The organism is Streptomyces sparsogenes (assembly GCF_001704635.1).
Lineage (GTDB): Bacteria > Actinomycetota > Actinomycetes > Streptomycetales > Streptomycetaceae > Streptomyces > Streptomyces sparsogenes.
In genome coordinates this window covers 1-57,347 of the sequence record NZ_MAXF01000041.1, presented here as the reverse complement: position 1 = coordinate 57,347, position 57,347 = coordinate 1, and the positions used below count along the sequence as shown (strand labels likewise).

Genomic DNA, 57,347 nt, shown 5'->3' with positions numbered 1-57,347 from the left:
GGACAAGGGCCTGCTGCCGAGGATCTCCGACCGGCTCGGCATGCTGACCCGGACCAACTCCGAGGCCCTGGTGGGCGCCCAGACCACGGACCGCCGCTACCGCAAGGTCCGGCCGGGGCGGCGGCGGGCCGACTTCACGCGCGGGGTGGCGATCACCTCGTCCATCCACCCCGACGACACCACCCACATCGAGCCCGTCCGCTACGGCAGGGGCTCCAACGCGATGGGGCTGCTGTCCGTCCTCCAGATCCCCGAGGGCGGCCGGCTGCCGCGCTGGCTGCGGTTCCTCGCGAACAACCTGCGGCACCCCACCCTCGCGGCGCGCTCGATGTCCACCCGCCGCTGGTCCGAGCGCACCATCATCGGCCTGGTCATGCAGACCCACGACAACTCGCTCACCACCTACCGCAAGCCCAAGGGGGTCGGGAAGGGCCTGCTGACCGCCCGGCAGGGCCACGGCGAGCCCAACCCCGACCACATCCCCGAGGGCGCGGAGGCCGCCCGCCACCTCGCCGAGTCCATCAACGGCTTCCCCGGCAGCAACGTCGGCGAGCTGATGGGCACCCCGCTCACCGCCCACTTCCTCGGCGGCTGCCCGATCGGCCCGGACCCCGCGCACGGCGTCATCGACCCGTACCACCGGCTGTACGGCCACCCGGGCATCCATGTCGTCGACGGCGCGGCGGTCTCCGCGAACCTGGGCGTCAACCCGTCCCTGACCATCACGGCCCAGGCCGAGCGCGCCATGTCCCTGTGGCCCAACAAGGGCGAACCGGACCCCCGCCCACCCCAGACCGCCCCCTACAAACGCCTCCCCCCGGTCCCACCCCACACCCCGGCCGTCCCCGCCCACGCCTTCGGCGCCCTGAAACTCCCCCTGCTGCCGGTCCCCGAGGTCCCCCCGGCCGCCGGCCACTGAGCGGGGCTTTGACTGGCCGGATTCCGTCGGCGCACGACTGGATTCAGAGACCTCTGTGCCAATATGGCCGCAAGGGGGGCAGGTCAGGACAATAGTGGTCACCGTCTCGGCCTGTGCTCGGGGAGCGAATCTCCAGACACGGGGGTGTCATGACCTGGCACGAGTGGGAGCAACTCAAGAAGACGGCGGCCGAGAGGGTCCGGCTCGACTCCGCCGGTTCCGGGGGAGGAGTACCCGAAGACGGAATCGTGGTGCATCGGGACGACCTGGGGGCCGTCGGGTCCGAAGCGTTTCGGCTGCACACCGAGTTAAAAGCCAAGGCCGACTTGGCCGGCATGGGGACCGACAAACACGGGGACAGCTCCACCGCGCAGGCGGCAGCCGCCCTGAAAAGGAACGGCTTTGCCTTGGCTGGTGCGTTGGACAAGACGCTGAAGACGTGGTCGATCCAGGTCAGGACGGTTCTGCAGGCCTGCGCCAATATTTCCAATCACCTGGATTACAGCCAGAAGCTCTTTGACCAGGAGGATGCGAAGATCGCCGCCGATCTGCGACTTCGGGTTCCATCGAGGTTCAGGAGCGAACAGCGTCTACGCCCTTGTGTCCCCCGAGGGTTCGGTTTGCCACGTCTGGCTACAGAGCTAGCGGGGGTGGCTGCGGTGACCACGGTCGCCGCGCCGCGGCGCAAGCCCGGCAAAAGCCTTTGTGGGCCGGACCGATGCCTCCCTAGGATCGGCCCGCATGGGGCGCACCATCATCGTCGGTGACATCCACGGCTGCTTCGACGAGCTGCTCGAACTGCTGGAGAAGGTCGGCATCCGCCCGGACGATCTGCTCGTCAGTGTCGGTGACCTGGTCGACCGGGGGCCGGCGCCCGGTGAGGTGGTCGGGTTTTTCCGTGAGCGCCCGAACTCGGTCGTGGTCATGGGCAACCACGAGCGGAAGCATGTGCGGGGGATCTTCTCCTACGCGGCAGGAGATCACGCGCTTGCAGCTCGGCGACCGCTACGCGGAAACGGTCGACTGGATGCGGACGCTGCCGTACTCCTTCGAGAACGAGCAGCTCCGCGTGGTCCATGCCGCGATGCTGTCGGGAATTCCGCCGGCGGAGCAGCGGGAGGAAATCCTGTGCGGCTCCACCAGGGGTGAGCGAGAGCTCGCGGCGCTGTTCCCGGACGGTTATTGGTATGACCACTACACCGATGCGAAGCCGGTCGTGTTCGGACACCACGTGACCGGCCCGGAGCCGATGATCCGCGACGGCAGGATTTTCGGCCTCGACACCGGTGCCTGCCACGGTGGGAATCTGACCGCGCTGTGTGTCCCGGGGTTCACGGTCCATTCGGTGAAGGCGCGTGCGGACCACTGGTCGACCACCAAGCGCGCGTGGCAGTTGCCCGTCCTCAAGTCCAAGCCCTGGCACGATGTCACCTGGGCCGAGCTGGAGCAGGCGATCGTACGGTTCTCCTCGGCGGATGACGCGGCCGTGAACCGCTGGCTGGTGGCGCTCCAGGCGTGGGCCGGGGAGCTGCGGTCGGCGTTCCCCGCTCTGCTCGCGGCGGCGCATCGCGCCGCCGATGGGCTCGGCGCGGAGGAGCTGCGCGGACATCCCGCCGCTCAGTGCCTTTTCCAGGCCCGTAACGGCCGGCTCGACCCGGCCGGCCTGGCCAGGCAGTGCTCGACACCCCGCAGAACGGTCGACCTGGCAGCCGCGTTCGGGCTGGTCCTGCCGGAGCTGCCCGACTGAATTGCCGGGGGCTACCGGTCGGCGGTGCGTGGTGGCACCACCCATTGGGCGGGCTGTCCGGTAATGGACGCGATCATGTCGAAGTCGCCGTCGTAGTGGAGCACGGTCGCACGGTGACGTTCGGCGGTGGCGGCGATGAGGAGATCGGCCATGGAGAGGGCACGGTGAAAACCGCGCTCGAACGCGATCCCCTGAATTTCGAGGACGCGCTCGAACACCTCGTCGCCGCAGTACAGGAAGTTGAAACCGCGCAGCAGAAAGCGGATGCGGGCCATGTCCGGCTTGCTGCGGGCGCTGTAGACCATCTCCCACTCGACCGCCGCGCAGGTGGCCAGCACGCCCCGGTCGCTGAGATCGTCCAAGACCTGGCCGACGGAGGGGTGAGCCCAGCGTGCGAGCGCTGACTTGTCGGCGAGGTAGTCCGTCACGCAGCGCCCTGCGCAGGGCGCTGAAGCGTCCCGTCGGCATTGCGGGGGCCGGTGTTCTCGACGATCTCGCTGAGATCGAGCTCGCCACTTTTGATCGCGTTCGCGAACTCCTGGCGGAGGTGACGCTTGACGGCGTCCTCCATGGCCATGCGCACGGCCTTCGCCTTGGTCTTGGTGCCGTAAATTCGCATGGCCTCGGACACCATCTCGTCGTCGAGGTCGATGACGGTTCGCGACATGACGCCCTCCTCTCCACCAGCTGGATCGCGTAAAACGATACCGCATATGCGCCTGGATGGATATCGTTTCGCGCGAGTGTGCCACGCGCGAAAGGGGCCGCCCCGGCGGGGCGGCCCCTTCCTGTGTGGCCCGGCGGCTCAGGCCGCCGTCGTCACCGTCGAGGCGTTACGCCGCGGCGGCACCGCTGCGGCGGCGGCGCACCACGAAGACCGCGCCCGCGCCCGCGGCCATCGCGACGCCGCCGATGACGGCGATCGTGGGCAGGGCGGAGGAGGAGCCCGTCTCGGCGAGGTGGCCGGTGGGGTTGATCTTCGTGTCGCCCTGCGGCTTGGGGAGCGGCTTCTTGCCGCCCTGGGGCTCGGGCTTGGGCTCGGCCGGCGGGATGTGGCCGGGCTTGGAGCCCGCGGGGAGCACGTCGAACTCGTAGTAGTCGCCGGCCGAGAAGACGCAGTTGCCCTCCTCGTCCGCGTAGACGCCGAAGGTCAGCGCGTAGCCGAAGCCGTCGCCGAGGGCCTTGGCGGAGACACTCAGCCGCATGTCGATGGTGATCGTCTCGTGTGCGCGCACGTCGGTGTAGCCGAGGTAGCCCGCGCCCGGGTCGTTCTCGTCGGTGGAGATGGACTCCCAGGCGCCGGTGTCCGGGTCCTTGTACTGCAGGGTCAGGAACTTGCCGGTGCCGTCGGGGTGCTTGGAGTCCGCGGTGCCGGCGAAGACACCGAGGTCCACGCGCTTGAAGGCCTTGTCCGAGTCGTTCTCGACCTTGAACGTGAAGTTGTGGAACCCGCTGCCCGCCACGACCTTCGACGGCAGCCCGGAGATGGTGGTGCTGAGCTCGGGGTCCTCGTTCCACGAGCCGTCGTCGTTGCACTCGTCGCCCGGCGTCGGGTCGTCGGTGGGCTTCTCGGTCGGCGGCGTGGTCGTGGGGGTGTCGGTGCTGGGCGTGGCGGTGGGCGACTGGGTGTCGCTCGGGTTGTCGGTGGTCGGCGGCGCGGTCGGCGACTTGGTGTCCGTCGGCGTGTCGGTGGGCGACGGGTCGGCGGAGGGCGCGGTGGTCTCGGACGGCTGCTCGCTGGGCGTGACGCTGGTGCTCGGGTCGGCCGACGGCGACTCCTCCGCGAAGGCGGCGGCGGGTGCCGCGAGCAGCGCGGCAGGGACTATGGCGGCCGTCGCTGCGGCGGTCGCCAGGGCGCGGCGAAGCTTCATGAAAGACCTCTTCTGGGTCCGTGCGTGCCGTTGGGGGACCCGGCGGCGCGCAGTGGAAGGCCGTCGCGTGTGGGGCGCGGTCTGGCCGTGCGTTGCACGTACATGACCAGCCAGGTGGCTGAAAGGTTGCTCCCCTGATTGCTCACAGAATGGTCACAGAAAGAACCGGCCAAGATCACAGATCCTGGTCGGGATCACAGACCCCCAGGGGGCGCGCAGTCCCCGCGAGAGGCCCAGAAGCCGCGAAGGGCCCCGGGAGCCGCCCGAGCGGGGCGGTGTCCACGGGGCCCCAGGCGGTCGGCACCGGCGTCAGGGCAGCGCCGGTGCCGAAGGGCGGCGCCGGGGGAGCGCCGCTGGCCTTCGGTGCCCGCTGGTCACACGGGTGGTGCGAACAGGGGGTGGTGCGCATCAGGGGTGGTGCCAGTGGTGCGAGGGCGCGAGTAGCGCGAGGAGAAGGGGACGCACGCCCATGTGATCGGACCCATGACGGTGGGAAGGTCCGGGGCGTTCCCCCTCGGTGCGTCGTGTCTGTGCATCGTGGTGGATGCGGCGCTCCCGGCGCAACCGTTTCGACCGGATACGGTCGGTCCCAGGCGTCCCCGGGACCGACCGTTCTTTGGGGTGGTGACCGGGCTGCTGTCCCCTGCTGACCGGTCACCTCGCCGAAGCGAGGTCCCACGACGCGCGCCGCCTGAATCACCGCAGGGGCCGCGTCTCATCGCTTCGGCGGATCTGAAGCCACGCGTGGATTTTTTCCGGGCCGCTCCTGGCTGGCGCGGACACCGGGCTCAACGAAGCGACTGACGGGCCGGTCACGTGGCGTACGGGTGACGCTGTGTGACGGCACGAGCCCCGAAAGCGCCGATGGCGAGCCCGTTAGAATCGAAGTCCAACCCCCAGATCCACCGCAATCACCGCCGGAAGGCCGCCGAAGTGCCATCAGCGTCCCCTGCTGCCGCCCCCGACACCGTTCTGGTCGTCGACTTCGGCGCGCAGTACGCCCAGCTCATCGCCCGTCGCGTCCGCGAGGCCCGGGTCTACAGCGAGATCGTCCCGTCCACCATGCCGGTGGCCGAGATGCTCGCCAAGAAGCCGAAGGCGATCATCCTCTCCGGCGGACCCTCGTCGGTCTACGCCGAGGGCGCGCCCCGCGTGGACCGCTCGCTGTTCGAGGCCGGGATCCCGGTCTTCGGCATGTGCTACGGCTTCCAGCTCATGGCCACGACGCTCGGCGGCACGGTCGACAACACCGGGGCCCGCGAGTACGGCCGTACGCCACTGACCGTGAGCAAGCCCGGCTCCACGCTCTTCGAGGGCACCCCGGCCGAGCAGACCGTGTGGATGTCGCACGGCGACGCCTGCTCGGCCGCCCCCGAGGGCTTCACCGTCACCGCCTCCACCGACCTGGTGCCGGTCGCCGCCTTCGAGAACGACGAGAAGAAGCTGTACGGAGTGCAGCACCACCCCGAGGTGATGCACTCCACCTACGGCCAGCAGGTGCTGGAGCACTTCCTCTACCGGGGCGCCGGGCTGGAGCCGAGCTGGACCACCACCAATGTGGTGGAGGAGGCCGTCGCCGCCATCCGTGAGCAGGTCGGCGACAAGCGCGCGATCTGCGGCCTGTCCGGCGGCGTGGACTCCGCCGTCGCCGCCGCCCTCGTCCAGCGGGCCATCGGCGACCAGCTGACCTGCGTGTACGTGGACCACGGGCTGATGCGCAAGGGCGAGTCCGAGCAGGTCGAGAAGGACTTCGTCGCGGCCACCGGCGTCCAGCTCAAGGTCGTGGACGCCGAGGAGCGCTTCCTGACCGCGCTGGCCGGGGTCTCCGACCCCGAGGAGAAGCGGAAGATCATCGGCCGGGAGTTCATCCGGGTCTTCGAGCAGGCCCAGGCCGAGATCATCGCCGACGAGGGCCCGGCCGTGGAGTTCCTGGTGCAGGGCACCCTCTACCCGGACGTGGTGGAGTCCGGCGGCGGCACCGGCACCGCCAACATCAAGTCCCACCACAACGTGGGCGGGCTCCCGGACGACATCGAGTTCAAGCTGATCGAGCCGCTGCGCCGGCTGTTCAAGGACGAGGTGCGGATGGTCGGCCAGGAGCTGGGCCTCCCGGACGAGATCGTCCAGCGCCAGCCCTTCCCGGGCCCGGGCCTCGGCATCCGTATCGTCGGCGAGGTCACCAAGGAGCGGCTGGACCTGCTGCGCGAGGCCGACGCCATCGCGCGCGAGGAGCTGACCGCCGCGGGCCTGGACCGGGACATCTGGCAGTGCCCGGTGGTGCTGCTCGCGGACGTCCGGTCGGTGGGCGTGCAGGGCGACGGCCGCACCTACGGCCACCCGATCGTGCTGCGCCCCGTCTCCTCCGAGGACGCCATGACCGCCGACTGGTCGCGGCTGCCGTACGACGTGCTGTCGCGGATCTCGACGCGGATCACCAACGAGGTCGACGAGGTGAACCGCGTGGTCCTGGACATCACCAGCAAGCCCCCGGGCACCATCGAGTGGGAGTGAGCCCGCCGCCACCCCCACCCTCTGGCACCACGCCGACGCCGCCGCCCCGTCTTCCGGGGCGGCGGCGTCGCCGTGTCCGGCCCTGTCACAGCTCTGGCGTCCTGCGATACCCCCGGGTAGCTTCCGCTCGCAGCCCCCAGAGCAGCGCGCCAAGGAGTGAGCCGCCGATGCCCCCGATGCCGCCCGTGCCGCCGAAGAACGTGCCGCCGAAGACCCCCGTGCCGCCCACGCCCCCGGAGCCGATCCCCACCGACCAGTTGCACTTCACCCTCCCGCCGCAGCACGCCTCCCCCGAGGACGAGCGGCGCCACCGCAAGGAGCGGCTCGCCGCCGCGCTGCGCCTCTTCGGGCGGTTCGGGTTCGAGGAGGGCGTCTCGGGCCACATCACCGCGCGGGACCCGGAGTTCACCGACTGCTTCTGGGTGAACCCCTTCGGGATGTCCTTCGGCCACATCACGGTCAGCGATCTGATCCTCGTCAATCAGGCGGGGCGGGTCGTCCAGGGGCGCCACCACGTCAACCAGGCCGCGTTCGTCGTTCACTCGTCCGTGCATCAGGCGCGGCCGGACGTCGTGGCCGTCGCGCACTGCCACTCGCCGCACGGCCGCGCCCTCGCGGCGCTCGGCGAGCTGCTGGAACCCATCACCCAGGACGCCTGCGCCTTCTTCGAGGACCACGCGCTCTACGACCGCTACACCGGCGTGGTCGTGGATGAGGCGGAGGGGCGGGCCATCGCGGCCGGGCTCGGCCCGCACAAGGCCGTCATCCTGCGCAATCATGGTCTTCTGACGGTCGGCGACTCGGTCGACGCCGCCGCCTGGTGGTTCATCGCGATGGAGCGCTCCTGCCAGGTGCAGCTCGCCGCGAAGGCCGCGGGCAAGCCGGTCCTCATCGACCACAAGAACGCCGCGCTGACCCGTGAGCACCTGGGCACCGACCTCGTCGCCTGGATCAACTATCAACCTCTGTACCAGCAGATCACCCGCGGTGAGCCGGACCTGCTGAGCTGAGACCCCCCGAGTTACGGCACAATCCCCTGACAGGACATGTCAGTTGGGACCAGGCACCACTGACCCGGGAGAACGACGAGCGGGAGAGCCTCGTGGCGGTGAACACGGCGGACGACGCCACGACGGCAGGAAGCCATCAGCACAGCGGATGCGCATGCGGCGACTGCGCCCGCGAGGGGCACCGGCGGGCGGTGGCCGCGTTCCTGGCCCTGCGCGACCGGTTCGCGGCCGGGGAGGGCCTGCCCGCCGCGCTCGCGCACTCCGCCGAGGCCTCCCGGCAGTGGGTGTCGGACGAACTGACGCAGGCGGCCCGTACGACCTGGGACACCGGCCGCGCGGAGAGCCTGGCCTGGGGCGGGGCGGTACGGCGGCGCACGCTGCTGGTGGTGTGGGGCGCGGTCGGGGCGCTGCTGATCGGACAGCTGGCCACGGCCGTCGGCGCGGGCTGGTCCGCGGCGCGCACGGCCGCCCTGACTGTCGCGCTGCTCGCCGCCGGTCTGCTGACGCTCGCCGCCCGGCTGCACCGCGGCAGCGGCGGCCCGCTCGCCCCGCTGGTCGGCGAGGACAACCGCCTGTCCACCTCCCGGGCGGTGGCCGCCGCGTGGATGCTGTTCGCGGTCTTCGCGGTGCTGATGCTCGCGGTCGAGCTGGCCTTCGCGCCCGGGGAGGCGGAGCGCACCGCCGACGGGCTGGCCCCGGGCGGCGCCGCCGCGCTGCTCACCGTCACCGCCCTGACCTGCCTGGCCGCGGTGGCGGCCCGGCTGGTCGTGGCGGCCCGGGTGCGGACGCAGCGGCTCCAGAAGGTGCGGGCGCTGCGCCCGCGCGCCGCGGATCTGCTGACCGACGACGCGGGCCGCGGCAGCCTGGCGGACGCGCAGTACGTGGTGGTGCACGCGGCCGCGCTCGTCTTCGCCGCGGTGCGCCTGGCGCGCGAGCCGTGGCGGCTGCCCGACCTGCCGTGGGGCCTGGCGCTGCTGGCGGCCGTGTCGGTGCTGATGTATCTGGCCGGGAAGTACGCGGAGGGCGGGCGGCCCACGGTGCTCTCGGTGGTCCGGGTGCGGCCCGACGAGGGCGGCTTCGACCGGGACGCGCCGATCCGCACCGGCGACGACATCGAGATCCGCGGCAGCGGCTTCGTGCCGCCGGGGGCGCAGGAACCGGACCGGCTCGCCCGGATGGTGGTGCGCATCGGGGCGGTGCATGTGCAGGTGCCGCTGGTGCCGGTCGCCGGGGGGTTCAGCAATCCGACCGACACCGTGCTGACCGTGCCGGTGCCGGTGGACGTGGAGCCGGGGCGGGTGGAGGTCCAGGTGGTCACCGCGGCGGGGGCGGAGACCAACCGTTACCCGATCGACGTTCTGGACTGAGTCGCCGGCCCGCGGCCTCCGTAAGGTTTTGTTGACCGGGCAACGGGAGAGGCGGGCGTCATGAGGCATGCGGACAGAACGGTCGGAGCGGGCTCGGGCCGGGTGGGCGGCGTGGGCGGGATAGGCGCGGGCGGGCGCACCGGCGGGGGCGGGTGGCGGGACACCGCCGGGCGGTACGCGCTGCTGCCGCTGCGCCTCTTCCTCGGCGTGACGTTCGTCTACGCGGGGATCGACAAGCTGACGGACTCGGCGTTCCTGGCCGACAGCGGCGACGGCTCGGTCGGTGCGCTGATGCGGCAGGTGCGCGACTCGTCCGCGGTGCCGTGGCTGGTCGACCAGGCGCTCAAGGACCCGTCGGGCTTCGGCTACGCCATCGCCTTCGGGGAGCTGGCGGTGGGGCTCGGCACGCTGGCGGGGCTGCTGGCGCGGCTGGCGGCGTTCGGCGGCGCCCTGATCTCGCTGAGCCTGTGGCTGACGATCAGCTGGCAGGCGGATCCGTACTACTACGGAAACGATCTGGCGTATCTGATGGCCTGGCTGCCGCTGGTCCTGGCGGGCGCCCCGTATCTGTCGCTGGACGTGGTCCTCTCCAAGCGGCGCAGGCGCCAGGGCGCGCAGCTGTTCACCTGACGGCCGGCCGCTCAGCCGACTGCTTCATCTCGTTCCTCCCGTTCCCCCCGTTCCTCCCGCTCCTCCCATGCCGCCCGGCCCCGGGCCCGGCCGCGCTCGGCGCGCCGGGCGCGGCGCAGCCGGGCGCCGAAGGCGAGCGCCGAGACGAGCCCCGCCAGGCACAGCCCGGCCACGAGCGGGCGCAGCGGCGCGGAGGGCGGGAGGTCCGCCTCCCCGGCGGCGTCGAGGGCGTACAGGAGGCCCACGGCGAGGACCACGAGTCCGGCGATCAGCTTGCCCGGCTCGAACGGATGGCGGTTCACGAGCGGGTCACCTCCACGAGGCCCACGCCGATCTCCAGGTCCAGCCGCAGGGTGCCCCGCGCGGCGCGGCCGTCGGGCGGTTCCACGGTCACGGTGCGGTCCTCTCCTGGCCTGATGTTGATGTCGTCGCTCTGCTCGCCCGGCAGCCGGATGTCGCCGACGCCCATGTGGATCGACAGCTCCAGCCGCGCGTCCCGGGGCACGGTGACCGCCAGCTTCCCGGCGCCGACCTCGGCGTGCGTGGTGACGGTACGGCCCTTCTCCAGCGCCAGCCGGTCCAGCTTCAGCTCGCCCCAGCCGCCGCCCAGTTCGTACGAGCCGCGCACGGCCGCCGGGGAGGCGGCCGCCCAGGTGCGGTGGGTCCAGTCGGTGGGGATGGACTTGGGCAGCCAGGCCGCGCCCGCCAGCAGCGCGCTCGTCAGCACGGCCAGCACGATGGTGCCCGCGCCGGTGCGGCCGTACCGGGAGCTGACCGCGATGCCGAGCCCGAGGACGCCCAGCGCGCCGGCGAGCCCGATCTCCAGGCTGGTGCCGAGCGGCTGGGAGGACCACGAGGCTCCCGTGCCCACCGCGGCGGCCGCCAGGGCGAGGAGGAACAGGCGGCCGCCGATCGACGCGCCCCTTTCCGGGGACGCCCTGCGGAAGCGGCGGGACCAGTCCCGCCCGGCGCCCTGGGCGTCGTCCGGCCGGCCGTCCGACCCGTCGTCGGGGCCCCACAGATAGCCGGACTCCCAGCCGACCGGGCCCGTCGTGCCGTCCTTGACGATCGGGTCCCGCCACCAGGACGGGCCGCCCCAGGCCGGCGGCGGGGCCTTGGTCTCGGGGGGCGCGTCGGCCACCGCCCGCTCCGTCGCGGGATCCACCGCGCCCTCGCTCTCCGCCTGGCGCCGGTGGTGCGACCAGTAGCCGGCGCCCGCCGCGGCGAGGGAGAGCAGGACGGAGAAGAAGATCACGCTGCCGCTGTTGAGCATGGACAGGAACAGCCCGCAGCCGACCAGCGCGCACAGCACCGCGGTGAGCGCCGGGCCCTCCACCCGCCCCGACAGCAGCTTGCGTCCCTCGTTCTCCTCCTCGCCCCGGAGGGGAACCAGCAGCCAGCAGAAGCCGTACACGATCAGGCCGAGGCCGCCGGTCACGGCGAGCACGGACAGCACCACCCGGAAGATCACCGGGTCCATGTCGCAGAACCGGCCGAGCCCCCCGCACACGCCCGAGATCACCTTCTGATCGCGGCTGCGGCGCAGCGGCGCCCGGCCCCCGGGGCGCGGATCGCCGGGCGCGGCCCCGCCCTGGGGCGGGCCGGTGACGGTGGGTGCGTCGGTCATGCCCACCATGGTGACAAGCGGGCGGGCCCGGCGGCATCCGTCACAACCCTGGCCCTTCCCTGAGATCGTCCCCGAGTGCGCGGCGGCTATCGTGGCGGATCGAACGTATGCGGGGGGCCACGGCCAGCCGGGGGAGCGGGAGGGGCACACGGTGTCAGAGGCAGGGCGGCTCATCGCCGGGCGGTACCGGCTGGCCGAGCAGATCGGCCGTGGGGGCATGGGAACGGTCTGGCGGGCCCAGGACGAACTGCTGGACCGCCAGGTCGCGTTGAAGCAGCTGCACATCTCCCCCCATCTCACCGACGACGAGGTCACCACCCTCTTCGAGCGGACCCGCCGCGAGGCGCGCAGCGCCGCGCGGATCGCGCACCCCAATGTGGTGGTGGTCCACGACGTGGTGGAGGACGCGGGGCTGCCGTGCATCGTGATGGAGTACGTGCCCTCCACCACGCTGGGCGATCTGCTCAAGAGCGGCCGGACCGTCACCCCCGACGAGGCGGCCCGGATCGGCCGGGGAATGATCGCCGCGCTGCGGGCGGCGCACGCGGCGGGGGTGCTGCACCGCGATGTGAAGCCCGGCAACGTCCTCCTCGGCGAGGACGGCCGGGTGGTGCTCACCGACTTCGGCATCGCCATGGCCACCGGCACCTCCACGCTCACCAAGACCGGGGAAGTGGTCGGCTCCATCGACTACATCGCGCCCGAGCGGATCAGGGGGCGCACCCCCGGGCCCGCCTCGGACCTGTGGGCGCTGGGCGCGACGCTGTATCAGGCGATCGAGGGGCGGCCGCCGTTCCGCAAGGCCACCCCGATCGAGACCGGGTACGCGATCGCCGTCGACCCGCTGGAGCCGCCGTTGCGGGCCGGGCCGCTGACGGGGCTGGTGGAGGCGCTGCTCGCCAAGGAGCCGGAGGACCGGCCCACGGCGGAGCAGACCGAGAGGGCGCTGCGCGGCCCGGCCGGGCTGCCGGAGACGAAGTCGATGCCCAGGCCGGACCCGATGGCGGAGACCACGCGGCTGGCGGTCGCGCCCGTGCCCCCGGCCGACCCCGCGCCCACCCCCACGCCCACGCACGCTCCCACGCACAGCCCCACGCCGCACACCCCCACGCCCATGCCCGGGTCCGCCTTCCCGGCCCCGCCCGGGCCCCCGAACCCGTACCCGTCCCCGACGGCGGCCGGGGGCGGCGGCAACGGGGGCGGCGGCCGCCGGGGCCGTACGGTGCTGTGGAGCGCGGTGGTGGCGGCGGTGGCCGTGGTCGGGGTGGCGGTCGGGGTGTATCTGGCGGGCGTCGAGTTCGGCGGGGGCGACGACGACGGGGCGCGGCCCGGCCCCAGCGGGTCGAGCGCGTCGAACGCGCCCACGTACACGATCCCGCCGCTGCCCGCCGGCTACCACCGGGTCCAGCTGGAGGAGTTCGGCGTGTCCCTGCCCGTGCCGGACGGCTGGAACCGCCAGCCCAACTCCAGCCCGGACGGGACGGTGGACGACACCCAGGAGGTCAGGTTCCTGGACCCCACCCAGAAGGTCAGGCTGATGGTCAACGTGCTCGACTCGGCGGGCCCGAACCAGGTGCGGCACTTCGAGGAGCTGGAGACCAAGCTGAAGGAGACCTACCCCGGGTACGAGCGGATGCGGATGCAGCCGACGAAGTACCGGGGCCAGCCGGGAGCGATCTGGGAGTTCAAGTTCCAGGGGCGGGAGCGCTGGTACCGCGCCATCGACCTCGGCTTCGGCGTGGAGGGCGGCAAGGAGTACGCGATCTACCTGAGCGCGCCCGCGGACGAGTGGGGCGACTACCTGCCGGTCTTCCGGAACGTCAAGGAGGGCTTCAAGATCGAGGACGGTACGTCCTGAGCCGCCTCCCGAGCCCGTGACCCGGGCCCTGTCGGGGAACACCCTGTCGGGGAACGATCAGGGGCGACCCTGATGCCCGGCGCCCGCTGTACGTGTGACGATCGGGGCATGACCGCCGCCGTGCCCCCCGTCGCCGAGCCGCCCCCGCGCAAGCTGTACCGCAGTGCGGAGGGGCGGATGCTCGGCGGCGTGGCCCGCGGCCTGGCCGGACACCTGGGACTGCCGGTGTCCTGGGTACGGTTCGTCTTCCTCGCGCTGTTCATGGCGGAGGGCTTCGGCGCGCTGGTGTACGCGCTGTTCTGGTTCGTGGTGCCGCTCGGCGTCGGGGGTGTCGAGGCCGCCCGCCCGGCGTCCGAGCGGGGTCCCGACGGCGGGCGCCGCGTCCTGGTCCGCAAGCCGGACAAGGGCCAGGTCTTCGCGCTCGTCGCGCTGCTGGTCGGCATGGGCGTGTTCGTCGAGCACTTCGAACTCGGCGGCGCCAACGCCTACATCTGGCCGCTGCTGCTCATCGGCGCGGGCGTCGCCCTGGTCTGGCGCCAGGCGGACAACGCGCGGCGCGCCCAGTGGGTCGAGCTCAGCCGCCGCAAGCAGGTGCTGCCCATCGCCCGGGGCGCCGCCGGGGTGCTGCTGGTCGGCGCCGGGGTGACGGGCATCGTCGTGCTCCAGGGCTCGGCGAAGCACCTGGGGGCCGTGCTGCAGGCCGCGCTCGCCGTGCTGGTGGGCATCGCGCTGCTCGCGGGCCCCTACCTGGTGCGGATGGCCCAGGACCTCTCCGAGGAGCGCCTGATGCGCATCCGCGCCCAGGAGCGGGCCGAGGTCGCCGCCCATGTCCACGACTCCGTACTGCACACCCTCACCCTGATCCAGCGGAACGCGGAGGACCCCCGGGAGGTCGCCCGGCTGGCCCGGGCCCAGGAGCGCGAGCTGCGCGCCTGGCTGTACCGGCCGGAGGGCACCGGCAAGGACGAGGCCGAGGAGCCGGACACCCTGGCCGAGGCGGTCAGGAAGGCCGCGGCCGAGGTCGAGGACCACCACGGGGTGCCGATCGAGGTGGTGGTCGTCGGTGACTGCCCGCTGGACGAGAAGCTGGCCGCGCAGCTCCAGGCGGCGCGCGAGGCGATGGTCAACGCCGCCAAGTACGGTGGCGACGGCGGGGCCGTCCAGGTCTTCGCCGAGGTCGAGGGGGCCACGGTGTTCATCTCCGTACGGGACCGGGGCCCGGGCTTCGACCTGGACGCGGTGCCGGAGGACCGGATGGGCGTGCGCGAGTCCATCATCGGCAGGATGCGGCGCAACGGCGGCACGGCGCGGCTGAGGTCCGCGCCGGACGGGGGGACGGAAGTGGAGCTGGAGATGGAGAGGGCGGCGACGACATGACCGAGGCGAGCGGGGCGACGGGCCGTACGGCGAGCGGCGCGACGGGTCGTACGGGGAACGCGACGGGCGGGGCGGCCGGCGAGGCGGCCGGGGCGGCGGGCCCGGCGGCCGGCGAGGCGGTCGGGGCGGGTGGGGCGGCGCCGCGCCGGGTGCGGGTCGTCCTCGTCGACGACCACCGGATGTTCCGGACCGGCGTACAGGCCGAGATCGGGGAGACGGCCCGCACGGGCGTCGAGGTGGTCGGGGAGGCGGCCGACGTCGACCAGGCCGTCACGGTCATCGGCGCCACCCGCCCCGAGGTCGTCCTCCTCGACGTCCACCTCCCCGGCGGCGGCGGCGTCGAGGTGCTGCGCCGCAGCGCCGCGCTGATGGCCGACCCGAACCGGCCGGTGCGCTTCCTGGCGCTGTCGGTCTCGGACGCCGCCGAGGACGTCATCGGCGTGATCCGCGGCGGCGCCCGCGGCTATGTCACCAAGACCATCACCGGCACCGACCTGGTCGACGCGATCTTCCGGGTCGCCGAGGGCGACGCCGTCTTCTCGCCCCGCCTCGCCGGCTTCGTCCTCGACGCCTTCGCCTCCACGGACGCCCCGCCGGTGGACGAGGACCTCGACCGCCTGACCCAGCGCGAGCGCGAGGTGCTGCGGCTGATCGCCCGCGGCTACGCCTACAAGGAGATCGCCAAGCAGCTGTTCATCTCGGTGAAGACGGTCGAGAGCCATGTCTCGGCGGTGCTGCGCAAGCTCCAGCTCTCCAACCGCCACGAGCTGACCCGCTGGGCGACGGCCCGCCGCCTGGTGTGACGCCTGGGCGTCAGTAACCGATCGTGATGGCGCCTGTGCGTCAGTAACCGATCGTGAACCGCCGCTGGACGAACCGGGGCAGCTCGGCCTCGTCGACCAGCGCGACGGCGGCGTCCTCGAAGGAGATGCGGCTGCGCCCCTCGGCGTCCAGGACCGGCTGGTCGCCGCCGAGCCGGAAGCGGCCGGTGCGCTCGCCGGGGCCGATCTCCTCGGCCGGGCTGAAGTAGGTCCACAGCCGGTTCGAGGCGCGCAGCACGTTCAGGGCGTCCCGGTGGCCCCGCACCGCGGCCGCGTACTCCCTCGGCAGCCCGAGTGAGTCCAGCGCCTCGAACAGGTCCGGCTCGGAGTCGGCGCGGGTGACGCCCGGCCTGATCTCGAGGCTGCCCGCGCCGCCGATCACGATGAGCCGGGTGCGGGGGTGGGTCTCCAGGGCCTTGAGCAGCGCCCCCGCGGCCGCGGCGTAGACCGTGGGGTCGGCGATCGAGCGCCGCACGGTGTCCTGGAAGTCCCGGGCGGCGTTGCCCGGCTGGAAGCCGCTGATCAGGACGTCCAGGCCGGGCAGGACCGCGGCCACGCTGTCGGCGTCGAGGGCGTCGACGCTCTTCCACACCACCTTGGCGCGGTCCTCGCTGACGCGGGAGGCGTCGCGGGTGAGCGCGGTGACCTGATGGCCCCGGCCGAGGGCTTCGGCGACGACGCGCTGCCCGATGTTGCCGGTGGCGCCAATGATCCCGATGTGCATGAAGTCTCCCGTGCCCGAAGGCGAGTCGAGGGGTGCGCCGGCCTGTTCCGCGGCTGATCTGTACATTGATCTATACGGTGTGCAGTGACTATACGGCGTGAAGTTTCGACACGGCAACCACATGCTGTGACGCTGTAGAGTTCTCCCGTGGCGACGACGGGACGACGCGAGAGACTGCGGGCCGAGACCACGGCCGAGATCAAGAAGGTCGCGCTCGGGCTGATGTCCTCGGGCGGGCCGGACGCGATCACGCTGCGGGCCATCGCCCGCGAGATGGGCATGACGGCCAACGCCATCTACGGCTACTTCGCCACCCGGGACGACCTGGTCACCACGCTCATCAACGACGTGTACACCTCACTGGCCGACGCGGTGGACGCCGCCCGCGACGCCTGCCCCACCGACGACCCGGCCGGCCGCATCATCGCCTGGGCGACCGCCTTCCGGGACTGGGCGCTCACCAACGCCGAGGGCTTCCGGCTGATCTACGGCGACCCCGTCCCCGGCTACCAGGCGCCCGAAGGCGGCGCGGCCCCCGAGGCCGAACACCGCGTCTGCGCCGGCCTGACCGGCCTGGCCGCCGGGGCCTGGCCGCAGGCCAAGGCCCTCTTCGCGGAGGCCGATTTCCAGTGGTCGGACTTCGACCCCGGGCTCGCGGCCGAGGTGCGCGAGGAGTTCCCCGGCCTGCCGCCCGCCGCCGTGGCCATCGCGCTGCGCATCTGGGGCCATCTGCACGGCCTGGTCTCGCTGGAGATCTACGGCCATCTGCGCGGCCAGACCCCGCGCCCGGACAAGATCTACCGCGCGGAGCTGACCCAGCTCGTCCGCGGCCTCGGCCTGCCCGCGTAGCGGCCGGCCGCCCCGCCCGCCCCGGCGGCGGGGGCGGGCGAGTCGTAAGACCCCCTCCCGGGGGCGGGCCCGTCAGCCGTCGGCGCGGGCCATGGTCCGCTTGGCCAGCTCGTAGGCGGGCAGCATGGCCTTGTGCTCCTCGGTGTCGAGGCCGCCGAGGTGCAGCACGACGCCGCCCCTCGGGGTGACGACCGCGAGCGCCCGCTCCGGCTTGGGGGCGTCCAGGGACGGGTCGTCGAGGGTGTAGCTGACCTCCGCGGCGGGCAGGTCACCGGCCTTCGCCTCGGTGTACCGGGCGTCGCGGATGCGCTTCTCCCCGGCCATGAACGCCTTCAGCAGCCGCCGGGGCTCGCCGCCGGACGCCGCCTTCCCCTTGTCCCCGGTCCACACCCGCAGAAAGCCGATGTGCCCGGCGGGCTTCGCGTCGATCTCGCAGACGAGGGTCACCGGGCCCTGCTTCACGAGGGTGGAGCCCAGCTCGGGGTCCACCCCCTTCAGCTCCTTCACCGCCTCCGGCTTCCACGACTTGGCCAGCTCGAACCGCACCGGCAGCTCGCACGCCGTCCCCGCGCCGCCCACCTTCCCGCCGGCGGCCGCCACCTCGACCCCGCCGCCCCGGGACCCGCTCCTGCCGCCCTTGCCCGCCTTGCCGTCCCCGCCGTCGCCGTCCGAGTCAGAGGAGCAACCCGTCAGGGCCCCCAGCATGCCGATCACGCCGATCGCCACCGCGGCGCCCACGGCTGCCCGACCAGGTTTGCGCATCGCGCTGTTCCCCGCCTTCTGCACAGAAAAATCGGAAATTCGCCGCAGCATATACGGAGCGGGAGCCCATCGACGGGGCGTGACATGGCTCCAGCGATTGCCCGCGGGCCGGGGGAGGCGCGAGCGATGGGCACCGCGATACGGCCCGGTCAGCCGAAGCCGGGGCGGCGCGGCGCGGCCACGTCGAGGGTGTCCTTCACCATGGCGAGCGCCGCGCCGAGAGGGCTGGAGCGGCCGCCGCTGACCGTGATGTCGCCCGCGTCCGGGCAGCCGTAGACCACGGCCTTCTCCGGCCCGGTGAGCGCGTGCAGCGGGTCGCCGGGCGCGGTCCGCTCCAGCCGGACCCGGACCAGCAGCGGCTCGTCGGCGGCCGCGCTCGCGACCGCCCGCAGACGGTGGCCCGAGGCGGCGGCCGCCCGTGCCTCCCCGGCCGTGTCCTCGTCCACCCCTTCGGTCTCGGTACGGATCGCCGAGGCGTCCCAGCCCCACAGCAGGGCCGCCAGCAGCCGCGCCTTCGTGGCGGCGTCGGCGCCGGACAGGTCGGCGCCGGGATCGGCTTCGGCTATGCCGCGCCGCCGCGCCTCGGCGACCGCGTCGGCCAGGGAGTCGCCGGCCGCGAGGCGGTCGAGCACGAAGGTGGCGGTGCCGTTGGGGCAGGCGCGGATCGTACGGCAGCCCAGGCCGCGCACCCCGGCCCTGGCCAGGTCGCCGGCGGGCAGGGCGGCGCCGGTGGCGCCCGAGATCCTGATCAGGCCGCCTCCCTCCGCGGCGGCCAGGCCCAGCGCCCGCCAGTGGCTGAGCAGATGGCTCTTGGTCGCGGTGACGACGTGCACGCCGCGGCGCAGCGCGAGCAGCGTCTCGGCGGCCGCCTGGTCACGCACCTCGGGGGAGGACGGCACGCACTGCACCAGCACCCCGGCCCCCGTCCGGTCCAGCGTCTCGGCCAGCGGCGGCAGCGGCCCCCACGCGGCCCGGGGCGGCGGGGGCGCCCAGGTGTCCGTACCGTCGCCCGGCGGCAGGTACTCGGCCGTACTGGCCCGTACGGCCGCGAGGCGCAGCCGCACCCCGTGGTCCCGCGCCAGGGCCTCGCCGTGCGCGGCCAGGTGCCCGACGTAGGCCCGGCCGACCGGCCCGTAGCCCGACAGCACGACGGCGGCCGGGGCCGGGGCGGCGGCCGGGGCGGCGGCCCCGGCGGCGGGTTCGGGGGGTTCTTCCGGCACGGGTGGGGTCTCCTTCACGCGGCTCGACGCTGATCGCCGAGAACGCTACGCGGCCGCCGCGAGCGGGACCACGCGGCCGGGTTCACGCGGGCCGGGTCGCGCCCGCGAAGGGCATCTGGTCGATGGGCGCCACGCGGACGGGCGCGCCGGGGCGCGGGGCGTGGATCATGCGGCCGTCGCCGATGTAGAGCCCGACATGGCTGACGCCGGAATAGAAGAAGACCAGGTCGCCGGGGGCGAGTTCGGCGCGGGAGACCCGTCGGCCCGCGTTGATCTGGGTGTAGGTGGTGCGCGGCAGGGCCACGCCCGCGGCCCGCCAGGCGGCCTGGGTGAGCCCCGAGCAGTCGTATCCGTACGGGCCGGTCGCGCCCCAGACGTACGGCTTGCCGAGCGCCCCGTACGCGTACGAGACGGCGCGGGCCGCGCGGCCGGACATGCTGGGCGCCGCGGCGCCGGACGAGGCGTCCCGGCCCGCTTCCCCGGCCGCCTCCGCGGCCCGCTCCGCCTCGTAGCGGCGGCGCTGCTCGGCGGTCAGCCGGTCGAGGAGGGCCTCGGCGGCGGCGAGCTTCTCGCGGGAGTCGCGCTTGTGGCGGGCGAGCGCCCCCTGGCAGGCGCGGAGCTGGTCGAGGGTGTGCCGAGCCTCCCCGCGCAGCCGGCGTAACTGCCGGGTCTGGCGGGCGATGCTCGCGACCGCGGCGGCCCGGCGGCTGCCCGCGCGCTCGGCGAGCGAGGCCCGGCGCAGATACTGCTCGGGGGAGGAGGAGAGCGCGAGCTGGAGGGTGGGGGAGACGGTGCCGGAGCGGTACTGGGCGGCGGCGAAGGCGCCCAGCGCGTTGCGCGCGGCGTTCAGCCGCGCCGTCCGGCGGGCCGCCTCGTCGCGCAGCTCGTCGAGCGCCTGGCGGGCCTCGTCGGCCTGCTCCTTGGCGCCGTTGTACTTCTCGTTGGCCTCCTCGGCCTCCCGCTGGTAGCGGTCCACCTTCGCCTGCACCTGGGCCGGGGTGGGGCGGGTGTCGGCGTGGCCGGTGCCGCCCATGGCGGTGGCCGCGGCCCCGGCGAGCGCGACCGCGGCGGCTGTCCAGGCGGTGCCGCCGGTGAGCGAGCGCTGCTTGGGCTTCCTGTGCGACGCCACGGCGGCGGGTCACCTTCCTTCGTGTTCCTGTGCGTAACTGCTGGGCGGGTCCGGGCAGGTGGCAGCCCGCCCATGAGGCGGGGACCCTCGATTGACGGGAAGCGGGCTGCCACCTGGAGGAGGAAGCTAGGCGGGCGGGGGCGGGCGGGCGGTGCGATGAACGGGAGTGGACGGTTTCGGCGCGCTGCTGCCCGTAATCGACCGCCCGCCGCCCGGCCCGCCCATGCCTGGGTGGCGGCCGTGACCGAAGTGGCGATCGCGACCCACCCGGCTGTCGGGGGCTGCTATGGGCCGGGCTACGCTCGACAGCCATGGACGTCCTCATTCATGTTTTCGTCGGGCTGCACATCGTCGGCATCGCCGCGCTGCTCGGCGGCTTCCTCGCGCAGCTGAAGCCGATGCGCGCGGGCGAGGGCCGGATGACCCAGGGGATGCTGCACGGCGCCCTGACCATGCTGGTGACCGGTGCCGCGCTGGTGGGGTTCAACCAGGCCGACGGCAACAGCGTGAACAACATCAAGATCGGCGTGAAGCTGGCGCTGCTGATCGTGGTCCTGGGGCTGGTCTATGTGAAGCGCGACGAGGAGAAGGTCGAGGCGGCGGCCCTCGGCGCGGTGGGGCTGCTGACCACGGCCAACATCTTCATCGCCGTCCTGTGGACCTGACCGTTTTCTGACAGGTTCCGTGCAACCACCTGCCCCCGCTGTCGGTCTTATGGGACAAAGGCAGCCGAAGGGAGCGGGCAATGGGGGTAGTTGCGGCATGGAGCCGCCGGGCGGGCCTGGCGTTGGGGGTGGCGGGGATGGTGGTGCCGCTGGCGGTCGCGCTGGGCACCCCGGCGCAGGCCGCCTCGTCGTGCACGACGAGCACGGGGCCGTACCAGAAGCAGGCGGAGAAGTTCCTGGGCCGCCCGGTCGACGGGCGGCAGTCGCGGGCGGACTGCCTGGCGATCCAGAAGTTCCAGGTCAACCACGGCATCAGCCCGACCATCGGGTACGCGGGGCCGGTCACCTGGGGCGTGATGGACCTGATCAACAAGCAGAAGGCGGCGGGGCACAACCCGAACAAGGCGAGGAAGTGCCCCACCAATAAGGGCCGCATCGCCTGCGTGGACCTCACCCGCCAGCTGAGCTGGATCCAGGACGGCTCGCGGCTGAAGTTCGGCCCGGTGCCGGTGCGCACCGGCCGTGACCGGTACGAGACCCGGGGCGGGCTGAAGAAGATCTACTGGCGGGACATCGACCACTGGTCGACGCTCTACGACGTGGCGATGCCCTACAGCCAGTTCTTCGACGGCGGGCAGGCCTTCCACTCCATCGCGGGCAGCGTGTGGTCGCCGCCCGGCTCCCACGGCTGCGTCAACATGCGCAAGGCCGACGCCAAGAAGTACTGGAGCATGCTGCGGAACGGCGACGACGTCTTCGTCTACGGCCGCAAGCCCGGCACCTGAGCCGGCCCCCGGGCCCGGGGCGGCGGCGGTTGGCCGCCGCCCTGGGCCCGACCGGTCCGGGTCCGGGACGGGGACCGGGACCGGCTGAGGTGACCGGCCGGCTATGCCGGGCGGACGCTTCCGTAGATCGGCATCTCGGTGATCGGCGCCTTCTTGACCACATCACCCGGCTTGGGGGCGTGGATCATCATTCCGTCGCCTATATAGAGACCGACATGGCTGATGTCGCCGTAGAAGAAGACGAGATCGCCCGGCCGGAGGTCGGAGGTCGACACGCGGGTGCCGACCTTCACCTGGTCCCAGGTGGTGCGCGGCAGTGAGACCCCGGCGGTCTTCCAGGCGGCCTGGGTGAGCCCCGAGCAGTCGTAGGAGTTGGGGCCGGTCGCGCCCCAGACGTACGGCTTGCCGAGCTGCGAGCGCGCGAAGGCGATGGCCTTGTCGGCCCTGGTGGAGTGCGAGCCGCCGGAGTTGCCGGAGGACCCCGACGGGGCGGTCGAGCCGGAGCCGCCGCCCTGGCCCTGCTGCTGCTCCCGCTCCGCCGCCGCCTCCCGCTGCTTCCGTGCCAGCTCCGCGGCCTTGCGGCGGGCCTCCTCCGCCTTCTTCCGCTCGATCGCCGCCAGCCGCGCCTTCTCCTCGGCGGTCAGCTCCGACAGCAGCTGGCGGGCCTGGGTGAGCTTGTCCTGGACGGTCTTCTTCCTGGTCTTCAGCTGCTCCTGGGAGCGGGTCAGCGCGGCCAGGGACTCGGTGGCCTTCGCGCGCTCCTCGGCGGCCTTCGCCTGCTGCGACCTGAAGTCGGCGACGGCCTTCTTCTGCCCTTTGGTCAGCCGGTCCATCAGGTGGGACTGGTCGAAGATGCCCTGCGCGTCGGAGGCGAACAGCAGGGTCGCGGTGGAGGAGGCCATGCCGCCGCCGCGGTACTGCGCCGCCGCGTAGATGCCCAGCGTCCGCTGTGCCTCGTTCAGCTTCTCGGCCCGGTCGGCGATGCTGTCGAGCAGCTTGTCCACCTTGGCGCGCTGCGCGCCCGTGCGCTCCTTGGCCGCGTTGTAGCCCTGGGTGGCGGACTCCGCCTGGTGGTAGAGCGTGTCGACCTTCTTCTTGACCTCTTCGATCGACGGCTTGGGCTTGCCGGGCTCGGCGCTCGCCGTCTGGCTCAGCAGGGTGACGGACGCGAGGGCCGCCATGGTGACGGAGACGGCGGTGCGGCGGCCGGTGGCCGAGTCCCGTGTCCGGGCCCGGGGCTTGCGGTGCGACGCCAAGGGAGGCGACTCCTTCCGTGGACCGCCTACCGGGTTAGCTGTCGGGTTCGGGCGTCGGAAGGCTGCCCTACGGGCCGTGCGGCGGCTGGGTCGCCGCGCGGCCCGATTCACCCCGGTGGTGCGCGTGGGTCCCCGGCTCCAGCCGCCTCGCGGCGGGGCCGGACTCGGCGGAGACAGCCCGTGCCGGCGCGGTCGCCGACGGGTTACGGGCCGCCTGACGGTGGACGGTAGCGGGCTTGTGGGGCCCGTGTGAAGCCTGTGTTCGAATTGCCCCGAAACCGTTTCGTGACATCCGTACGTACGCTGTCAGTGCGGCGTCCTAGACTCGGTGAGCGATGAGCAGCCTCTTTGACGACAGCTTCCTGGCGGATCTCGGGCCCCCGGACGAGGAGCCCCCGCCGCCCGAGGACGACGGCCGGCCCGCCGGTGAGGACGTCCCGCACGACCTCTTTGCCGGGAGGTTCGACGCGCCCGCCCCCCGGGAGGCGTACTACCGCGACGGCGCCGCCCGGCCCGCCGTGGACCCGGCCGCGCTGCTCGAGGGGCTCAACGAGCAGCAGAGAGCCGCCGTGGTCCACACCGGCTCGCCGCTGCTGATCGTCGCGGGCGCCGGATCCGGCAAGACCCGGGTGCTCACCCACCGCATCGCGCATCTGCTCGGCGCGCGCGGGGTCCACCCCGGCCAGATCCTCGCCATCACCTTCACCAACAAGGCCGCGGGCGAGATGAAGGAGCGGGTCGAGGAGCTGGTCGGCCCGCGCGCCAAGGCCATGTGGGTATCGACCTTCCACAGCGCCTGTGTGCGCATCCTGCGCCGCGAGTCAAAGAAGCTCGGCTTCACCTCCTCCTTCTCGATCTACGACGCGGCCGACTCCAAGCGGCTGATGGCGCTGGTGTGCCGGGACCTGGACCTCGACCCCAAGCGGTATCCGCCCAAGTCCTTCAGCGCCAAGATCTCCAACCTGAAGAACGAGCTCATCGACGAGGAGACCTTCGCCGGACAGGCAGCGGACGGCTTCGAGAAGACCCTCGCCGAGGCATACGCGATGTACCAGTCGCGGCTGCGCGAGGCCAATGCCCTCGACTTCGACGACATCATCATGACGACGGTCAATCTGCTCCAGGCGTTCCCGGACGTCGCCGAGCACTACCGCCGCCGCTTCCGGCACGTCCTGGTCGACGAGTACCAGGACACCAACCACGCGCAGTACACGCTGGTGCGCGAGCTGGTGGGCACCGGCCCGGTGGCCGCCGGCGGCGAGGGCGGCGACGGGGGCGACGCGGTCCCGCCCGCCGAGCTGTGCGTGGTGGGCGACGCCGACCAGTCGATCTACGCCTTCCGGGGCGCCACGATCCGTAACATCCTCCAGTTCGAGGAGGACTACCCGGACGCCACCACCATCCTGCTGGAGCAGAACTACCGCTCCACCCAGACGATCCTCAGCGCGGCCAACGCCGTCATCGAGCGCAACGAGAACCGCCGCCCGAAGAACCTGTGGACCGAGGCCGGCGCCGGGGCCACCATCACCGGCTATGTGGCCGACACCGAGCACGACGAGGCGCAGTTCGTCGCCGACGAGATCGACCGGCTGACGGACGCGGGCGAGGCCCGGGCCGGGGACGTGGCCGTCTTCTACCGGACCAACGCCCAGTCCCGTGTCTTCGAAGAGGTCTTCATTCGGGTCGGGCTGCCGTACAAGGTCGTCGGCGGCGTGCGCTTCTACGAGCGCAAGGAGGTCCGCGACGTCCTCGCGTATCTGCGGGTGCTGGCCAACCCGGAGGACGCCGTCCCGCTGCGCCGGATTCTGAACGTGCCGAAGCGCGGCATCGGCGAGCGCGCCGAGGCGATGATCGACGCGCTGGCGCTGCGCGAGAAGATCACCTTCCCGCAGGCGCTGCGCCGGGTCGACGAGGCGTACGGGATGGCGGCCCGCTCGGCAAACGCGGTGAAGCGGTTCAACGTGCTGATGGAGGAGTTGCGGACGATCGCCGAGTCGGGCGCGGGGCCGGCCACCGTGCTGGAGGCGGTGCTGGAGCGCACGGGCTATCTGGCCGAGTTGCAGGCGTCCACGGACCCGCAGGACGAGACCCGGATCGAGAACCTCCAGGAGCTCGCGGCCGTCGCCCTGGAGTACGAGCAGGAGCGCGGCGAGGAGAACCCGGGGACGCTCGCGGAGTTCCTGGAGCAGGTCGCGCTCGTCGCCGACTCCGACCAGATCCCCGACGACGACACCGAGGGCTCCGGGGTCATCACCCTGATGACGCTCCACACCGCCAAGGGCCTGGAGTTCCCGGTGGTCTTCCTCAGCGGCATGGAGGACGGGGTCTTCCCCCACATGCGCGCGCTCGGCCAGACCAAGGAGCTGGAGGAGGAGCGGCGGCTGGCGTACGTCGGCATCACGCGCGCCCGCGAGCGGCTGTATCTGACGCGGTCGACGATGCGCAGCGCCTGGGGCCAGCCCGCGTACAACCCGCCGTCCCGCTTCCTGGAGGAGATCCCCGACCAGTACGTGCGCTGGCAGCGGACCGGGCCCGCCACCCCGTCGGCGTCGATGGGGGCCGTCGGGGCCGTCGCGGGGGTCGCGTCCTCGCTGTCCTCGTCGCTGTCCTCCTCGCGTTCGCGGGCGGGGGCCGGGGCCGCCGGTTTCGCCACGCGGCGGGCCAAGGAGCGGCCGGTGGTCTCGCTGGCCATCGGGGACCGGGTCACCCATGACGCGTTCGGGCTCGGCACCGTGGTCGCGGTGAAGGGGAGCGGGGACAACGCGGAGGCGACGATCGACTTCGGCGACGAGAAGCCGAAGCGGCTGCTGCTGCGGTACGCCCCGGTGGAGAAGCTGTAGCCGAGAAGCTGTAGCCGGCTCACCCTCGTCCCGGGGGTGAGCCCGCCTCCGGGGTGGGCCTGTTCCGGGGGTAGGCCGTCTCGGGGTGGGTTACGCGGGTTACGTCGGGTCGAGCCCGTGGCTGCGCAGCCACGGCAGCGGGTTGATGGCCGCGCCGCCGCCGGGGTGCACCTCGAAGTGGAGGTGCGGCCCGGTGGAGTTGCCGGAGTCCCCGGAGTACGCGATGACGTCCCCGGCCTTGACCGATCCGGCCCGGATCTTGGCGGTGCTCAGGTGGCAGTACCAGGTCTCGGTGCCATCCGGGCTGGTCAATATGACCATGTTGCCGTAGGCGTCGTTCCACTGGGTGCGCACGGTGCCGTCGGTCGCGGCCATGACCGGGGTGCCGTTGTCGACCGGGAAGTCGATGCCGGTGTGCAGGGACATCCAGTTGACGCCCGCCTGGCCGAAGCCGGCGCTCAGTCCGTGCTGCGAGACGGGCAGCGCGAACTTCGGCCGCAGCGCTTCCTTGCGCGCGGCCTCTGCGAGCTTGCGCTTGCGCTCGGCGGCCTGGCGCGCGTGGAGGTCGATGCGCTCCTGGGTGCGGCTGGCGCGGTCCCGGAAGTCGTCGGCGTCCTCGAGGCCCGCGGCGAGCTGGGTGTCCAGCTTGCTGTTGGCGACCGAGGGATTGACCGGCGGGGTGTCCGCGGCGGCCTGGGTGGTCTTGGTGTCCTTCTTGTCGTCGCCGAAGTTGCTGACGGAGGCGGCGGCCACGGCGGTGACGCCCAGCGCGCAGACGGAGGGAACGGCGACGGTGAGGAGCGCGGAGCGTTTGGGGCGGGCCGCGGGGGCGCGGCGGCGGCTGCGGCCGCCGTCCCGGCGGGATGCGGCGGAGCGGGGGGAGGGAAGCGAGGCCGTCTCGGCCGGGGCCCGATCCTCGTCGTCGGTCGCGCCGCCCTCGGCGTCGTGGGGGTCGGCGGTGCCGGTGCCCGCCGTGCCGGGCATGCCGGTGTCGGCGTCGGGCGAGTCGAGGTCCAGGACCATGAGGGCGGTCTGGGTCTCGGCCTCGTGCACGGCCACCGCCCCGGGTTCGGACTCCGCCTCGGGGACGGCGTACGGCTGCTCGGCGGGCTGCTGGTAGCCGCCGTGCTCGTAGCCGCCCTCGTGGTACCCGCCCTGCTCCTGCTTTTCGTAGTTCCCGTAGGTCTGGTGCTGCTCGTACTGCTCGTACTGCTCGTACGGCGCGTGCTGAGCGTGCTGCTCGTACGGCGTGTGCTGCTCGTGCTGCTCGTACTGCGACTCGTCGACGGTTGCGTAGGCGCTCATGTCCCAGCACTGGGTCTGGCCGGTGTCGACCCCGGAGGTGTCGTACTGCCCGGTGCCGCTCCACTGGGCGGCCGCCAGGTCGTGGTGGCCGGTGGTGTCCCAGGCGGTGGCGTCCCACTGGCCGCCGGTGTCCGAGTCCTGCTGGGCCGGGATGGTGCCGGCCGCCGGCACGCCGGAGTCGGCCCACATCGCGGTGGTGTCATAGGTGCCGGAGTCGTACGGGCCGGCCGCGGCCCCCCACTGCGGGGCGTCGTACTGCCCGCCCGTGGACCCGTCGAGGCCACCGGCCCCGTAGCCGCCGTCCTGGCCGCCGGGGAGTGAGCCGAAGAGGGGGTCGCCGTCGCCGTACGCGGCGGTGAGGTTGTCGAAGGTGCCGGTGGAACAGCCGTCGTACCCGGCGTAGCCGTGCGCGGTGCCCTGCTGGTCGTAAGCCTCGTAGTAAGGATATGAGGCGTCAGGAGCGGGGACGGTCGAGGTTGTGATCCCCGATGGGTGACGGTCGTTCACCACCAACTTCTCTTTCGCCTCGGCAGCAGGAGAATTAGCGGCGACTGTACCCGGCGGTTCGGGACGGCGACAATCTTCCTCAGGTTTTGAGTAACGCCGGAACGGGCATTTGGCCGCCTTTCGGTTGACCGCATGCCGTAATTTGGCCGGATGTTCGATTACTGTTCGGCAACTTCCGGCCCCGTCACGCAACCGAGACGGCCCCCGAAGCGTCTGCGGCGGCCTCGTCGGCGGCGTCCAGCGTTTCGCGGACTCGAGCCGCGACCACGTGATGCACCGGAAGGGCGAGATGCCCGATTCCCTTGACGGGGACGCTGCGCGCCCGTAGATCCGGATGGTCGATCCGGGCGGTTTCCGCGGGGATCATCAGCTGATCCACATCGCTCCAGAAACTGACGAACCGCGTACGGCAGTCGGGGGCGGGGCGCCGTAATTCCTCGATCACATCGGAATCCGGACACATCTGGCGCACCAGTGGGTGCGCGGCCAGCAGGGGCGCGGTGCGGGTGCCGGAGTGCGGGGTGCCGAGAGTGACCAGCGTGTGCACCCGGGCGTCCCCGCCCAGCCGCTGCACGTAGTAACGGGCGATCAGACCGCCCAGGCTGTGGCCGACGACATCCACCCGGCTGTGGCCGGTGCGCGCGCAGATCTGGCGCACATGGCGATCGAGCAGCGCCGCGGCGGCCCGGATATCGCAGGTCAGCGGCGAGTAGTTGAGCGCCTCCACGTGCCGGCGGCCGTGCCGGCGCAGCGAGCGGCGCAGCAGGACGAACACCGAGCGGTTGTCGATGAAGCCGTGCAGCAGGAGGACCGGGCGGCGGTCCGGACCGTCGGTGGGCAGCGCGGCCACGGTGCCCGGCGCTGCGTCGGCGGGTGCGGCGGGCGATCCGTCGGGCGGGGTGGCGGTCGGCGCGGCGGGCGATTCGCCGGGCGGGCCGGCGGGCGGCGCGGCGGGTGGTGTCGCCGGCGGGCGCTCCTGGAGCAGGCCGGTCGGGTACAGGAGAAGATGCCCGGCGAGGATCGCCAGGTCGAGGACGGTGGCGCGGATCCGTGCGAGGCCCATGGCGGCCGACCTCCCCAACGGCGCACGGAAGGCGCGGCGCTGCCCCGGTGTGCCCTCGCGAACAGCCCTTCCCGGGCTCGTCCGGTACGACCGCTCCGTCGCACCGCGGCGCCAGGCGGCCCTCACTGACGGCGCGGCGCGGTGCGACGGTCCCCGCTGCGGCTCCCCTGATGGCCGGCCCGATGCGTGGGTCCGCCCCGCGGAATTCGAGGCGAATGTGGGTGCGGCCGAGGTGAATGTGTCCCACGTGTGATTTCCCCCTCGCTGCGCGCCGTGAAACCGCTGCGTGCGGGATGCTGGAGATAACGTTCGTTCACGTTCACGTCCCCCGACGGCGGTCGGCGAGATCCGCGCGACGCGCGGCGGGGTGGGATGACGACATGGAGGCTGCGATGGGTGTGACCGGTCCGATCCGCGTGGTGGTGGCCAAGCCTGGGCTCGACGGTCACGACCGCGGGGCGAAGGTCATCGCACGGGCGCTGCGCGACGCGGGCATGGAGGTCATCTACACCGGCCTGCACCAGACGCCTGAGCAGATCGTCGACACCGCGATCCAGGAGGACGCCGACGCGATCGGGCTGTCCATCCTCTCCGGGGCGCACATGACGCTCTTCGCGAAGGTGATAGAGCTGCTGCGGGAGCGCGACGCGGAGGACATCAAGGTGTTCGGCGGCGGCATCATCCCCGAGGCGGACATCCCGCTCCTCAAGGAGCAGGGCGTCGCCGAGATCTTCACCCCGGGCGCCACGACCGTATCGATCGTGGAGTGGGTCAGGGAGAACGTCCGGCCGGTGGCCGCGTAACCGGAGCGGCAGGGCGGGCCCCGGGCCGCCCCGCCGCGGCCGGTCACGGGGCCGGATCCGGGCGGGCCGGGGGGCCGGTCACGGGGTCGGTGCCGGGCGGACCGGTCACGGGGCCGGCGCCGGGCGGGCCGCCGCCGCGGCGGGCGGTTCGAGCTCGCGCCGCATCGCCGCGCGCAGCCGGAGCGTGCCCACCAGCCGCTGGAACGCCTCCGACCAGTAGCCCCCGGCGCCGGGCGAGCCGTCCTCCGGCTCGTCCGATATCGCGGTGAGCACCTCCAGCCGGTCGGCCTGGTCCGGGTCCAGACAGCGCTCGGCCAGCCCCATCACGCCGCTGAAGCTCCACGGGTAGCTGCCCGCGTCGCGGGCGATGTCGAGCGCGTCCACGACGGCCCGGCCCAGCGGCTCGGCCCACGGCACCGCGCACACCCCCAGGAGCCGGAAGGCGTCGGACAGCCCGTGGGCCGCGATGAAGTCCGCGACCCACTGGGCCCGTTCGTCCGGCGGCAGGGCGGACAGCAGCTTCGCCGGATCGCGCCAGGACGGGGCGGCCTGGGCGGCGGCCGGGGCCCCCGCGCCCGCCCCGCCGGCCCCGTCCGCTCCGCCCGGCGCGGCCGAGGCGGTGGGCGGCGCGGCGGGGGGCGCGACGGGCGCGCCCAGCAGGGCGCGGGACCACTCCACGTTCCGCTGGCGCACGGCCGCCCGGCACCACGCCGCCTGAAGGTCCGCCTGCCAGCCGTCGGCCACCGGCAGCGCCACGATCTCGGCCGCGCCCCGCCCGCCGAACCAGCCGCTCCAGCACTCCAGCGGCGTCGCCTCGACCAACTGGCCCAACCACCACGCGCGTTCCCCGCGCCCCGAGGGAGGCTTGGCCACGACACCGTCGCGCTGCATGCCGCTGTCGCACTCGGCCGGCGCCTCGACGGTGATGACCCCGGAGTCGAGCGAGACGCAGGCGCGGGACCGCTCGGCCATACGCGAGGCCAGCGCGGAGCCGGGGAGCGCGGACAGCAACTCGGCGGCCGTGGCCCGGACGTTCCGGCTGCGGTCGGCCAGGGCCTGCTCCAGGAACGGCTCGTCGGAGGGCGAGAGGTCGTCGCGGAGCGAGTCGAGGAACATCAGCCGGTCCTCCGCGCGCTCCGTGGACCAGGTGCTCCCGAGCAGCGCCAGGCCGACCTCCGGATCCCGGTGCCGGACCGCGGCCAGCACGGAGACCCGCTCCGCGAACAGCCCCTCCTCCCACTGCCGCCGCACCCCGGCGGGCACGGCCACCGCAGCCGCGCCGTCCGCCGGATCCCCGGCTTCCGCACCGGCCGGCGCCCCCGCTTCCGTCTCCGCATCCGCATCCGCCGGCGCCTCCGCCGCGCGCCCCGCCCCGCCGGTGCGCAGCGCGAACTTCCACTCCGGGTTCAGCCGGGCGAGCCACAGCGCGCGCGGACCGCCGAGGGCGAGCGCTTCGGGGCGCAGATCGGTGCGGGCGCGGGCCGCGTCCAGGAGGGCCGGGAGGAGGGCGGCGGGTGCTTGGTAGCCGTACTGGTTGGCCATGGTGAGCCACTGCGGGAGCAGCTCGGCGAGGTCGGGCGCGGAGCGCCGGCCGCCGCCGGGGGCGGAGCGGCCGGCGAGCAGCATGGCCAGCCGGCTGCGGGCGGCCGGGGGCAGCGGTGGGCGGGGATCGGCGGGCGCGGGAGAGGGGGCCGGGCGGGCGGCGGCGGGGCGCAGCCCGGCGCGCCGCCGCAGCGTGCTGAGCGCGGCGGCGTCCAGCAGGGCGGCGGGCGGATCCTGGCCGGGGCGCGGGGTGACGGGCGGGGTGCGGCGCTCGGTGCCGAGCAGGGCGGCGGCGACCAGGTCGTCCCAGGACGCGGTGGTGCTCACGGCATGCCTCCGTGGGGTGTCGGTCCGGCGCCGGACGGGCTCTGGAGCGGGACCGGGGCCGGATCCCAGGTGGTGAGGGGGGCGAAGCCGCGATGGCCGCATTCGCCGAAGACCGTGACGGGGCCGCCGCCCGAGACCGCGGTCAGCTGCCACAGGTCCGTACGCCCGGCGCACCGCGGGTCGATCGGCAGGGCGGCGCCCGTCCGGGGGTCCGCCAACTGCCAGCCGTCCTCGCCGCCCGGGATCGGGGTCACCCCCGAGAGCACGACCGGCCAGGCGTCCAGCCAGGGGTCCTCGCGCAGCGCGTCCCCGTAGGCGGCCAGCGCGGCGGGGATGTCGCTCCCCGGGGGCACCGGCGGGGCGGGCCGGGCGGGTGGCGCGGCGGGGTCAGGGGGCGGCGGGTCCGGGTGGCGGGTGCCGAGCGCGGCGCGCAACGGGCGCCCGGCCGGGTAGTAGGTGAGGTCGGCGTCCAGCACGATCCCGACCGGCAGGGCGAGTTCGGGGGTGTGGCCGGCCGCGCCGAAGGAGAGCAGCAGGGCGATGCGCCCGGTGTCCTGGCCGCGGAGCCAGATCCGGCGCGTCGTCAGCCGGCCGTCGCTGTCGTCCTGCCGCCCGAGGACGAGCCAGCGGTCGCGGACGGCGGTGCCGGAGGCCAGCAGCTCGGCCGTGGTCGTGGTGAGGCCGACGCGCGAGCGGGTCGCGGCGGCCAGCGCCTCGGGGAGCCGGTCGAGACGCGCGTAACCCTCGCTCAGCAGGTGCAGCAGCGCGCACTCCTCGAGCAGGCGCCCCGGCCAGCCGGGCCCTGAGGAGGGGATGGCGCCCAGCTCCCGCACCCGCGCCCCCAGGCCGGGCGCCTGGGCGTCGACCATGCGCGCGGCCGTCTCCTCCCACACCGCGTGACCGGAGCGATCGGCGCCGGCCAGGCCGTCGCGGAGCAGGTCCGCCAGGCGCCGCTCCAGCTCGGAGGCGCCCGCCGCGATGCGCTGGGCGCGCCGCTCGGCCCGGCGCCTGGCCGCCTGCGGATCGGCGACGCCGCCCGGCTCCTTCCGCCCGCCCGCGGCGGCCTCGGCTGCCGCGCCGGACGCCTCGCGCGCGGCGCGCTCCCGGCGCCCGGCCAGCCACTCCCCGGCCCACTCGGGCGGCCCCTCGGCCTCCGGGACGCCCCCGCCGCCCGCCCACAGGAGCAGCAGGCCGAGCGCGTGCTTGCAGGGGAACTTCCGGCTGGGGCAGCTGCAGCGGTAGGCGGGCCCGTCGAGATCGACGACCGTCTGGTACGGCTTGCCGCCGCTGCCCGCGCACAGCCCCCACACGCCCCCGCCGTGGGCGCCCGCCCCCGACCAGGGGCCGGGCGTGGCGAGCTTGCTGCCCGCCTTGCGTGAGGCGGCGTCAGGAGCCAGGGCCAGCACCTGCTCCGCCGTCCAGCGTTCCCCCTGCCCATTCATGTCACCGACGGTACGTGCGGCCACTGACAACCGCCCTGGCCTGGGGGTTCGTTGGCATGCGGGGGGATTGTCAGTGGTGTGGTGCAGGGTGGTGAACGGGTCCGGAAACGGACGGAGAGACGAGTCGTGGGGGAGCTGTGACCGTGCCTGTGCCCAGCGCAGACGAGACCGCCGAGACGGCTGAGACCGCCGGGACGGCCGGGGCGGCGGGGACCGCCGGGGCCGCCGAGACCGCCGGCGGCGAGGCCCTGCGTCCGCACGCCGAGGACGCCTTCGCCGACGAGCTCAAGGCGCTCGCCGCGGCCGACGACCGCCCGCGGCCCGCCCGCTGGCGCCTGTCGCCGTGGGCGGTCGCGACGTACCTGCTGGGCGGCACGCTGCCGGACGGCACCGTGATCACCCCCAAGTACGTGGGCCCGCGGCGCATCGTCGAGGTGGCCGTCACCACGCTGGCCACCGACCGCGCCCTACTCCTGCTGGGCGTGCCCGGCACGGCCAAGACCTGGGTCTCCGAGCATCTGGCGGCGGCCATCAGCGGCGACTCGACGCTGCTCGTCCAGGGCACCGCGGGCACGCCCGAGGAGGCCATCCGCTACGGCTGGAACTACGCCCGGCTCCTCGCCCACGGCCCCAGCCGCGAGGCGCTCGTGCCCAGCCCGGTGATGCGGGCGATGGCCGGGGGGATGACCGCGCGCGTGGAGGAGCTGACCCGTATCCCCGCCGACGTCCAGGACACGCTGATCACCGTCCTGTCGGAGAAGACCCTGCCGATCCCCGAGCTGGGGGAGGAGGTCCAGGCGGTCCGCGGCTTCAACCTGATCGCCACGGCCAACGACCGCGACCGGGGGGTCAACGAGCTGTCCAGCGCCCTGCGCCGCCGGTTCAACACGGTCGTGCTGCCGCTGCCCGCGACCGCCGAGGAGGAGGTCGACATCGTGGCGCGCCGGGTGGCCCAGCTCGGCCGCTCGCTGGACCTGCCCGCGGTGCCCGAGGGCGTGGCCGAGATCCGCCGCGTGGTCACGGTGTTCCGCGAGCTGCGGGGCGGGACGACGGAAGACGGGCGCACGAAGCTCAAGTCGCCCTCGGGCACGCTGTCGACGGCGGAGGCGATCTCCGTGGTCACCGGCGGGCTCGCCCTCGCCGCCCACTTCGGCGACGGCGTGCTGCGGGCGGGCGACGTGGCCGCGGGCATTCTCGGCGCGGTGGTCCGGGACCCGGCGGCGGACCGGGTCATCTGGCAGGAGTACCTGGAGACGGTGGTCCGCGAGCGCGACGGCTGGAAGGACTTCTACCGCGCGTGCCGTGAGGTGGGCGCGTGACCGGCGCCGCCCCGGGCCGCGCGGCGCCCCCGCCCGGCGCCCGGCCGGACGCGGCCGGGGCGCCGTGGCCGCTGCTCCTGGGCGTGCGGCACCACGGCCCGGGCTCCGCGCGGGCGGTGCGGGCCGCGCTCGACGCCTGCGGGCCCGACGCCGTGCTCATCGAGGGGCCGCCGGAGGGGGACGCGCTGGTCGGGTTCGCCGCGGAGGAGGGCATGCGGCCCCCCGTCGCCCTGCTCGCCCACGCGGTGGGCGACCCGGGGCAGGCCGCGTTCTGGCCGCTGGCCGAGTTCTCCCCGGAGTGGGTGGCCATCCGGTGGGCCCTGTCCCGCGGCGTCCCCGTGCGCTTCATCGACCTTCCGGCGGCGAACTCCCTGGCGATGGCCGACCGTACGGACGAGCGTACGGACGAGCGCACGTCCGACCGCACGGACGGCCGTACGGACGAGGACCCCCGGCCGGATCCGGCCGGACGGCTGCGCGTGGACCCCCTGGGGATGCTCGCGGAGACCGCCGGATACGACGATCCGGAGCGCTGGTGGGAGGACGTCGTCGAGCACCGCGGCGTCGGCAACGGCGCGCCGGGCGGGCTCGGCGCGCCAGGCGGGATCGGCGCGGCGGCCGACCCGGACGCGGCAGTCGGCTCGGACCTGGCGGGGGCCGTCGCGCCGTTCGCCGCGCTCGGCGAGGCCATGGCAGCCCTCCGCGCCGAGTACGGCCACGGCGGACACGAGCACGACGCCGTGCGCGAGGCGCACATGCGGCTGCGGCTGCGCGAGGCGCGGCGGGAGTTCGGCGACCGGGTCGCCGTCGTGTGCGGGGCCTGGCATGTCCCGGCGCTGGCCGGGCGGACGACCGCGACGGCCGACCGGGGCCTGCTCAAGGGGCTGCCGAAGGTCAGGGCGGAGCTGAGCTGGGTGCCGTGGACCCACCGCCGGCTGGCGCGGCACAGCGGCTACGGCGCGGGCATCGCCTCCCCCGGCTGGTACAGCCATCTCTTCCACGCCGAGGACCGCCCGCTGGAGCGCTGGATGACCAAGGTCGCCGGGCTGCTGCGCGCCGAGGACTTCGCTGTCTCCTCCGCGCATGTCATCGAGGCGGTGCGGCTCGCCGAGACCCTCGCCGCCGTGCGCGGCCGCCCGCTCGCCGGGCTCGCCGAGACCACGGATGCGGTGCGGGCGGTGCTGTGCGAGGGCTCCGACGTGCCGCTCGCGATCGTCCACGACCGGCTGGTCGTCGGAGACGTGCTGGGGGAGGTGCCCGAGGCGGCCCCGGCGGCTCCGCTCCAGCGGGACCTGGCGCGCACCCAGCGTTCGCTGCGGCTCAAACCGGAGGCCCTGGAGCGCGAGTTGGAGCTGGACCTGCGCAAGGAGACCGACGCCGCGCGCAGCCGCCTGCTGCACCGGCTGCGGCTGCTCGGCGTCGACTGGGGGACCCCGGCCGCCTCGCGCGGCAGCACGGGCACGTTCCGGGAGACGTGGCGGCTGCGCTGGGAGCCGGAGCTGTCGGTGCGGGTCGCCGAGGCCGGGGTGTGGGGCACCACCGTGCTGTCGGCCGCCACGGCGAGGGCGGAGGCCAAGGCGGTGGACGCCACCGCGCTCGGTGAGGTCACGGAGCTGGCCGAGCGCTGTCTGCTCGCCGCGCTCCCCGACGCGCTGCCGGTCGTGATGCGCGCGCTCGCCGACCGTGCCGCGCTCGACGCGGACGTGGGCCACCTCGCCCAGGCCCTGCCCGCGCTCGTCCGCTCCGTGCGGTACGGAGACGTGCGCGGCACGGACACCGCCGCCCTGGCCGAGGTCGCGATGGGCCTGGCCGAGCGCGTCCTGGTCGGACTGCCCCCCGCCTGCTTCGGCCTCGACGCGGACGGTGCCGCGGAGATGCGCGGCCACCTCGAAGCCGTGCACCAGGCCGTCGGCCTGCTGGCGGAGATCCGGCCGGGCGGCGCGGAGCGCGGCCCCTCGGCCCCGCCCGACACGGGCGCCTTGGCCGACGCGGAGCGCGCCGAGGCGGGCCTGGGCGGGGCGGATGGGGCGGGCCGGGTGGTCACCGCGGGCGGCGGGGAGCGTGCCGGGGCGGGCCCGGCCGATGCGGGCTGCCCGGATGGCGCGGGCGGCGCGGAGGGAGCGGGCAACGCGGGCGGCTCGGCCGAGGCGGGCGGCGGGGAGCGCGTCGAGGCGGGCTCGGGCGGCGGGGAGCGCGGCGCGGCCGACGCGGGTGACGGGCTGCGGGGGCGCTGGGGCGCCGTGCTGCGGTCGCTTGCCGGAGCCGATGGGGTCTCAGGGCTGATCCGGGGCCGGGCCGCGCGTCTGCTCCTGGACGACGGGCGGCTGGCCGAGGGCGAGGCGGCCCGGCTGATGGGCCTGGTGCTCTCGCCCGGCACCGCGCCGGCCGAAGCGGCCTCCTGGATCGAGGGGTTCGTGGGCGGCGGCGCGGGCGGGGGAATGCTCCTGGTCCACGACGAGCGGCTGCTCGGGCTGCTCGACCGCTGGCTCACGGGCGTCCCGGCGGAGGCGTTCACGGACGTGCTGCCGCTGCTGCGGCGCACCTTCGCGGCGTACGACGCGGGCGTGCGCCGCACGCTGGGCGAGCTGGTCCGCCGCGGACCGGCCCCGGCCGACGGTCCGCGCCCGGCCGGCGGCCCGGCCGCGCCCGGCTTCGGCCCCGGCCTGGACGAGGACCGCGCGGCGGCCGTCGTGCCGGTGGTCCGCCTCCTCCTCGGCCTCGACCACAGCCACGTCGGCCATGACAACCACCACAACCACCACAACCGCGCCTCGGAGGTGGCCGGATGACCGGGGAGACGACCGCGAGCGAGCGGCTGCGCCGCTGGCGGCTGGTGCTCGGCGGGCAGGGCGGCGGCGACGGGACCGGGTGCGCGCTGAGCGGGCAGGACGCCGCGATGGACCGCACGCTCGAGGCGCTCTACGGCGCGGGCGGCGAGAGCGGCCCCGGCGGCCCGGCCGCCGCCGCCCGCGGCGGCTCCGCCGGGAGCGGCCCGCGCTCGGCGGGGCTCGGCGGCTCCGCGCCCCAAGTGGCGCGCTGGCTCGGCGACATCCGGCGGTACTTCCCCACCTCCGTGGTCCAGGTCATGCAGCGGGACGCCATCGACCGGCTGGGCCTGGCCGCGCTGCTCCTGGAGCCCGAGATGCTGGAGGCCGTCGAGGCGGACGTACACCTGGTCGGCACCCTGCTCTCGCTCAACAAGGCGATGCCGGAGACGACCAGGACCACCGCGCGCGCCGTCGTCGCCAAGGTCGTGGCGGACCTGGAGAAGCGCCTGGCCTCCCGCACCCGCGCCACCCTCACCGGCGCCCTCGACCGCTCGGCCAGGACCAGCCGCCCCCGCCACCGCGACATCGACTGGGACCGCACCATCCGGGCGAATCTGAAGCACTACCTCCCCGAGCACCGGACGGTCGTCCCCGAGCGGCTGATCGGATACGGGCGCGCGGCCCGCGGGGCGAAGAAGGACGTCATCCTGTGCATCGACCAGTCGGGATCGATGGCCGCGTCCGTCGTGTACGCGTCCGTCTTCGGCGCCGTGCTGGCCTCGATGCGCTCCCTCACCACCCGGCTCGTCGTCTTCGACACCTCCGTCGTGGACCTGACGGAGGAGCTGGACGATCCGGTGGACGTGCTCTTCGGCACCCAGCTCGGCGGTGGCACGGACATCAACCGCGCCCTCGCCTACTGCCAGTCGCGGATCACCCGCCCCGCCGACACCGTCGTCGTGCTCATCAGCGACCTGTACGAGGGCGGCATACGCCGGGAGATGCTGGGCCGGGTCGCCGCGATGAAGGCGTCCGGCGTGCAGTTCGTCGCGCTGCTCGCGCTGTCCGACGAGGGCGCCCCCGCCTACGACCGCGAGCACGCAGCGGCGCTCGCCGCGCTCGGCGCGCCGGCCTTCGCCTGCACCCCCGATCTCTTCCCGGACGTCATGGCCGCGGCGATAGAAAAGCGCCAACTGCCCATACCGGACAAGGAGCTCCATCGGTAACCGGGGGGTTGCGCCGCCCCCGGTCCGTCGTGCAAGGATCAACCCATCGCCCCGGAAGTGAATCTGACCTTCCGGTTGGTCGATCCGCATCTGCTTCGCCCTGCTCCGTATGCCCGTATGCCCGTACGTCTGGGAAGGCCCCCTCTCTTGTCCGCTGTGTTCGCCATGCCTGCCGCCGTGCGCCTGCCGCGCACCGCGGCCGCGCGGCGGGCGCTGCTGGCGGCGCTGTTCCTCGGGGGTTTCCTGGCGCTCGCGTTCCTCTTCGGGGGCAGCGCGCACGCCGCGGAGCGTACGGACGCGGGCGCGGCCGCCGACCGGGCCGGCGCCTCCGGGCTGCTCGACCCGGGACGGGCCGACGACACCGTGGCCCGGCACACCAAGGACGCGACCGAGGCCGCCCAGGCCACGGACGACGCCGTACGGGAAGCCGTACGGCCGGTCGCGGAGCAGACCCGGCAGCTCACCGAGCCGGTCACCGACCTGCTGGGCCGGACGGGCGACTCCCTGCCCGCCCACCTGCCCGCAGGCGCGCTCGGCGGGGCGGGCGACGACACCGGTCCGAGCGGCTCCGCGCCTGCTCACCACCCGTCCGACAGCCGCCGGGCCAAGGACGACACGGCCTCCGGATCCCCGGCCGCGCACGCCGCCACCCGGATGGGGCCCACGGCCCCGCGATCGGCCGTGACCGCGCCGCGCACTGCCGCCGACCACGACCGGGCCCCGGTCGTACGGGGGGTGCACGGCCCGGTCCAGGGCAAGGGCGCCCCGGCGCCGCTGCCCTTCCCCCTCCCCGGTTCCCCGGTGGGGACCGCCGCCCTGTGCACCGGCGACAGCGGCGCCCCCCGTGGCGGGGACACCCACGCCACCCTCGTGCCGGGCGGCCCGGCGGGCCACTGGCTGCGGCCCGGCGCCGTCCGCGCGGAGGGCTTCGCGCCCACGCGCGAGCGATTCAACGAAGTCCTCGAATTCCCCGGCTAGGGCAGACCTTCACCCCCGTCTGCTGAGACCTGCCGCGCGGGGGCGGGTCAGGTCTGCCCGTCCGACATCCCCCTGAATTCGAAGGACTTCCCCTCATGCGTAGCAACATCCGCCGTTCCATCGTCGTCGCCGCTGCCGCCACCGGTCTCTGGGCCCTCGGCTCCGCCGCCGCCAACGCGGCCGACCTCCCCGAGGCCCCGTCCACCGACAGCGTCACCAGCACCGTCGGCGGCGCGACCAAGACCGCCGGGGACACGCTGCCGACCGACGGCGTGAAGGACGTGACCAACGGCGTGGCCGACACCTCCAAGGTCACCGACGCCGCCGGCCGGACCGTGGACGGCGCCAAGGCCACCGTGGACGGCGTGACCTCGAAGGTCACCGGCGCCGCGAAGGACGCCCTGCCGGGCGTCGACGAGGTGACCGGCCTGGCCGACGGCCTCACCGACGGCGCCACCGGCACGGCCGAGCCGGCGAAGGCCGCCGACAAGGCCACCGAGGCCACCAAGGCCACCAAGGCCAACAAGGTCAAGAAGACGGTCAAGAAGGCGCAGAAGGCCGCCAAGAAGGCCACCGACATCATCGACCTGCCCACCGGCGAGGTGCCCGGCGTCGTGCCGCAGCTCCCCGGCCTCGGCTCGCTGCCCTCCGTGCCCGTCACCCCCGCCGTGCCCGCCCTCCCCGCCGTTCCGGGCGAGCTGCCGGCCACCCCCGAGCTGCCCGCCGCCCCCGGCTCCGTCGACAACCTGCTCGCCGCCCTCTCCGGCGCGGGCGTCCGCCCGGAGGAGCTGGCCGGCAAGGTCCAGCGCACGCTGGGCGACGCCCAGGCGACCGCCGCCGGCGTGGCCCCGGGCGAGCTGCCCCCCACCGGCCACGACGTCCTGGCCAAGGTGACCCCCGTCGCGCAGCAGACCGTCGGTGACGCCGGCACGCTGGCCGACGACGTCTACCTCCAGGTCGCCCCGTACGTCCTGAACGTGGCCGGTGGCGCCAAGGGCGGCGTGGAGTGCGTGGCCGACGACACGGTGCTGCTCGCCCAGGGCCTCACCCTGACGGTCACCACCGACGCGCAGATCACCGTCAGCAACGCCGCCTCGGGCGCGGAGACCCTGGTCCCGGCGCTGCCCGGCGACCTGACGGACGCCGCCAACATCCCGGCGCTGCCGCTGCTGCCGGCCGTCCCCACGGTCCCGGCGGCCGACCTGCCGACCGTCCCGGTCGTGGCCCTGCCGACGGTCCCGGCGGCCGACCTGCCGACCGTCCCGGCGGCCGAGGTCCCGGCGGCTGAGGTCCCGGCGGCTGAGGTCCCGGCCGTCCCGGCCGACCTGTCGACCGTCCCGGCCGAGGTCCCGGCGGTTCCGGCCGAGGTCCCGGCTGTCCCGGCTGACCTGCCCACCGTCCCGGCTGAGGTCCCGGCCGTTCCGGCGGCTGAGGTCCCGGCGGCCGAGGTCCCGGCCGTCCCGGCCGACCTGCCCACCGCCGACGGCATCGACGGCATCGACGGCATCGACGGCGTGGGCGGCATCGACGGCCTCGGCGGGCTGAACGTCTGATGACGCCATCTGCCGGACGCGTACGCGTACGCCGTACGGCACCTGCTTGACCGATCGGGCGGCCCTCGTTGGGGAGGGGGCCGCCCGATCGGCGTTGCCCCTGTCCGCAGCCCGAGCTCGCCCCTCCGAGCAGCGAGGCTGTACAAAGATAGGTGGGTATGGTCGCGATCTGTGACCGTAATCACCGCGCCAGTGTGATCTGCGATTTAGGGACGCAGGTCCCTCGGGGATAACCTGCGAGACGGACATGCCGCGTACCCGGCGCACGTGTGCCGCCCTCGTCAAAGATCGCGTCCTCACGCTGCCACCGCGGCACGCCCGCGCAGACAACGAACCGCGATTTCCAGGAAAAGGGACGGACGCGCGTGGACCTGTTCGAATACCAGGCGAGGGACCTCTTCGCCAAGCACGGTGTACCGGTGCTGGCCGGTGAAGTCATCGACACGCCTGAGGCGGCGCGCGAGGTGACCGAGCGACTCGGCGGCCGCGCGGTCGTCAAGGCGCAGGTCAAGGTCGGTGGCCGTGGCAAGGCCGGTGGTGTGAAGCTGGCCTCCGACGCGGATGACGCGGTCGAGAAGGCCACTCAGATCCTGGGCATGGACATCAAGGGCCACACGGTCCACAAGGTGATGCTCGCCCAGACCGCGGACATCAAGGAGGAGTACTACGTCTCCTTCCTGCTGGACCGGACCAACCGCACCTTCCTCGCCATGGCGTCCGTCGAGGGCGGCGTGGAGATCGAGGTGGTCGCGGAGCAGAACCCCGAGGCGCTCGCCAAGATCCCGGTCGACGCCATCGAGGGCGTGACCAAGGAGAAGGCCGCCGAGATCGTCGCCGCCGCGAAGTTCCCGGCCGAGGTCGCCGACCAGGTCGCCGAGGTCCTGCAGACCCTGTGGAAGGTCTTCATCGAGGAGGACGCCCTTCTCGTCGAGGTCAACCCGCTGGTCAAGACGGGCGACGGCAAGATCATCGCCCTGGACGGCAAGGTCTCCCTGGACGAGAACGCCGCCTTCCGCCAGCCGGAGCACGAGGCGCTCGAGGACAAGGCCGCGGCCAACCCCCTCGAGGCGGCCGCCAAGGCCAAGGGCCTCAACTACGTCAAGCTCGACGGCGAGGTCGGCATCATCGGCAACGGCGCGGGTCTGGTCATGTCGACCCTCGACGTCGTCGCGTACGCCGGTGAGAACCACGGCGGCGTCAAGCCCGCCAACTTCCTCGACATCGGCGGCGGCGCGTCCGCCGAGGTGATGGCCAACGGCCTGGAGATCATCCTCGGCGACCCGGACGTCAAGTCGGTCTTCGTCAATGTCTTCGGTGGCATCACCGCCTGTGACGCCGTGGCCAACGGCATCGTGCAGGCCCTGGAACTGCTGAAGAGCAAGGGCGAAGAGGTCACCAAGCCGCTCGTCGTGCGTCTCGACGGCAACAACGCGGAACTGGGTCGCAAGATCCTGACCGACGCCAACCACCCGCTCGTGCAGCAGGTGGACACCATGGACGGAGCGGCCGAGCGCGCCGCCGAGCTCGCGGCTGCGAAGTAAGGGAACGGGTCACCAACACCATGGCTATCTTCCTCACCAAGGAAAGCAAGGTCATCGTTCAGGGGATGACCGGGTCCGAGGGTCAGAAGCACACCCGGCGGATGCTTGCCTCGGGCACCAACATCGTCGGCGGTGTGAACCCGCGCAAGGCCGGCACGAAGGTCGACTTCGACGGCACCGAGGTACCGGTCTTCGGCACCGTCAAGGAGGCCATCGAGGCCACCGGCGCCGATGTCACCGTGATCTTCGTCCCGGAGAAGTTCACCAAGGACGCGGTCATCGAGGCGATCGACGCCGAGATTCCGCTCGCCGTCGTGATCACCGAGGGCATCGCGGTCCACGACACGGCCAACTTCTGGGCCTACGCCGGCCAGAAGGGCAACAAGACCCGCATCATCGGTCCGAACTGCCCGGGCCTGATCACGCCGGGTCAGTCGAACGCGGGCATCATCCCGGCCAACATCACCAAGCCGGGCCGGATCGGCCTGGTGTCGAAGTCCGGCACGCTGACCTACCAGATGATGTACGAGCTGAGCGACATCGGCTTCTCGTCCTGCGTGGGCATCGGCGGTGACCCGATCATCGGCACCACCCACATCGACGCCCTGGCCGCCTTCGAGGCCGACCCCGACACCGACCTGATCGTGATGATCGGCGAGATCGGCGGCGACGCGGAGGAGCGGGCCGCGGACTTCATCAAGGCCAACGTCACCAAGCCGGTCGTCGGCTACGTGGCGGGCTTCACCGCGCCCGAGGGCAAGACCATGGGCCACGCCGGTGCGATCGTGTCCGGTTCCTCCGGCACCGCGCAGGCGAAGAAGGAGGCCCTGGAGGCCGCGGGCGTGAAGGTCGGCAAGACCCCGTCCGAGACGGCCCGCCTGGCGCGCGCCGCGCTGGCCGGCTGACGCCGTCCGCCGGAGCGCTCGGCTCACGGACGCGGGCCCGTACCACCCACCCGGTGGTGCGGGCCCGCGCCCTTTTCCTCTCGGTCCCCCGCCCTTCTCTCCTCTCGATCTCCCTCGGCGCGCGCGTAGCGCGAAACGCACATAACCGCAACCTTTACGACACGGCGACCAATCGCCTGATGTGCGGATGAAACGGCCGTTATTGGCAGCATGGGTGCGTGACCCAATTGACCGATCGCAGCCCGTCGTTGTCCTCCCGTGGCCGCGCCGTGCTCCGGCGCCCCTCCTCCGGTGTCAGGGAGGCGTTCCTCGGCGGCGTCGTGGCCGCCGGGCTCGGGCTGGGCACGCTCGCCGTCCTCGTGCTCCTGCTGTGGATCACCTCCTCGGGCCCCGGCAGCAGCCCGGACGGGGCCCTGCACATCGCCGCCGACCTGTGGCTTCTCGCGCATGGCGCGGATCTCGTACGGACCGGGACGCCGTCGGGGGGCTCCGCGCCCGTCGGGCTCACCCCGCTGCTGATCAGCGCCCTGCCGTGCTGGCTGCTCTACCGGGCCGGGCGGCACGCGATCGAGACGGGCGCGGCGGAGGACGAGGCGGAGGACGCGGGGGAGGGCCGGCGGGAGGACTCAGGGGAGGCGACCGGCGGTGGCGGGCGGTGGGTGCCCGCGGAGGCCGCACTTCACCCGCGCACCGCCTTCGGATGGGTGACGGGCGGCTATCTGCTGGTCGGGGTGGCCGTCATGCTGTACGCGTCGGCGGGGCCGCTGCGCGTCGCGCCGCTCAGCGCCCTGCTGCACCTGCCGCTGGTCGCCGCGGTGGCCGTCGCGGTGGGGGTGTGGGTGGCGGACGGGCGCTTCCCCGTGCCGCGCCCGCCCGCCCGCGCGCGCCGCGTATGCCGCCAGTGGCGGGAGCGACTGGGTGAACGGTTGGCCGCGTGGGCGCGCGCCCGGCTGCCGCACGCCGTACGGGTCTTCGCCGCCCTCCACCGGCTGCGGCGGCTGCTGCGCCTGGTGTGCCTGGTGCCTTTTGTGTGGCTCAGGTCGGCCGCCGCACGCCGGGCCGCCGGGTCCGGGACCGGCGAGCTGAGGATCCCCGGTTACCGCACCCCGGTCTTCCGCGCCGCGGTGCTGCGGGCCGCCGCGGGCGCCCTCGTCGTGCTGCTCGGCGCGGGGGCGCTGCTCACCGCGGTGTCGCTGATGAGCCACGCGGGCGAGGTGCAGCTGGCGTTCCTGGAGCTCAGCGACGTCTGGTCCGGGCGTTTCGCGGTGCTGCTGATCAGCCTGGCGCTGCTGCCCAACGCGATCGTCTGGGGGGCCGCGTACGGACTCGGCCCCGGCTTCGCGGTCGGCGCCGCGGCCGTCGGGCCGCTCGGCGTGGCGGACTACCCCGACCTGCCCCACTTCCCCCTGCTGGCCGCGCTGCCCGCCGAGGGCGACGGCAGCCGGCTGAGCTGGCTGGCGGGGTGCGCGGCGGGGGCGTCGCTGGCGTGGTTCGTCGCGGTCGCGGCGGTACGGCGGACGGACGGCGCCAGCCCCGGCGGGGTCCCCGGCGGGGGCTTCGGTCAAGGCGCCGACCGGGCCCTGGGCCGGGGCGTCGGCCCGGGCGGTGACGAGAGGAGTGAGGCGTCGGCGAGGCGCCCGACCGTGGCGGTGTGGGGGTGGGGGGAGACCGCCCTGATGGCCGCCGCCGCGTCCCTCGCCTGCGCGGTGGCGATGGCCGTGCTCGCCGGCGCCTCGGGCGGCGCCCTGGGCACCGCCGGGCTCGCCGAGCTGGGCCCGAGCTGGTGGCGCACGGGCACGGCGACGCTGGCCTGGACGGCCCTGCCCGGGATCCCCGGCGCGGTGGTCCTGCGCTGGCTCCGGCTGGTCGTCCCCGTGCTGATGGCCTGGCTGGCCCGGAAGTCCGAGGCCCGCGCCTGGGCCGCCTCGGCGGCGCCCACCCCGCGCCCGGACGGCGAGGACCGGGAGGGCGACGGCCGGCGGGACGCGGCGCCCGGCCGGCAGGACAGCCCCACGGCGCCTGCCCGGCGGGACGCCACCGCGGCGCAGGGCCGGCAGGGCGGCGCGGCAGCGCATGGCGGGTGGGACGCCGGTACGCCGTACGGTCGGCAGGACAGCCTCACGGCACAGGGCTGGCCGGACGCCACCACGGCGCAGGGCTGGCCGGACGCCACCACGGCGCAGAGCCGGCAGGACGACGCGACAGCGCACGGCGGCGCGGACGCCGGCACCGCGCGCGGTCGGCAGGACGCCACCACGGCGCCCGCGACGTGGTGGCGGCAGTTCCTTCCGCTCCTTCCGCGCGCCGGCGCGGAGCCCGGGCCCGACGCGCACCGCCCCACGACGCCGCCCGGCCCCGGCACGCCGGGGCCGGGGCCGGAGCGACGCCGCGAAGCGGGCGCCTCGGGCCGTTAGGCGCTCAGGGTCTGTCCGGCGGGGGAGTGCGCCATGCGCGTACGCCCCTCCGCGAGGAGCATCCCGGCTGTCAGCAGCACGACGCAGGCCGCGGAGACGTGGACGGTCAGCGCCGTGGTGAGGGTGCCGCCGTGCGTGACGACCGCGAGCGCGTCACCCAGCGGGACGGTCGCGTCGACCAGGATCACCCACCCCAGCGCGCGGCGCTGCCCGAGGGCGAGCAGGATCAGGGCGGTGGCTCCGACGGCGAGATCACGCACGCCCTTCACCACGAAGTAGCCCTGGGCATTCCCCTGCGGCCAGGGCTCGATGCCGAAGCCGTCGGGCGCGCCGTGCGGGTTCAGCAGGAAGTTCAGGCCGAAGAACAGGGGTGCGGCGGCGGTCAGGATGACCAGGGCGGTGGTGATGCGCTGCTTCGACATGAGTCCCCCACGGGAGTAATCAGAGCCTGACGTGAACGCGTTTCTAGCATCGCTAGGTGCACAAGCGATGCTAGATGAAGCGTTGCTCGATTGTCTAGCGTCGCTAGCGGTCGGTGTCTCGTGCCGCCCGGGGGCCCGGTACGCGAAAGGGCGGCCGCGACGCCTGCGCGTCACGGCCGCCCCTGGGGCTTCCCGGGTCAGTCCTCCGTGCTGAGCAGCGGCCGGAGCTGCTTGGGCAGCAGGTCCTCGCACGCGTGCCGGGAGGTCTGGGTGAGGGCGTCGTCCACGCACGAGTAGTAGTCGTTGTAGACGAGCTGGACGGTGAAGGTCGCGGCCACGATGGCCAGCGCCAGACCGCCCGTGACCAGTCCGCTGATCGCCGCCGTGGCCTGCGGCTTCGAGGGGCCGGTGCCGGGGGCCGGGAGATGGGCCGGGGTGGCGCCGGGGGCGGGCGGCGGAGCGTTCAGCGGGACGGCGGAGGGCGTCGGCGCCGGCGCCGGGCGGCGCGGCTTGGCGCGCAGGGCGCTGATGCCCCAGTAGACGGCCAGGGCGCCGAGCAGCAGCGCGATCTGGGGCAGGCTGAAGAGCGCGAAGAAGAAGCCCCACATGCCCGCGAGCAGTGCGTAGCGGGCGCGCCGCTGGGCCGGGTCGGTCGGGTCCCAGCGCGGGCGCCCGCCGCCGCCCTGGCCGCCCGTGCCGGGCCGGCCGGGGTTGGACCCGAAGCCGCCGTTCTGGCGGCCGGGCTGGCGGCTGCTCCACTGGCTGCCCCAGGCGGGTGGCTGAGGCGGGCCGTCCGGCCCGCCCTGGCCGCCGCCCTGGCCACCCTCGCCCTGGCCACCGCCGCTCTGGCCGCCCTGCGCCCCGCCACCGGGCGCGGCGCGGCCGTCATCCCGGCCACCGTCACCGCCACCGCTGCCGTCGCCGCCGGGGCCGCCCGCGCCGCCCTGCGCGGCGTCGGGCCGGTACCTGGGCTGCCAGGGCTGGTCGGGCCGTCCCTCCGGCGGCGGCGCGAAGGGGTTGGGCTCCTCGCGCCCGGCGGGCGCGCCCCCGGGCGAGGCGGAGGAGGAGGACGAGGACGAGGACGAGGACTGCTGCTCCCGCAGCAGCGGCGTCGTGCGCGACGTGCGGGCGTGCCTCATCGCTGCCCTCCGGTGCGGGCGGGGGTCGGCGGGGGGCAGTGAGCCGCGCGGCGGCGTCGGTCCGGCATGTGGAGGTGTCTTCCCCTTGTGTCGTCGTGATGCACGCGAGGCTTCCGTACGGTCTGCGCCGTACGGCTCCCCTGTGCGGGCGCGACGGTGGTTCCCACGGCGTCAGTTGATTTCGCAGTCCAGACGCTACCTCCCGCGCCCGCCCCCGTCCCCCGGGGGCCGTTTCGTGTGCCGGTATCGTTGCTGACGGTCGGCGGCTTCGTAGAGTTCCCCGGAATTCAGGACTCCGCCACCTTGTACGACCACACAAACGTGTTCGTGCAAACGTGTCCGCACCCACGCGTACCGTCCCGCATCGCCCGCGAGAAAGATCCCCGCCGTGGCCTCCCCGCCTCCCCCGCCGTCCCTCGCCGCCCGCCCCGAGCGCCCCGCCCGCCTCGTCGTCCTGGTCTCCGGCTCCGGTACGAACCTTCAGGCGCTCCTCGACGCGATCGCCGCCGAGGGCGCCTCGGGCTTCGGCGCCGAGGTCGTGGCCGTCGGCGCGGACCGGGACGGCATCGCGGGCCTGGAGCGCGCCGAACGCGCCGGGATCCCGACGTTCGTGTGCCGCGTGAAGGACCACGCCACCCGCGCCGACTGGGACCGCGCGCTGGCCGGGGCCACGGCCGCGTACGAGCCGGACCTCGTGGTCTCGGCCGGGTTCATGAAGATCCTGGGCCAGGAGTTCCTCGCCCGCTTCGGCGGCCGGTGCGTCAACACCCACCCCGCGCTGCTGCCCAGCTTTCCCGGCGCCCACGGCGTGCGCGACGCGCTCGCGTACGGCGTGAAGGTGACCGGTTGCACCGTCCATCTCGTCGACGACGGGGTCGACACCGGCCCGATCATCGCCCAGGGCGTGGTCGAGGTCCGGGACGAGGACGACGAGTCCGCTCTGCACGAGCGGATCAAGGAAGTCGAGCGCTCGCTGCTCGTCGAGGTCGTGGGGCGTCTGGCCCGCAACGGCTACCGCATTGAGGGACGAAAGGTAATGATCCCGTGACCGTCGAAGGTACGAAGCGGCCCATCCGCCGCGCGCTGGTCAGCGTCTACGACAAGACGGGGCTCGAGGAGCTGGCCCGGGGACTGGACGCGGCAGGGGTCCAGCTCGTCTCGACCGGCTCGACGGCGGCGAAGATCGCCGCCGCCGGCGTCCCCGTCACCAAGGTGGAGGAGCTGACCGGCTTCCCCGAGTGTCTCGACGGCCGCGTCAAGACGCTGCACCCCCGCGTCCACGCGGGCATCCTCGCCGACCAGCGGCTCGACTCGCACCGCGAGCAGCTCGCCGAGCTGGGCGTCGAGCCCTTCGAGCTGGTCGTCGTCAACCTCTACCCGTTCCGGGAGACCGTCGCCTCGGGCGCCTCGCCCGACGAGTGCGTCGAGCAGATCGACATCGGCGGCCCGTCGATGGTCCGCGCCGCCGCCAAGAACCACCCCTCCGTGGCCGTGGTCGTCAACCCCGAGCGCTACGCGGACGTGCTGAAGGCCGCCGCCGAGGGCGGCTTCGACCTCGACCAGCGCAAGCGGCTGGCGAGCGAGGCGTTCCAGCACACGGCGGCGTACGACGTGGCGGTCGCCAACTGGTTCGCCGAAAGCTACGCGGCGGACGAGGGCCCCTGGCCGGACTTCATCGGCGTCACCTACGAGCGCAAGCAGGTGCTGCGCTACGGCGAGAACCCGCACCAGCCCGCCGCGCTCTACAGCGACGGCAGCGGCAAGGGACTCGCCCACGCGGAGCAGTTGCACGGCAAGGAGATGTCGTACAACAACTACGTCGACACCGAGGCCGCGCGGCGTGCGGCGTACGACCACGACGCGCCCTGCGTCGCGATCATCAAGCACGCCAACCCCTGCGGCATCGCGGTCGGCGCGGATGTCGCCGAGGCGCACCGCAAGGCGCACGCCTGTGACCCGCTGTCCGCCTTCGGCGGCGTGATCGCCGTCAACCGCCCGGTGACGGTCGCCCTGGCCGAGCAGGTCGCCGAGATCTTCACCGAGGTCATCGTCGCCCCGGACTACGAGGACGGCGCCGTGGAGGTGCTGGCCCGCAAGAAGAACATCCGCGTCCTGCGGTGTGCCGACGCGCCCGGGACCGTCGTCGAGCAGCGCCCCGTCGAGGGTGGCACGCTCGTCCAGGCCAAGGACCGCTTCCAGGCCGAGGGCGACGACCCGGCCAACTGGACCCTGGCGACCGGCGAGGCGCTGGACGCCGACGCCCTGGCCGAGCTGGCCTTCGCCTGGCGCGCCTGCCGCGCCGTGAAGTCCAACGCGATCCTGCTCGCGAAGGGCGGCGCGACGGTCGGCGTCGGCATGGGCCAGGTCAACCGCGTCGACTCGGCGCGGCTGGCCGTACAGCGGGCGGGCGAGGAGCGGGCCGCCGGCTCGTACGCGGCCTCCGACGCCTTCTTCCCCTTCCCGGACGGCTTCGAGGTGCTGGCGGAGGCCGGGATCAAGGCCGTGGTGCAGCCGGGCGGCTCGGTCCGCGACGAGCTGACCGTCGAGGCGGCCCAGAAGGCCGGCGTGACCATGTACTTCACCGGCACGCGCCACTTCTTCCACTGAGCCGCGCGTTCTTCCACCGAGCCGCACCGAGCGAAGGCCGCACCCCCGACGCGCGGGGGTGCGGCCTTCGCCGCCCCTGATTGGAACAGACGTCCCCGCATCCGGGAGGATGAAGCCATGACCGCGCAGATTCTCGATGGCAAGGCAACCGCCGCCGCGATCAAGTCCGACCTCGTCGCCCGCGTGGAGGCGCTCAAGGCCAAGGGCGTCCACCCCGGTCTCGGGACCGTGCTGGTCGGCGACGACCCCGGCAGCAAGTGGTACGTCGCGGGCAAGCACCGCGACTGCGCCGAGGTCGGCATCGCCTCCATCCGGCGCGACCTGCCCGAGACCGCCACCCAGGAGGAGATCGAGGCCGCCGTACGGGAGCTCAACGAGGACCCGGCCTGCACGGGCTACATCGTGCAGCTGCCGCTCCCCAAGGGCGTCGACACCAACCGGGTCCTGGAGCTGATCGACCCGGCCAAGGACGCCGACGGGCTGCACCCGACGAACCTCGGCCGGCTGGTGCTGAACGAGACCGGCCCCCTGCCGTGCACCCCGCAGGGGATCATCCAGCTGCTCCGCCACCACGGCGTGGAGATCAACGGCGCCCATGTGGTGGTCGTCGGCCGTGGCATCACCGTCGGCCGCTCCATCGGGCTGCTGCTCACCCGCCGCTCGGAGAACGCCACGGTCACCCTCTGCCACACCGGCACCCGCGACCTGCCGGGGCTGCTGCGCCAGGCCGACATCATCGTGGCGGCGGCCGGCGTGCGGCACCTGATCAAGGCGGAGGACGTCAAGCCGGGGGCGGCGGTGCTCGACGTCGGCGTCAGCCGCGACGAGCACGGCAAGATCGCCGGCGATGTGCACCCCGGCGTGACCGAGGTCGCCGGCTGGATCTCCCCGAACCCGGGCGGCGTCGGCCCGATGACCCGCGCCCAGCTGCTGGTCAACGTGGTGGAGGCCGCGGAGCGGGCCGCCAAGGCCGCCGGCGCGAGCAGCGGTGACAACGGTGACAGGGGCGAGAGCGGTGACGCCGGTGCCGGGCATGCCGGCTGAGGCCGACGAGTCCGCCGCCGAGCCGGCCGGGCAGCCACCCGCCGCCAAGTCCCGCCGCTTCCCCCTGTTCACGCGGGACACCGCGCGCCCGGAGGGCGGCGGCCGCGCCGCACCCGGCGACGCCCCGGCGCCCGCCCGCCAGTGGCCGTTGCTGGCCGTGATGGGCGGCGTCGGCATCGGCCTGCTGGTGGTGGCCCTGGACGCGTTCCGCGCCGGCACGGTCCTGGTCGGGCTGTCCCTGCTGGCGGGGGCGCTGCTGCGGTGGGCGCTGCCGGAGGTCGGGATGCTGGCGGTGCGGTCCCGGTTCACCGACATGCTGACCTACGGGGTGCTGGGCTCGGCGATCGTCCTCCTCTCGCTGATGGCCCAGCCCGACCCCTGGCTGGAGATCCCGTTCCTGGAAGACGTGGTGCACTTCACCGTCCGATAGCAGCGCCACCGACCTGAGCACCGCGACGGCCCGTCCTCTCCCCCGAAGAAGGACGGGCCGTCTCGCATAAGGGTTCTGTTAAGGGCACTGCCGGATCAATGGACGTCGAGGTCCTGTGGCGCGGAGGTGACCATTCCGGTACGACGTCTCGGGTGCGCAACAGCCCTACACGGGCGCACGGGGGCGCGCGGCGATGCCCGTAATGCTCCGGTGCGCCCCTGCTGGGAGAACTGTCATCCTTGGGCGGGGCATCCCCGCGGGTAAGGGATCCGCGGCTCTCGGGGGCGCCCGAACGGGGGCAGGGCCGAGAAAGTTCACGCGTACCCGCGGGGGACAGCGGGGGACAGGGGGAGGCAATGCCTCGTTGGAGGGAGCTGCCGGAAGAGCGCGAGCCGCGGCACGGTGTCACGGGGGAGGCCGGCGCGGGCGAGGAGGCGCCGGGGGTGCCGGGGGAGGCGGGCCCGCCGCCGCGCCCGAGGAAGGGCCGTGAGACGGGCCGTACGACGGGCCGTGAGACGGGTACGACGGGCCGTGCGACGGGCCGTGGGCCGTGCGACGGGCCGTGCGACGCGGAAGGCACCCCCGCCCCTCGTCCCCGACCCGCCCCTGATGCCCGAGCCTCCGCCGCTGCCGGACCCTCCGCCCGTGCCCGACCCGCCGCTGTTCTCCACCGCCCCGGCCGCGCTCCCCGAGCCGCCTGAGCCCTCCGAGCCGAGCCCGAGGCCGTCCGGGCCGCCCGCGTTACCCGACTCTCCGGCCCCGCCCGCCGCGGGCGCCCCCGACGCGGCGGCGCCGGCGCCGAACGGCCGCCGCCGCGTCGTGCTGCTCGTCGCGGCGGCGGCCGGGGTCCTGTTCGCCGGCACGGCAGCGGTCCTCCTGGGCAACCCGGACGGACGGATGGACGGGAACGCGAAGGACCTGAGGCCCGGGCCGGCCCCGACGACCGGCCCCACCCTGCCCGCGGGGGTGAGATGCACCGGCCAGGAGTGCGCGGGCCAGGACCCCGAAACCATGGGCTGCGGCGGCGCGTACGCCAGGACGACCGCGGGCGCGACCGTGGGCGGCGCGTATGTCGAGGTGCGCTACAGCGAGGTGTGCGGCGCGGCCTGGGCCCGGATCACCAAGGCCGGCCCCGGCGACCGGTTACGGGTGACCGCGCCGGCCCAGGGCGGCGGCGCGGCGCGTACCGAGAGCGGCGAGGCCGGCGCCGACGGCGAGGCGTACACCCGGATGGTCGAGGTCGGCTCCGCCGCCGGAGCCCCGGCCCGCGTCCGGGCCTGCGCCACCCTCACCACGGGGCAGCGCGGCTGCACGGCCACGGGGGCGGGACGCACGGCGGCGCCATAGCGCGGCAGTTCGGCGGTGGCTCCACCGCCTCCTCGATGGTGTCTCCGAGGAATCTCCGACTCGGGGGGAATGCTCTCGCCGAATCGGGGCAGGCGGACGAGGACCCCCCCACGGGTGCGGCATGGCACCCGGCGGCCGCCTGCTACTCCCCCTCGGCAGGCGGCCGCCGAACGCCGTCCTGGGCCCTTACGGTCCGGCAGGCCCCTGTCGCCCTGCGGTGAGCAGTCACACAGCTGGCCCCCGGGGCCCCGTGCGCTGTCGTCGGATAGCCTGACGCCGGTATCTCGACACCAAGAGATCGACAGAAAACACAGCGCAGGAGACCGCCATGACCCGCACTCCCGTCAATGTCACCGTCACCGGCGCGGCCGGCCAGATCGGCTACGCGCTGCTCTTCCGCATCGCCTCCGGCCAGCTGCTCGGCGCGGACGTGCCGGTCAAGCTGAACCTCCTGGAGATCCCGCAGGGCCTGAAGGCCGCGGAGGGCACCGCGATGGAGCTCGACGACTGCGCCTTCCCGCTGCTCCAGGGCATCGACATCACCGACGACCCGAACGTGGCCTTCGACGGCGCGAACGTGGCGCTGCTGGTCGGCGCCCGGCCGCGGACGAAGGGCATGGAGCGCGGCGACCTGCTGGAGGCCAACGGCGGCATCTTCAAGCCGCAGGGCAAGGCCATCAACGACCACGCCGCGGACGACATCAAGGTCCTGGTCGTCGGCAACCCGGCCAACACCAACGCCCTCATCGCCCAGGCCGCCGCCCCGGACGTACCGGCCGAGCGCTTCACCGCGATGACCCGCCTCGACCACAACCGCGCCCTCTCGCAGCTCTCCAAGAAGACCGGCGTCCCGGTCTCGGAGATCACCAAGCTCACGATCTGGGGCAACCACTCGGCCACCCAGTACCCGGACGTCTTCCACGCCGAGGTCGCGGGCAAGAACGCCGCCGAGGCCGTGAACGACGAGCAGTGGCTGGCCGAGACCTTCATCCCGACCGTCGCCAAGCGCGGTGCCGCCATCATCGAGGCGCGCGGCGCCTCGTCGGCCGCCTCCGCCGCCAACGCCGCCATCGACCACGTCTTCACCTGGGTCAACGGCACCCCGGCCGGGGACTGGACCTCCGCCGGTGTGGTCTCCGACGGCTCGTACGGGGTGCCGGAGGGGCTCATCTCCTCCTTCCCGGTCACCGCCAAGGACGGCAAGTTCGAGATCGTCCAGGGCCTGGAGATCAACGACTTCTCGCGCGCCCGCATCGACGCGTCGGTGAAGGAGCTCGAGGAGGAGCGCGAGGCCGTGCGCGGCCTGGGCCTGATCTGACTCGGCCTGATCTGACTCGGCCTGATCTGACTCGGCCTGATCTGACGGGCCTGGCCTGACTCGGCCTGATCCGACGGGCCTGGCCTGGCGCGACCGAAGGGTCATCTTCCGGTATTCACTCCGGAGGGTGGCCCTTTGGCCATTCTCTATCCCTGTGACTCAGCTTCGCCTATTTTGGGAGGAGTTGGCGGCGAACGTTGACGCCGGGCTCGGGGGGAGAGCATGGCCAGGGACACGGACGCGCACGGCGAAGCACATGACGACGAGGCGGAGACGGCCACCGCACCCGCGTACGGCGGTGCCGCGTCCGCGTACGGCGGTGCCGTGCCCGCTCCGCCGCCGGCCGGCGGCGCGCGGCGGGGGCTGTGGGCGGCCGTCGTGGCGTTGGTGCTGAGCGGCGCCATCGCGTTCGCGGGGTGGGTGGCGTTCGGGGACGACGGCGAGGTCGGAGGCCGGGCGGCGCGCATCCCCTGGGCGACCGGGAGCCCGGCGCCCGAGCCGTCGGGCTCGGAGGAGACGCCGTCCGGCGGCGGCCTTCCGGCGCCCGGCCAGGAGTCCGGCGCCCCCACGGCCTCCCCCTCCGCGGACCCGTCCGGCTCCCAGGACCCGTCCGAACCGCAGGACCCCTCCGCATCCCAGGACCCCTCGGGATCCCCTGGTCAGTCCCCTTCGGCCGCACCCTCCGCGTCCCCGCCCACGGGCTTCCACACGGAGGACGACCCGGCGGGCTTCGCCCTCGCCGTCCCGGACGGATGGGGGCGCACCGTCGAAGGGCCCAGCGTCTTCTACACCTCGCCCGACCAGGACACCAGGTTGCAGATCTTCGAGCTGCACGGCCCCGAGAGCACGCCGTACGAATCCGCGCGGGAGGCCGAGCGGCTCGCCTCGCGCCAGCGCGGCTATGAGCGGATCACCCTGGAGCGGACCGGCCAGGGCGAGATGGACCCGGCGGAGCTGGAGTACACGTACGACAGCGAGAAGTACGGCGGCCCCCGGCACATCCTCGACCACCGCTTCGCCGCGCCCGACGGCACGATGTACGCGGTGCTGGTCATCGGCCCGGACGACGACCGGGCCGGGCAGCAGGAGACCCTGCGGGCCGCGCTCGACTCCTTCCACCAGACATGACCGCACAGCCACGCCCGGGCAGGCCCCTCAATTGACCCATGAATCCGCCCTGGGAATGCACCCCTCAACCGGTCTATCGCGGTCCTAGATTCATGGTCATGACGAACAACATCACCGCACCCCGGATCAACTTCGCCAAGGCCGCGCCGAAGGCGTTCAAGGCGCTCATCGGCTTCGACGCAGCCGCCCGCGAGGGCCTCGACCCCGCGCTCGTCGAGCTGGTACAGATCCGCTCCTCGCAGCTCAACGGCTGCGCGTACTGCCTGCACATGCACACCTCCGACGCCCGCAAGGCGGGGGAGAGCGAGGAACGCCTGCACATGGTCGCCGTGTGGCGGGACGCCGCCCACTTCTTCACCCCCGAGGAGCGGGCCGCGCTCGCCCTGACCGAGGCCGTCACCCTGGTCTCCCAGGATGGGGTGAGCGACGAGGTCTACGCCCGCGCGGCCGCCCACTTCGACGAGTCCGGGCTGGCCCGGCTGCTGGCCCTGATCTTCACCATCAACACCTGGAACCGCATCGCCATCAGCACCGCCAAGGTCCCCGGCACCGACGAGCGGGCCTCCCGCTGAGACCTTGTGATCACGTGAGCCCGGCCACTTTCGAACGACAACCACGCATAGGTCGGGTCCTTTCGGGGAGGGGCTCCGCGTCGCCGGCGCGGCCGGCGGCGGGATTCCCGCCCCACCGGAAGGCAGAGAAGACGTGTCGGCAGTCGAGACCATTCATGTGGACGGGGTGTGGCGTGCCGCCGCATCCGGCGCGCAGCGGGAGGTCCTCGACCCCGCGGACGCCAAGACCCTCGCGATCGTGTCGGAAGGCGGCGCGGAGGACACCGACGCCGCCGTCGCCGCCGCGCGTCGCGCCTTCGACCAGGGCCCCTGGCCGCATACGCCCGTGGCCGAGCGGGCGGCGCTGCTGCGTCGCGTCGCCGAACTGCTCCAGCGCGACCGCGAGAAGATCGCGCTGACCGAGAGCCGCGACACCGGCAAGACCCTGGAGGAGGGGCGGGTCGATGTCGACGACGTGACCAACGCCTTCCGCTACTTCGCCGAGTTGGTCGTTGGCGAGTCGGCCGGGCGCGTGGTCGACGCGGGCACCCCGGATGTGCACAGCGTGGTCGTGCACGAGCCGGTGGGCGTCTGCGCGCTGATCACCCCCTGGAACTACCCGCTGCTCCAGGCCAGTTGGAAGATCGCCCCCGCGCTCGCCGCGGGCGACACCTTCGTCGTCAAGCCCAGCGAAGTGACCCCACTGTCGACGATCCACCTGATGAAGCTGCTGGTCGAGGCCGGACTGCCGGCCGGGGTCGGCAATCTGGTGACCGGTGCCGGGGACCCCGTCGGCGCCCGGCTGGCCGAGCACCCCGGCGTGGACCTGGTGTCCTTCACCGGTGGCCTGGTCAGCGGCACCAAGGTGATGCAGGCGGCCGCGCCTGGCGTGAAGAAGGTCGCGCTCGAACTCGGCGGCAAGAACCCCAATGTGGTGTTCGCCGACGCCTGCGCCACCGCCGAGGGCTTCGACACCGCCGTCGACCAGGCCCTCAACGCCGCCTTCATCCACAGCGGCCAGGTCTGCTCCGCCGGGGCCCGGCTGATCATCGAGGAGTCCGTGCGCGAGCGGTTCGTCGCCGAACTGGCCCGCCGGGCCCAGAAGATCAGGCTGGGGCGCGGCACCGAGCCCGGCGTCGAGTGCGGCCCGCTCGTATCGGCGCACCAGCTCGACAAGGTCGAGGCGTACGTGGCCTCCGCGCTGGAGGAGGGCGCGCTGCTGCGCTGCGGCGGCGCGCAGCCCGAGCCGTCCGACGTCCGCCCCGCGACCGGGTACTTCTACCTGCCGACCATCCTCGACCAGTGCCACCGCGAGATGCGGGTGGTGCGGGAGGAGACCTTCGGCCCGATCCTGACCGTTGAGTCCTTCCGCACCGAGGACGAGGCCGTCGCGCTCGCCAATGACACGGAGTACGGCCTCGCGGGCGCCGTCTGGTCCGGCGACACCGCGCGGGCGCGGCGGGTCGCGGGGCGGCTGCGGCACGGCACCGTCTGGATCAACGACTACCACCCCTATCTGCCGCAGGCGGAGTGGGGTGGCTTCGGGAAGTCCGGCATCGGACGCGAGCTGGGCCCCTCGGGCCTGGCCGAGTACCGCGAGACCAAGCACATCTACGAGAACCTGCGGCCGGCCCCGGTCCGCTGGTTCTCCGGCTGAGCCCCACGCCCCCAGACCCCCCACTCCGCACCCCGCACCCCGC

At 73.8% G+C, this 57,347-nt stretch carries 48 protein-coding genes, 1 pseudogene and 1 riboswitch (1 of these 50 running past the window's edge); of the genes and pseudogenes, 33 read left to right on the top strand and 16 right to left on the bottom strand.

Features of this window, described 5'->3' with window-relative positions; translation table 11 throughout:
- From BBH68_RS09900 to BBH68_RS42990, 4 genes and pseudogenes are all read left to right on the top strand, one after another.
- On the top strand, positions 1–919 hold the final stretch of the coding sequence (locus tag BBH68_RS09900) for an FAD-dependent oxidoreductase (RefSeq protein WP_065960818.1). Its footprint begins 944 nt before the window's first position; 919 of the gene's 1,863 nt are visible here — the last part of the coding sequence; the start codon falls outside the window, past its left edge; the stop codon is at positions 917–919.
- A 149-nt stretch (positions 920–1,068) separates the two neighbouring features.
- On the top strand, positions 1,069–1,686 hold the full coding sequence (locus BBH68_RS09895) for a hypothetical protein (RefSeq protein WP_065960816.1): 618 nt from the start codon (positions 1,069–1,071) through the stop codon (positions 1,684–1,686).
- A pseudogene (locus tag BBH68_RS44460) lies at positions 1,661–1,822 on the top strand (metallophosphoesterase); the annotation flags it as partial. The gene BBH68_RS09895 and the pseudogene BBH68_RS44460, both read left to right, overlap by 26 nt.
- Positions 1,823–1,907: 85 nt before the next feature.
- Positions 1,908–2,666 carry a hypothetical protein gene (locus tag BBH68_RS42990; protein ID WP_245737985.1) on the top strand — a complete coding sequence of 253 codons (759 nt, stop codon included), beginning with the start codon at positions 1,908–1,910 and terminating at the stop codon, positions 2,664–2,666.
- Positions 2,667–2,677: 11 nt separating this feature from the next.
- Here BBH68_RS42990 and BBH68_RS09885 read toward each other — a convergent pair whose 3' ends face one another.
- From BBH68_RS09885 to BBH68_RS42545, 3 genes are all read right to left on the bottom strand, one after another.
- Positions 2,678–3,094: a PIN domain nuclease gene (locus BBH68_RS09885; RefSeq protein WP_065960813.1), complete on the bottom strand. Its 417-nt coding sequence runs from the start codon at positions 3,092–3,094 to the stop codon at positions 2,678–2,680.
- A complete protein-coding gene (locus tag BBH68_RS09880; RefSeq protein WP_065960811.1) occupies positions 3,091–3,333 on the bottom strand; it encodes a type II toxin-antitoxin system VapB family antitoxin in 243 nt (80 codons plus the stop codon). Before BBH68_RS09880 ends, BBH68_RS09885 begins: the two co-directional genes overlap by 4 nt.
- A gap of 166 nt (positions 3,334–3,499) precedes the next feature.
- Positions 3,500–4,537 (bottom strand): LAETG motif-containing sortase-dependent surface protein, encoded by a 1,038-nt coding sequence (locus tag BBH68_RS42545; RefSeq protein ID WP_079150901.1) that lies wholly within the window; start codon positions 4,535–4,537, stop codon positions 3,500–3,502.
- A gap of 933 nt (positions 4,538–5,470) precedes the next feature.
- On the opposite strand from BBH68_RS42545, the gene guaA reads away from it, so the two are divergent.
- The 4 genes from guaA to BBH68_RS09855 all read left to right on the top strand — a co-directional run bounded on the left by guaA (position 5,471) and on the right by BBH68_RS09855 (position 10,055).
- Positions 5,471–7,048, top strand: a complete 1,578-nt coding sequence (gene guaA, locus BBH68_RS09870) for a glutamine-hydrolyzing GMP synthase (RefSeq protein ID WP_065960808.1) — start codon at positions 5,471–5,473, stop codon at positions 7,046–7,048.
- Between the two features lie 176 nt (positions 7,049–7,224).
- A complete protein-coding gene (locus BBH68_RS09865) occupies positions 7,225–8,058 on the top strand; it encodes a class II aldolase/adducin family protein (protein WP_065960920.1) in 834 nt (277 codons plus the stop codon).
- 92 nt (positions 8,059–8,150) lie between these two features.
- Positions 8,151–9,425, top strand: coding sequence for a hypothetical protein (locus tag BBH68_RS09860; RefSeq protein WP_065960806.1), 1,275 nt, complete (start codon positions 8,151–8,153; stop codon positions 9,423–9,425).
- 60 nt (positions 9,426–9,485) lie between these two features.
- Positions 9,486–10,055, top strand: coding sequence for a DoxX family membrane protein (locus BBH68_RS09855; protein WP_079150900.1), 570 nt, complete (start codon positions 9,486–9,488; stop codon positions 10,053–10,055).
- A gap of 11 nt (positions 10,056–10,066) precedes the next feature.
- Here BBH68_RS09855 and BBH68_RS09850 read toward each other — a convergent pair whose 3' ends face one another.
- Both BBH68_RS09850 and BBH68_RS09845 read right to left on the bottom strand, forming a co-directional pair.
- Positions 10,067–10,357 carry a hypothetical protein gene (locus BBH68_RS09850; protein WP_065960803.1) on the bottom strand — a complete coding sequence of 97 codons (291 nt, stop codon included), beginning with the start codon at positions 10,355–10,357 and terminating at the stop codon, positions 10,067–10,069.
- The gene (locus tag BBH68_RS09845; protein ID WP_065960917.1) at positions 10,354–11,682 is read right to left on the bottom strand and encodes a PspC domain-containing protein; all 1,329 of its coding nucleotides are present in this window, start codon (positions 11,680–11,682) and stop codon (positions 10,354–10,356) included. Before BBH68_RS09845 ends, BBH68_RS09850 begins: the two co-directional genes overlap by 4 nt.
- A 217-nt stretch (positions 11,683–11,899) precedes the next feature.
- Between BBH68_RS09845 and BBH68_RS09840 the strand changes: the two genes are divergently transcribed.
- From BBH68_RS09840 to BBH68_RS09830, 3 genes are all read left to right on the top strand, one after another.
- Positions 11,900–13,540, top strand: coding sequence for a serine/threonine-protein kinase (locus BBH68_RS09840; protein WP_425428800.1), 1,641 nt, complete (start codon positions 11,900–11,902; stop codon positions 13,538–13,540).
- Between the two features lie 108 nt (positions 13,541–13,648).
- Positions 13,649–14,917 (top strand): ATP-binding protein, encoded by a 1,269-nt coding sequence (locus tag BBH68_RS09835; protein ID WP_065960800.1) that lies wholly within the window; start codon positions 13,649–13,651, stop codon positions 14,915–14,917.
- Positions 14,914–15,720 carry a LuxR C-terminal-related transcriptional regulator gene (locus BBH68_RS09830; protein ID WP_065960798.1) on the top strand — a complete coding sequence of 269 codons (807 nt, stop codon included), beginning with the start codon at positions 14,914–14,916 and terminating at the stop codon, positions 15,718–15,720. The genes BBH68_RS09835 and BBH68_RS09830 overlap by 4 nt, the downstream gene beginning before the upstream one ends.
- Positions 15,721–15,760: 40 nt before the next feature.
- On the opposite strand, the gene BBH68_RS09825 is transcribed toward BBH68_RS09830, so the two are convergent.
- A complete protein-coding gene (locus tag BBH68_RS09825; protein WP_065960797.1) occupies positions 15,761–16,462 on the bottom strand; it encodes an NAD(P)-dependent oxidoreductase in 702 nt (233 codons plus the stop codon).
- Positions 16,463–16,609: 147 nt separating this feature from the next.
- Here BBH68_RS09825 and BBH68_RS09820 point away from each other — a divergent pair, with 147 nt between their 5' ends.
- Positions 16,610–17,311: a TetR/AcrR family transcriptional regulator gene (locus BBH68_RS09820; RefSeq protein WP_065960795.1), complete on the top strand. Its 702-nt coding sequence runs from the start codon at positions 16,610–16,612 to the stop codon at positions 17,309–17,311.
- A 72-nt stretch (positions 17,312–17,383) separates the two neighbouring features.
- On the opposite strand, the gene BBH68_RS09815 is transcribed toward BBH68_RS09820, so the two are convergent.
- The 3 genes from BBH68_RS09815 to BBH68_RS09805 all read right to left on the bottom strand — a co-directional run bounded on the left by BBH68_RS09815 (position 17,384) and on the right by BBH68_RS09805 (position 20,422).
- The gene (locus BBH68_RS09815) at positions 17,384–18,073 is read right to left on the bottom strand and encodes a lipoprotein (RefSeq protein WP_245737976.1); all 690 of its coding nucleotides are present in this window, start codon (positions 18,071–18,073) and stop codon (positions 17,384–17,386) included.
- A gap of 149 nt (positions 18,074–18,222) precedes the next feature.
- On the bottom strand, positions 18,223–19,293 hold the full coding sequence (locus BBH68_RS09810) for a homoserine dehydrogenase (protein ID WP_245737975.1): 1,071 nt from the start codon (positions 19,291–19,293) through the stop codon (positions 18,223–18,225).
- 82 nt (positions 19,294–19,375) lie between these two features.
- Complete coding sequence (locus BBH68_RS09805; RefSeq protein ID WP_065960792.1) at positions 19,376–20,422, bottom strand: C40 family peptidase; 1,047 nt, start codon at positions 20,420–20,422, stop codon at positions 19,376–19,378.
- A 311-nt stretch (positions 20,423–20,733) separates the two neighbouring features.
- On the opposite strand from BBH68_RS09805, the gene BBH68_RS09800 reads away from it, so the two are divergent.
- A complete protein-coding gene (locus tag BBH68_RS09800) occupies positions 20,734–21,087 on the top strand; it encodes a hypothetical protein (RefSeq protein WP_065960789.1) in 354 nt (117 codons plus the stop codon).
- A gap of 80 nt (positions 21,088–21,167) precedes the next feature.
- Positions 21,168–21,872 carry a L,D-transpeptidase gene (locus tag BBH68_RS09795; protein WP_065960787.1) on the top strand — a complete coding sequence of 235 codons (705 nt, stop codon included), beginning with the start codon at positions 21,168–21,170 and terminating at the stop codon, positions 21,870–21,872.
- Between the two features lie 101 nt (positions 21,873–21,973).
- Here BBH68_RS09795 and BBH68_RS09790 read toward each other — a convergent pair whose 3' ends face one another.
- Positions 21,974–23,128 (bottom strand): C40 family peptidase, encoded by a 1,155-nt coding sequence (locus BBH68_RS09790; RefSeq protein ID WP_065960785.1) that lies wholly within the window; start codon positions 23,126–23,128, stop codon positions 21,974–21,976.
- Between the two features lie 8 nt (positions 23,129–23,136).
- A riboswitch (cyclic di-AMP (ydaO/yuaA leader) is annotated at positions 23,137–23,308 on the bottom strand.
- Between the two features lie 155 nt (positions 23,309–23,463).
- Here BBH68_RS09790 and pcrA point away from each other — a divergent pair.
- A complete protein-coding gene (pcrA, locus tag BBH68_RS09785; RefSeq protein ID WP_065960783.1) occupies positions 23,464–25,968 on the top strand; it encodes a DNA helicase PcrA in 2,505 nt (834 codons plus the stop codon).
- 99 nt (positions 25,969–26,067) lie between these two features.
- Here the strand turns inward: pcrA and BBH68_RS09780 are convergent, their stop codons facing one another.
- The gene (locus tag BBH68_RS09780) at positions 26,068–27,780 is read right to left on the bottom strand and encodes a M23 family metallopeptidase (protein ID WP_065960782.1); all 1,713 of its coding nucleotides are present in this window, start codon (positions 27,778–27,780) and stop codon (positions 26,068–26,070) included.
- 184 nt (positions 27,781–27,964) lie between these two features.
- The gene (locus BBH68_RS09775; RefSeq protein ID WP_065960781.1) at positions 27,965–28,843 is read right to left on the bottom strand and encodes a lipase family alpha/beta hydrolase; all 879 of its coding nucleotides are present in this window, start codon (positions 28,841–28,843) and stop codon (positions 27,965–27,967) included.
- Between the two features lie 392 nt (positions 28,844–29,235).
- Here BBH68_RS09775 and icmB point away from each other — a divergent pair, with 392 nt between their 5' ends.
- The gene (gene icmB / locus BBH68_RS09770; RefSeq protein ID WP_065960779.1) at positions 29,236–29,646 is read left to right on the top strand and encodes a coenzyme B12-dependent isobutyryl CoA mutase small subunit; all 411 of its coding nucleotides are present in this window, start codon (positions 29,236–29,238) and stop codon (positions 29,644–29,646) included.
- Positions 29,647–29,751: 105 nt separating this feature from the next.
- Here icmB and BBH68_RS09765 read toward each other — a convergent pair whose 3' ends face one another.
- A complete protein-coding gene (locus BBH68_RS09765) occupies positions 29,752–31,617 on the bottom strand; it encodes a DUF5691 domain-containing protein (RefSeq protein WP_425428796.1) in 1,866 nt (621 codons plus the stop codon).
- Positions 31,512–32,957, bottom strand: a complete 1,446-nt coding sequence (locus tag BBH68_RS09760; protein ID WP_065960912.1) for an SWIM zinc finger family protein — start codon at positions 32,955–32,957, stop codon at positions 31,512–31,514. The genes BBH68_RS09765 and BBH68_RS09760 overlap by 106 nt, the downstream gene beginning before the upstream one ends.
- A gap of 143 nt (positions 32,958–33,100) precedes the next feature.
- Here BBH68_RS09760 and BBH68_RS09755 point away from each other — a divergent pair, with 143 nt between their 5' ends.
- The 8 genes from BBH68_RS09755 to BBH68_RS09720 all read left to right on the top strand — a co-directional run bounded on the left by BBH68_RS09755 (position 33,101) and on the right by BBH68_RS09720 (position 45,661).
- The gene (locus BBH68_RS09755) at positions 33,101–34,276 is read left to right on the top strand and encodes an ATP-binding protein (RefSeq protein ID WP_425428795.1); all 1,176 of its coding nucleotides are present in this window, start codon (positions 33,101–33,103) and stop codon (positions 34,274–34,276) included.
- Entirely contained in the window at positions 34,273–37,065 is a 2,793-nt protein-coding gene (locus BBH68_RS09750) for a DUF5682 family protein (protein WP_079150899.1), read from the top strand. The genes BBH68_RS09755 and BBH68_RS09750 overlap by 4 nt, the downstream gene beginning before the upstream one ends.
- Positions 37,062–38,270, top strand: coding sequence for a VWA domain-containing protein (locus tag BBH68_RS09745; protein WP_065960772.1), 1,209 nt, complete (start codon positions 37,062–37,064; stop codon positions 38,268–38,270). Before BBH68_RS09750 ends, BBH68_RS09745 begins: the two co-directional genes overlap by 4 nt.
- 165 nt (positions 38,271–38,435) lie before the next feature.
- Positions 38,436–39,248 (top strand): hypothetical protein, encoded by an 813-nt coding sequence (locus BBH68_RS09740; RefSeq protein ID WP_141712976.1) that lies wholly within the window; start codon positions 38,436–38,438, stop codon positions 39,246–39,248.
- Positions 39,249–39,343: 95 nt separating this feature from the next.
- Entirely contained in the window at positions 39,344–40,801 is a 1,458-nt protein-coding gene (locus tag BBH68_RS43995) for a hypothetical protein (protein ID WP_065960768.1), read from the top strand.
- 365 nt (positions 40,802–41,166) lie between these two features.
- Positions 41,167–42,342 (top strand): ADP-forming succinate--CoA ligase subunit beta, encoded by a 1,176-nt coding sequence (gene sucC / locus BBH68_RS09730; RefSeq protein ID WP_065960765.1) that lies wholly within the window; start codon positions 41,167–41,169, stop codon positions 42,340–42,342.
- Between the two features lie 20 nt (positions 42,343–42,362).
- Entirely contained in the window at positions 42,363–43,247 is an 885-nt protein-coding gene (gene sucD / locus BBH68_RS09725) for a succinate--CoA ligase subunit alpha (RefSeq protein WP_014177349.1), read from the top strand.
- Positions 43,248–43,465: 218 nt separating this feature from the next.
- Positions 43,466–45,661 (top strand): cell division protein PerM, encoded by a 2,196-nt coding sequence (locus BBH68_RS09720; protein WP_141712975.1) that lies wholly within the window; start codon positions 43,466–43,468, stop codon positions 45,659–45,661.
- On the opposite strand, the gene BBH68_RS09715 is transcribed toward BBH68_RS09720, so the two are convergent.
- Positions 45,658–46,083, bottom strand: coding sequence for a DUF4267 domain-containing protein (locus BBH68_RS09715; protein WP_065960762.1), 426 nt, complete (start codon positions 46,081–46,083; stop codon positions 45,658–45,660). The two genes, BBH68_RS09720 and BBH68_RS09715, sit on opposite strands and share 4 nt — an antisense overlap.
- 197 nt (positions 46,084–46,280) lie before the next feature.
- Positions 46,281–47,222 (bottom strand): hypothetical protein, encoded by a 942-nt coding sequence (locus tag BBH68_RS09710; protein WP_065960760.1) that lies wholly within the window; start codon positions 47,220–47,222, stop codon positions 46,281–46,283.
- A gap of 388 nt (positions 47,223–47,610) precedes the next feature.
- Between BBH68_RS09710 and purN the strand changes: the two genes are divergently transcribed.
- The 9 genes from purN (at position 47,611) to BBH68_RS09665 (ending at position 57,304) form a co-directional block, all read left to right on the top strand.
- On the top strand, positions 47,611–48,270 hold the full coding sequence (purN, locus tag BBH68_RS09705) for a phosphoribosylglycinamide formyltransferase (protein WP_065960759.1): 660 nt from the start codon (positions 47,611–47,613) through the stop codon (positions 48,268–48,270).
- Positions 48,267–49,829: a bifunctional phosphoribosylaminoimidazolecarboxamide formyltransferase/IMP cyclohydrolase gene (purH, locus tag BBH68_RS09700; RefSeq protein ID WP_065960756.1), complete on the top strand. Its 1,563-nt coding sequence runs from the start codon at positions 48,267–48,269 to the stop codon at positions 49,827–49,829. Before purN ends, purH begins: the two co-directional genes overlap by 4 nt.
- A 117-nt stretch (positions 49,830–49,946) precedes the next feature.
- Entirely contained in the window at positions 49,947–50,873 is a 927-nt protein-coding gene (locus BBH68_RS09695) for a bifunctional methylenetetrahydrofolate dehydrogenase/methenyltetrahydrofolate cyclohydrolase (RefSeq protein WP_065960753.1), read from the top strand.
- Positions 50,863–51,303 carry a DUF3017 domain-containing protein gene (locus tag BBH68_RS09690; protein ID WP_065960908.1) on the top strand — a complete coding sequence of 147 codons (441 nt, stop codon included), beginning with the start codon at positions 50,863–50,865 and terminating at the stop codon, positions 51,301–51,303. The genes BBH68_RS09695 and BBH68_RS09690 overlap by 11 nt, the downstream gene beginning before the upstream one ends.
- 645 nt (positions 51,304–51,948) lie before the next feature.
- A complete protein-coding gene (locus BBH68_RS09685) occupies positions 51,949–52,650 on the top strand; it encodes a DUF2690 domain-containing protein (protein ID WP_281182473.1) in 702 nt (233 codons plus the stop codon).
- A 328-nt stretch (positions 52,651–52,978) separates the two neighbouring features.
- Positions 52,979–53,968: a malate dehydrogenase gene (locus BBH68_RS09680; RefSeq protein WP_065960749.1), complete on the top strand. Its 990-nt coding sequence runs from the start codon at positions 52,979–52,981 to the stop codon at positions 53,966–53,968.
- Positions 53,969–54,190: 222 nt separating this feature from the next.
- The gene (locus BBH68_RS09675; RefSeq protein ID WP_079150898.1) at positions 54,191–55,096 is read left to right on the top strand and encodes a serine/arginine repetitive matrix protein 2; all 906 of its coding nucleotides are present in this window, start codon (positions 54,191–54,193) and stop codon (positions 55,094–55,096) included.
- Between the two features lie 98 nt (positions 55,097–55,194).
- Positions 55,195–55,668, top strand: a complete 474-nt coding sequence (locus tag BBH68_RS09670) for a carboxymuconolactone decarboxylase family protein (protein WP_425428794.1) — start codon at positions 55,195–55,197, stop codon at positions 55,666–55,668.
- Positions 55,669–55,801: 133 nt separating this feature from the next.
- Positions 55,802–57,304, top strand: a complete 1,503-nt coding sequence (locus tag BBH68_RS09665) for an aldehyde dehydrogenase family protein (protein WP_065960747.1) — start codon at positions 55,802–55,804, stop codon at positions 57,302–57,304.
- Positions 57,305–57,347 lie beyond the last annotated feature (43 nt).

Coding starts and splice junctions, on each gene's coding strand:
- BBH68_RS09895 (WP_065960816.1), top strand. CDS start 1,069: ATGACCTGGCACGAGTGGGAGCAACTCAAGAAGACGGCGGCCGAGAGG.
- BBH68_RS09880 (WP_065960811.1), bottom strand. CDS start 3,333: ATGTCGCGAACCGTCATCGACCTCGACGACGAGATGGTGTCCGAGGCC.
- BBH68_RS42545 (WP_079150901.1), bottom strand. CDS start 4,537: ATGAAGCTTCGCCGCGCCCTGGCGACCGCCGCAGCGACGGCCGCCATA.
- BBH68_RS09865 (WP_065960920.1), top strand. CDS start 7,225: ATGCCGCCCGTGCCGCCGAAGAACGTGCCGCCGAAGACCCCCGTGCCG.
- BBH68_RS09855 (WP_079150900.1), top strand. CDS start 9,486: ATGAGGCATGCGGACAGAACGGTCGGAGCGGGCTCGGGCCGGGTGGGC.
- BBH68_RS09845 (WP_065960917.1), bottom strand. CDS start 11,682: ATGACCGACGCACCCACCGTCACCGGCCCGCCCCAGGGCGGGGCCGCG.
- BBH68_RS09840 (WP_425428800.1), top strand. CDS start 11,900: ATGGGAACGGTCTGGCGGGCCCAGGACGAACTGCTGGACCGCCAGGTC.
- BBH68_RS09835 (WP_065960800.1), top strand. CDS start 13,649: ATGACCGCCGCCGTGCCCCCCGTCGCCGAGCCGCCCCCGCGCAAGCTG.
- BBH68_RS09830 (WP_065960798.1), top strand. CDS start 14,914: ATGACCGAGGCGAGCGGGGCGACGGGCCGTACGGCGAGCGGCGCGACG.
- BBH68_RS09825 (WP_065960797.1), bottom strand. CDS start 16,462: ATGCACATCGGGATCATTGGCGCCACCGGCAACATCGGGCAGCGCGTC.
- BBH68_RS09815 (WP_245737976.1), bottom strand. CDS start 18,073: ATGCGCAAACCTGGTCGGGCAGCCGTGGGCGCCGCGGTGGCGATCGGC.
- BBH68_RS09800 (WP_065960789.1), top strand. CDS start 20,734: ATGGACGTCCTCATTCATGTTTTCGTCGGGCTGCACATCGTCGGCATC.
- BBH68_RS09795 (WP_065960787.1), top strand. CDS start 21,168: ATGGGGGTAGTTGCGGCATGGAGCCGCCGGGCGGGCCTGGCGTTGGGG.
- pcrA (WP_065960783.1), top strand. CDS start 23,464: ATGAGCAGCCTCTTTGACGACAGCTTCCTGGCGGATCTCGGGCCCCCG.
- BBH68_RS09775 (WP_065960781.1), bottom strand. CDS start 28,843: ATGGGCCTCGCACGGATCCGCGCCACCGTCCTCGACCTGGCGATCCTC.
- icmB (WP_065960779.1), top strand. CDS start 29,236: ATGGGTGTGACCGGTCCGATCCGCGTGGTGGTGGCCAAGCCTGGGCTC.
- BBH68_RS09765 (WP_425428796.1), bottom strand. CDS start 31,617: ATGCGGCCATCGCGGCTTCGCCCCCCTCACCACCTGGGATCCGGCCCC.
- BBH68_RS09760 (WP_065960912.1), bottom strand. CDS start 32,957: ATGAATGGGCAGGGGGAACGCTGGACGGCGGAGCAGGTGCTGGCCCTG.
- BBH68_RS09745 (WP_065960772.1), top strand. CDS start 37,062: ATGACCGGGGAGACGACCGCGAGCGAGCGGCTGCGCCGCTGGCGGCTG.
- BBH68_RS09740 (WP_141712976.1), top strand. CDS start 38,436: ATGCCTGCCGCCGTGCGCCTGCCGCGCACCGCGGCCGCGCGGCGGGCG.
- BBH68_RS43995 (WP_065960768.1), top strand. CDS start 39,344: ATGCGTAGCAACATCCGCCGTTCCATCGTCGTCGCCGCTGCCGCCACC.
- sucD (WP_014177349.1), top strand. CDS start 42,363: ATGGCTATCTTCCTCACCAAGGAAAGCAAGGTCATCGTTCAGGGGATG.
- BBH68_RS09715 (WP_065960762.1), bottom strand. CDS start 46,083: ATGTCGAAGCAGCGCATCACCACCGCCCTGGTCATCCTGACCGCCGCC.
- BBH68_RS09710 (WP_065960760.1), bottom strand. CDS start 47,222: ATGAGGCACGCCCGCACGTCGCGCACGACGCCGCTGCTGCGGGAGCAG.
- BBH68_RS09695 (WP_065960753.1), top strand. CDS start 49,947: ATGACCGCGCAGATTCTCGATGGCAAGGCAACCGCCGCCGCGATCAAG.
- BBH68_RS09690 (WP_065960908.1), top strand. CDS start 50,863: ATGCCGGCTGAGGCCGACGAGTCCGCCGCCGAGCCGGCCGGGCAGCCA.
- BBH68_RS09680 (WP_065960749.1), top strand. CDS start 52,979: ATGACCCGCACTCCCGTCAATGTCACCGTCACCGGCGCGGCCGGCCAG.
- BBH68_RS09675 (WP_079150898.1), top strand. CDS start 54,191: ATGGCCAGGGACACGGACGCGCACGGCGAAGCACATGACGACGAGGCG.
- BBH68_RS09670 (WP_425428794.1), top strand. CDS start 55,195: ATGACGAACAACATCACCGCACCCCGGATCAACTTCGCCAAGGCCGCG.